This is a genomic window from Psychrobacter sp. ANT_H59 (assembly GCF_008369225.1).
GTDB classification, from domain to species: Bacteria; Pseudomonadota; Gammaproteobacteria; order Pseudomonadales; family Moraxellaceae; genus Psychrobacter; species Psychrobacter cryohalolentis.
Genome location: NZ_VOBE01000004.1, coordinates 346,029 through 403,699, shown reverse-complemented (window position 1 = coordinate 403,699; position 57,671 = coordinate 346,029). Strand labels below are relative to the sequence as shown.

Here is a 57,671-nt window from a genome sequence, read left to right as displayed (position 1 = left end):
TGGATTTTAACCACTATCTCTGCGTGTTATTAGGCGGTCTATATTAATAGCGATATACATTGCGCTGATTAATCAATGACATTGTGTCTGATACGAGTATAGATTTTTGGTATCACCACCATACAAAAACAAGAGGTGCGGCTTGCTTTTATCAGCAAAAAGCCGTAAAATCTTGCCTTTAATTTTTCCCTGTCGTGTTCGTCGTCGAAGTGTTGGTATGATATCAGCCACGGCACACGGGTTAAACGGAGTCATACAATGTACGCAGTAATCAAAACTGGTGGTAAACAGCACCGTGTAGTCGTTAATGAATTGCTTAAAGTTGAATTACTTAAAGCAGAAACAGGCGAAACAATCAAATTTGAAGATGTGTTGATGATTGTTGATGGTGAAACTGTCAAGATCGGTCAGCCTATCGTTGAAGGCGCTAGTGTTGAAGTTGAAGTTGTTGAGCATGGTCGCGGCGAAAAAATCCGTATCGTCAAGCACAACCGTCGTAAGCATTATCACAAAGAGCAAGGTCACCGCCAATGGTATACCTTGTTAAAAATCAAAGCGATTAATGCTTAATTAATGATTGTCAGTTTATTGATGATTAATAACGCACTAAAAGCTTAAGAGTTGTCGCATTAGCGATAAGTCACATTAACAAGGAGATTTTCTCATGGCACATAAAAAAGCTGCCGGTTCAAGCCGTAACGGTCGTGATTCAAACCCAAAAATGCTAGGCGTAAAAATCTTTGGCGGTCAAGCCATCGTCGCTGGTAACATCATCGTTCGTCAACGTGGTACAGAATTCCACGCTGGCGAAGGTGTTGGCATGGGTCGTGACCATACTTTATTTGCACTAAATGACGGTGTGGTAAAGTTTGCGACCAAAGGTAAATTTAACCGTCGTTATGTGATGGTTGAAAGCGCCTAGTTGCCCATCTGAATTATTTTATCTTTTAGGTGAAATAATTTGATGACTAAAAAAGCCCTTATTACCGGTCGGTAGTAAGGGCTTTTTTATGCTTATAAGCTTATGTTAACCACTGATAAAAACCATCAAAAGCATAATAACGCCCATTTATTACTGTGTAACCGTTGTGTTTACAAGCCTGTATGCCAGCAGTAGTAATGATTGCAAATCATGACTAGGCGCGTAATAAAAAAACTGGCACACTGTCCTCATTGTTTTATCACACCGGTTTTGTACTCGTATGATAAACATTTACCGAAAACAAAAATTTGATAAAACGTTTTATTTTTATGCTATTTTGCATTTTTAGAGAGGATTTATAATGACTTTACTGACTAATCAATCGACTAAACAGACAACAACGCTAAAACAAAAGATGATGGGCGGAGCATTGGCAGGCGTCTTAATGACTACGCTTGGCGTCGCAGCGCCTATGATGGCGATAACGCAATCGGCGACAGCAGCGCCAGCTGACAATATAACGGCAGCTAAGCGCTTAAATAAGCTTTTGACCAATACTAAGAGCATGACGGCCAACTTTAGCCAGACGACTAAGGGCGCTAATAGCGGTACGTTCAGTGGTACCATGAGCGTACAACGTCCAAATAATTTCCGTTGGGAAACCAAATCTCCATCAGAGCAGCTGATTGTGGCAAATGGTAGCTCAATGTGGGTTTATGATAAGGACTTGGAGCAAGCTACTAAACAAAACGTAGACAGCCAAGTGGGTAATACGCCAGCGCTATTACTATCAGGTGATCCAAGTAAAATCGATAAGAACTTTAAAATCACCCAGCCGTATGCCAATAAAAACTACTATGTGCTGTATCCAAAGTCAGATAGTGCTAGCTTTAAAAGCTTATCAATGAGCTTTAGCGGTGGTAAGCCTGTGATGATGGTGTTAAATGATAGCTTAGGACAGACTACTTCTATTAAATTTAGCGGTATCAAAATGAACCCAAGTATTAGTAGCAATCAGTTTAAGTTTACACCGCCAAAAGGTGTTGATATTATCAATCAGTAGAAGTGATCAGCATTTTATTTATTAAACTAGCTGATTAGAATAATAAAAAGGACATACCTAATAGGTGTGTCCTTTTTTATTGAGCAAGAGTATTTTATCGGATTTATTTAAGAGGATGCTCTAATACTGTCTATCTCTGGCATGGGCGGTAGCTCATCTAAATGGCTCAGTCCAAAAGCATCTAAGAATTGCGAGGTGGTGTGTAGCAATGCTGGACGGCCTAAGGTATCTTTATAACCCTTCTCTTCAAGCCAGCCTTTATCAAACAGTTGGCGTAGTATATTGCTCGATAATGTCACACCGCGCACGTGCTCGATGTCACTGCGTGTTACGGGCTGCTTGTAGGCAATGACACTCAACGTTTCTAGCAAGGCTTGGCTCAGGCGTTCTTGGCGCTGAGGAAAGACTTGCTGAATCAAGGCGCTATAGTCATCAGCAATCTGCAAACGATAGCCACTGGCTGTTTTATGCAAGCTTAATACGCCAAGATTTAAGCGTTGCTTTAGCAGTTCTAGTGCCTGCTCTAACTTATTAGTCGTTAAGAATAAGTGTTTTTTTAAATGATTGGTAGTTAAGGGTGCTTCTGAAGCATGAAGTAAAACTTCAATCTGTTTACTTATGTCTTCAATAGATAGTAGGTGGTCTTTAGGGTCGTCTATATCTGCCATTTCAATATAATCTTCTTCAGTTTAATGATTTTAGACTTACTATAAAGCCAGTTAGGATTATACTAACCATTCTAACTTTAATTTTCCGAGTAAATCGCTATGAGTCGGCAGGCTGCTATCAGCGTTATTTGCTGTGATAACACGACTGTCCGTACTATTAGCAACCACACCAATCAGTTGGCGCTTGATTAATTCAAGCACCGCGACAAAGCTGACCACCACACCTATTTTTCCTTGTGTTTTATCTAATAGTTCATAAAAAGAGCGCGCGCCGTCCATACTCAGTTGGCGACTGATACTAGCGATACGATCAGCAAGTGGCACAGCATCGACCTTGATGCTATGCATCTGATAGTCGGGTTGCAGCTGCATCTTAAACAAGCTATCAATCAATAGAGTAGGTGAATAGCTTGGTAGCTCAGCATTCATAATGTCTTGGCTTGGCATACTGACCATCGCCAAAAACACATCGCGCTCAAGTCGAATTAAATTGTCTAAACGTTGACTGGCAGCTTTGACTTGGGCGTATTCTTCAAGACGCTCAATCAGCTCAGCTTTTGGATCGCGCTCATCGGTAGGCGTTTCTGGTTTAGGAAGTAACAACTCAGTCTTGATCGCAATCAAGGTTGATGCCATTAGTAGATAGTCACCGGCCAACTCAAAATGATTGGTGTCCAATTCACTGATATAAGCCAAATACTGCTCTGTAATCGGTAATATCGGCATTTGTGTCAAATCGACATTGTTTTTCTTAACCAAATACAATAAAAAGTCTAATGGCCCTGCAAACTGCTCAAGCCAAATAGCAAACGCTTGTGGCGGCACATACAGATCTTCTGGCAAATGCTGTACAGGCGTCTGATAGATACGCAGAGACATATCATGAATCTCTGCGCTAGACTCAATTAATCGCTTACTTTGCATGATAGCAATCTATGGTCATCATAAATAATAATTTACTTAAGTTTGGCAAGTGGGCGGATACCAATAGCGCGGCGGGTCTTATCTAGTTGCTTACGACTATGACGGCGGGCTTTTTCTGCACCCATCTGTAGGATTTCTTCTAGCTCTTTTGGATTTGCCATCAGTTCCTCATAACGTGCGCGGAATGGGGCAACTTCATCATTAATTTTATCAAACAACGCTTGTTTGGCATCGCCCCAGCCAATACCAGCGGCAAACTGCGCACGCATATCGGCAATCTCAGTAGGCGTTGCAAAGGCTTTATAAATCTCGAAAATAGCAGAGTCATCAGGGTCTTTTGGCTCAGCAGGCAACTGCGAGTTGGTGACGATCTTCATGATGGCTTTGTGCATTTGTTTTTCGGCACTGACTTGCGGATTAGACTCACCAAATAGCGGAATGGTATTGCCATAGCTCTTACTCATCTTACGACCATCAAGACCAGTCAATAGCGGAATATTATCGTCAACGACCGCTGAGGGTAGGGTAAAAAGTGGTTTGTAGCGGTGGTTAAAAGTACCGGCAATATCACGTGCCATCTCAATATGCTGAATTTGGTCACGACCAACAGGCACATGCGTGGCATTGAACATTAAGATATCTGCTGCCATCAGTACCGGATAGCCGAACAGCCCCATGTTAATACCTTGGTCGGGATCAACATCTTCCTTTTCCATATTAATATCGACTGACGCTTTATAAGCGTGCGCACGATTCATAAGACCTTTTGCACATGAGCAGTTCAATATCCACGCAAGTTCTGGGATTTCAGGCACATCTGATTGACGATAAAAAGTCACGCGCTCAGGGTCAAGACCGCAGGCAATCCAAGTTGCTGCAATGGCTTTGGTCGATTCATGGATAATATCAGGGTCATAACAACCAATAATACCGTGATAATCTGCTAAAAAGAAAAATGCTTCGTCGTCACTGTTTTGGATAGACTGAATCGCTGGACGAATCGCGCCAACGTAATTACCCAGATGTAGGGTGCCAGTCGGTTTGATACCAGTAAGGATACGTTTGGCTGCTGCTGAGCTATTAATAGTAGGTTGGCCGTCAGAAATCTGATTATTACTCATGGGAAATCCGTTATTTATTGATCAAATTATTATAAATTTATGATTATTTATCTGCTGATAATAGCAAAAAATATTAGCTGTAAATTATAGCAAATTTTGCCAGTGATTTTCGTGGGAATAAAAGCTTACTTATAGATATCTCTACGACCTTCGGGACCATTTTTAAAACGGCGATGGAACCACATCCACTGAGTGGGATCAATACGAATCAAGCCCTCTAGTACTTCATTAACGCGAGTCGCGTCAGCCACTTCGTTATCACTTGGATAGTTCTCCAGCTCTGGCGTAATCGTCAGATGATAATGGGGGCGTTTGCCACGTGGCAAATTATCTGGCGTCTGTCGATAAGTATGCAGCGCCATTACGGCTGGTGGATGCACTTTATTGCCTAAGGTTGCCAATCGCCGCGTTGCCGTCAGAGTTGCTGCTGGTACACCAAAAAATGGCGCCATGACCCCTTGTTTTAGACCATAATCTTGATCCGGTGAATACCAAATCACACGACCCTTTTTAAGAGAGCCAACGAGGCTACGCATATCACGGTTGGAGATTTGTTTACTCAGAATACTTGTGCGCCCATTATAAATGAACCAATCAAGCAATGCGTTATTTTGCGGACGATACATACCATCCATTGGGAAGAACTGGGTACAGAGCATACCGCCTAGATCAAGCATCGTATAATGGGCACCCAATAAGATGACCGCGCGACCCTCATTTTGTGCATTAACAAGGTGCTGTAACCCTGAGATAGACACTGTACGGGTAAAAATATTCGGACGGAACCAAGCGCATAAGGTTTCAAATACACCAATGCCTTGATTGACAAAGACTTGCTTTGCCATTAGCTCACGTTCCACTTCTGGCTTTTCTGGAAATGCCAGTTTGAGGTTAATTAAGGTATCACGGCGGCGTGAGCCTACGACACTATAGATCAAAATACCAAGCTTGCGACCGAGCCAAAATTGCCATCGTAGTGGTAGATAAATCAGCGGCAAAAAAATAGCAAATAATAGCCAAATACCCCAATATTTAGGCATTAAAAACTGCCATTCAAAAGGTTTCTTTTCTGCTTGATCGGTCTGCTTATGCGTTTGGGTAATCGTCGGTGTACCAACAGGTAGAGCCGGAGATTTAGCAGGCGGCTGTATACTTGGTGGTGGCATGCTGCTGTTTGAGGCAGATTTGCTAGGATCGTATTGTTCAGGCGCTTTCATAAGACTGTTACTAGTAATGAAAAGTTATGATTATGATGGGGTAGCAAGCGAGACTTTGCAAGGTGATTTATCCTTTGTTAAGACAGATTTATAGGCAAGATAGTTATATATGAAAATCGTTTTTTATAAAAGCATCAGGCATAAAAAAACCTTATAAGCTGCGGACAGCTTATAAGGTTTTGCAAACCTATTCTTATATTTAATGCTGCAGCTGTTGCTCTGAGATAAAGACAACAGTTGCAGAAATATAAGAGATAGCTTTGATTAACGTTTTGAGAATTGTGGACGTTTACGTGCTTTACGTAGACCCAATTTCTTACGTTCAACTTGACGTGAATCACGAGTAACAAAGCCAGCTGCTTTTAGAGCAGGTTTGTTAGATTCGTCAAGCTCAATCAATGCACGCGTAATGCCGTGACGGATTGCGCCAGCTTGACCGCTAATACCGCCGCCTTTTACAGTGATGTAAAGGTCATAAGCAGTAGGGGTGTCAAGTAATTCTAAAGGCTGACGAACAACCATGCGCGACGTTTCGCGACTGAAATACTCATCAAGTGGTTTGCCGTTAACAACGATGCTACCAGTACCTTTCGCTAAAAAGACACGAGCGGTAGAAGTTTTGCGGCGACCAGTTCCGTAATTGCGTTCCATAAGTGTATCCTTAGATGTCTAGTGCTTTAGGTTGCTGTGCTTCATGTGGATGTTCAGTACCCGCATAAAGTTTCAGCTTCTTGATCATCGCATAGCCAAGAGGACCTTTTGGAAGCATACCCTTAACCGCTTTGTGTAGAACATCTTCAGGCTTATGTGCAAGCAGTTTACTGAAGTTGGTTTCTTTAATACCACCTGGGTAGCCACTGTGACGATAGTACTTTTTATCTTGCGCTTTTTTACCCGTTACCGTGATTTTGTCAGCGTTGATGACAACAATAAAGTCACCAGTGTCAACGTGCGGCGTAAAAGATGGCTTATGCTTGCCACGTAAGCGAGTAGCGATTTGAGTGGCTAAGCGACCAAGGGTTTTGCCGTCAGCATCTACGACATACCAGTCATGGGTCACTTCAGCTGGTTTTGCACTAAGTGTTTTCATGATAAAACCTTAAAATTAGAATTCGTTGAGAGTTTAGCTGGGAACGGGGCTCTCAAAAAACAGACTGCACATTATAAGCAGTAGCGCCTACGCTTGCAAGCTGCATTGGGGTTTATTTTCGCCTTATATACATTAAACTGCAGCGTTGGCCAGTTTTTTAGCGGTTTTAAACATTTATAAATTTTATTAACAGAATTCATTAACCGGACAATTATGACGATACTAGACAATAAAGTCCAGCAACAACTTGTCCAACTTTGGTCTGTTTCAAACAATCAAAATACAATGTTTGTGATTCATCGTTTTTTTGCAGCGCTAGCGTGGTATTAAAAACCGTTGCCAGTTGGCTCAATTGCTCATCTAAATCTTTATCCGCTTCTAGGTAGATAAGCGTGTCTGTATTGATTAGATCTTGGGTAAACAAAGTGGTCAAAATAGATTGCCATAAATCCTTAGCATAAGGTGGATCTATAAACACGATATCAAAGGGACGCGGTACAAGCTGCTTTTGTTGTAGAACTTGTTCGGCTGTGCCCTGAATGATTTTATGGTTGTCACTATCAAGACGTAACATCTCGGCACTTTGGCGTAGCATTTGAGTTTGAGCGGCATTCATTTCAATAAAAATACAATGAGCAGCACCGCGCGATAAGGCTTCAAAACCTAAGACGCCGCTACCGGCGCAGCTATCGAGCACTTGAGCGTCATGAATATCAGAAATCAGCCAATTAAATAAGGTCTCACGTAGCCGGTCTGGGGTCGGACGTAATCCTTCTGCATCAATAAAACGTACGATACGGCGTTTAAACTGACCACCGATAATACGTACATCACCAGCTGCAGTAGATTTGGTTTTTTGATTTTTATTAGGCTTACGCGCGCTTGAAGATTTTTTCATAAAATTAGCTTAGTTATCTACTCTATACTGAATATGTTAGTCAGAAGTCGCTGTCGTTGTAGCGGTTTGAGCCTGTTCTTTTGCAGCTCCTAGTGCTTTGTCTTCTTTTTCACGTATCGCATCACGCATGGCTTTCTCAAATGTTTTTTGCCGTTTAATAACCTTTAGCTGATCAGCAGTGGGCGGCAAAATAGGATTGGTGTCGCGCTGTAATACCCAATAATCAAACAAGGCTCGCCCAATAGGAGCAGCAACGACACTACCACCACCGCCGTTTTCGACCAATACCGCTAGGGCGATTTGTGGATCCTCTACTGGCGCAAAGCCATTAAACCAAGCATGATCCCAGTGGCGCTTATCCAGCGCGGATTTGTTATAGCTTTTACCCTGAGCAATGGATTTTACTTGCGCGGTGCCCGTTTTACCGGCGATACGATAGCGCGGTGTGTATATACCGCGTCCAGTACCTGCCTTGACCGTTTGCTCCATAGCATCATGCATACGCAGCCAGTCAGAGGGTTTGCCATTATAATCAATCTTGCCATCCGGTTTGGTGATGACATCGACTGCTGCTGCACCGTCGCTACTTTTTAAGAGATGCGGGGTAATATGAAGACCTTTACTCGCTGTCATGGCCGTTGCATTGGCAATCTGTAGTGGCGTCGCTAGGAAATAGCCTTGACCAATACTGACAGAGATGGTCTCACCCGGCAACCAACCCTTATCGTACGTGTCTTTTTTCCATTTTGGTGAAGGCATAATTCCAGATTTTTCATTGGGCAAGTCAATGCCAGTTTCTTCGCCGAAGCCAAAACGTACCATCCAGTCATGTAAGCGCTGAATACCCATCTCATACGCCAATTTATAATAATAAGTATCGACTGACATCACGATGGATTTTTTGAGATCGACGGTACCATGACCACCTTTTTTCCAATCGCGAAAACGGTGTGAGTCACCCGGTAAGCTAAAGTAACCTGGGTCGTAGATAGTGGTTTCCCAGTTACGTAGACCATAATGAATACCGCCTAAAGCTTCAAAGGGCTTGATGGTGGAACCCGGTGGATAAGTACCTTGTAAGGCACGGTTATAAAGCGGCTGATCCAAATCTTCACGCAGATTATCATAGTCTTTAAATGAAATGCCGGAGATGAAGGGGTTTGGGTCATAACTTGGATTACTGACAAAGGCTAGTACATCGCCGGTTTTGGGATCTATTGCCACAATGGCACCGCGCCTGCCATCAAGCTGCTGCTGCGCCACAACCTGCAACCCATAATCTAAACTTAAGGTGATGTCGTTGCCGGCGATTGGTGGCTTAGTATCGAGTTGACGCAGCACATTGCCGTGCGCGTTGGTTTCTACTGACTGATAACCGGGTTGCCCAAGTAAAATATCTTCGTAATAATCTTCGATCCCAATCTTACCGATAAGGTCGGTACCAGCATAGCGATCTTTATTGATTCTCTTCGATTCTTTGTCGTTAATACGTCCGACATAGCCAATAACATGGGCAAAAAGTTCATCATACGGGTATGAGCGTGTGAGCTTACTTTGGATGCTAACACCGCGAAAAAAGGGTTTGCGTTCACTAAACTGCGCCAACTGCGCCTCGGTTAAGTCAATCTTGATGGTTACCGGATCATTTTTACTTTTACTCACACGCGCCAAAATATCGGTGATATTTTCATCCGTCAAATCAAAGATGGGCGCGAGTAATCGTAAGGTACGCTCAGGGTTTTCGACTTCATCAGGGCTGAGCATAGCGGTGAAAACCGGCTGATTGTCAGCGAGGATAACGCCATTGCGATCATAAATATAACCACGACTTGGTGGGGCAGAAATCAATTTGATGCGATTGTTGTCTGCTTGGGTCGTATATTTATCATGAGCAAAAACTTGCAGAAATCCATAACGTACTATTAGCCCTAGCAAGCCCACAAATATGATTAATCCAAGAATAAGAATGCGACTGGTAAAAATGCGATTGACCTGTTCGGTATCAGGAGTGAGCGGTTTGTTCATATAAAGTCAGTACCCAAACAGTCAGTGAGACAATAAATCAAAAAGTTATCAAAGGAGGTATTTATGAAGTAGCAGTCGACCATGTCAAATATCATGTAGACAAAGCGAGGTGAGCATAAAGGATAAGCTAAGGACTTTCAACAACATAGCGTGATATAAGAAGCATTTAATATCTGAAATATTATCATCATAGATCTACAAACATCTCGCAAACGACAACGGCAAATTATAACAGATCAAAAGCGATGACGCAGTAGACAGTCATTTATTTTATCGCTGTTATAAAAGGTGGCATCATTATGCATACGACTATGGTTGGTGACTCATTTCACAATGGATCTAATCACCGAGTAAATTCGAAAGAAGTAGTTATTAAATCGGTTACTGGTCACACGTCAGTAGATTATTTTAAGGATTTTTTGTGCCACAGTAGCAGTGTAAAACGTGTCATCTCTAGTCACAACTTGCCTAGGGTCTACATGTGCTAATGAATGGCAAGTATGCTAAAATCAGGCGATTTATTTTGTAGTAGTTATTGGGGAGAGGGCTTCTTATTGCTAAGCATTGTTAATGTGCTCAGAATATTTGGTCAACATCGATCATCACGGCAAGGATACATAAAGTCATGGATGTAACTTCATTGTGGCAAACAATCGCTGAGCACCCTGAGTTTTTTGCCATGCTTACCATTCCGCCGGTGACAGCATTTGTGACATGGGTTCATGTCTGGATGGCGCTCAAGATGTTGTTTTATCCGATTAAGTTTCGCGGTATACGCATCCCTAATTTCCCATTCTTTGGGCTGCCGGGTCTTGGCTGGCAAGGTATTGTGCCAAGAAAAGCGGGTAAGATATCTGGCGTGATTGTTGATCAGACGCTATCTAAGCTTGGCTCGCTTGATGAGTTTTTTCAGGCTATGGAACCAGATCAGATGGCGCTGTTCATCACTGAGGCAGTTGATAAAAACCTTGAAAACTTGATTGATGAAATTATGCTTGATCATTCGCCAGCACTGTGGGGCAATCTGCCTTATGCGCTCAAGCGCCGTGTCTATGCCCAAGCACACCAAGAGCTGCCAAGCATTATGCAATCTTTGGTGACTGACTTGACCTATCATGTCGAAGATTTGGTCGATATGCGCAAGATGATTGTCAATAAGATGGAGAGTGATCGTCGTTTGATGGTCAATATGTTCTTAAAAGTCGGACAAAAAGAAATCAATTTTATTTGGCATATTAGTGCTTTGATTGGGCTGATTTTTGGCATTATCCAAATGTTTATATTCTTGGTAGTGCCGCAACATTGGACAGTACCGTTTTTTGCGGCCATTTGGGGATTTTTGACCAATTGGATTGCGATTTGGATGGTATTTAATCCTGTAGAGCCGCATTTTATCCGTTATATAAAGTTTTTTGCGCTACAGAGCCGTTTTCCTTTTATCAAGCTAAAATTACCGCATATCGCTCGATATCGACTCCAAGGCGGCTTTATGAAGCGCCAAGAAGAGGTATCTGAAGTATTTGCTGAGATTGTGGTCAAAGATTTGGTGACGCTTGAGAACATCATGAATGAGATGATGTATGGTGACCGCGCTATTGAGACGCGTGAATTGATGAAGTCGCATCTGTATAAAGTCTTAGAGTCACCAGTGATTAATACGACTTTACGATTAGGACTGGGTCGCCGCGAGTTTGGTCAATTAAAAAATACCATCATTGACAAATCTATCGTTGCAACGATGGTGCCACTAAGGGATCCTGAGCTCAATGAAAGTCGTGCCAGTAAGATATTTGGACTGTTTCGTGATCGCATCCGTGCGCTGACGCCTGATGAATTCCAAAACTTACTACGTCCTGCCTTTCGTGAAGATGAGATGACGCTAATTGTGCTTGGCGGCTTGACTGGATTTTTGGCAGGTTGGCTACATCTGGTATTGGTATTTTTCCCAGCCATGCAGTGATAAGCAATGTTTTATGTTTTTTATACACATCGCATACAGAGTGGATACAGAAACGTGACAAGTTGACGCTAATGTACCATGCTGTAAGCGCCCTAAGCTGCAATGGCTTAGGGCATTATTTAGATAATAATAATCTTTTAAACTACAAGCAGTAACAAGTACTGGATACTTTCGATTATCCTGCAATACCAATCCCTAAAATAAACAATGACCGTATTAAGGTAAACAAGGTTAGACCGTATGTTAATCACAGAATTGGGTTATTTTGCCGTGCTAGCCGCCTTTATGTTGGCGATTTTGCAGGTAGTATTACCAACGATAGGCGTTATGCGTGACCATGTTGCTTGGCAGCGTTTGGCACCGAGCTTGGCATGGGCGCAATTTGCCGCCATGATTACCTCTTTTGGCGCTTTGATGGCAGGCTTTTATTATAATGATTTTAGCCTAGTCTACGTCAGTCAGCACTCTAATACTTTATTGCCTTGGTACTATAAGCTATCAGCGACGTGGGGCGGGCATGAAGGCTCGCTGCTACTATGGATGACTATCATGGCAACGTGGTGTGCCTTGGTCTCATACTTTAGTCGTGGTTTGCCATTGTCGATGCGGGCGCGTGTATTGGTGATATTAGCCGCTGTACAGATGATGATGCTGGCCATGCTCATCTTTACCTCGTCACCGTTTGACCGCACTTTGCCAAACTTGCCCGTGGATGGTGCTGACTTAAACCCTGTCTTACAGGATTTTGGTTTAATTATCCATCCGCCGATGCTTTATATGGGCTATGTCGGTATGGTGGTGCCGTTTGCGTTTTGTATGGCAGCATTGTGGGAAGGTCGCTTAGATGCGGTATGGACGCGCTGGTCACGTCCATGGGCATTGGCTGCTTGGGGCTTTTTAACCATTGGTATTGCACTGGGTTCGTGGTGGGCGTATTACGAGCTTGGTTGGGGCGGTTGGTGGTTTTGGGATCCAGTAGAAAACGCTTCGCTATTGCCTTGGTTGGCAGGTTTGGCGTTGCTCCATTCACTGGCAGTCACTGAAAAGCGCGGTGTCTTTAAAGCGTGGACGATTATGCTGGCCATTTTTGCTTTTGCCTTAAGCTTACTCGGGACATTCTTAGTCCGCTCTGGGGTTATTACCTCAGTGCATTCATTTGCCGCTGATCCCACACGTGGTTTAGTGATTTTAGCGATTCTTGGCATTATTGTGGGCGGTGGTCTCTTGATGTTCGCTGTACGTGGCTGGCGTCTCACGATTGAAAGTCAATATCAGCTGATTTCACGTGAGTCGTTTTTAGTCATTAACAACGTCATCATTTTGATTGCGACCTTAGTCGTATTACTTGGTACGCTCTATCCTATCATTGCCGATGCCTTTAATTTAGGTCAGGTATCCGTAGGTCCTCCGTACTTTAATGCACTGTTTGTGCCACTGACTTGGCTATTAATGATAGCAATGGGTATGGGCTCCAATATCCGCTGGAAACAAGACAGTCGCCCGCTCTTAGGCGCTGGCATGGTCATTGCGGCAAGTAGCCTTGTTTTAGCTGCAGTCATTACCTATTTTGTTAGCCCTTCTGCCATGCTCAATATTGGCGTGACTCTAGCAGTAAGTTTTTGGGTATTGTTATGGATGGTGGTCGATTTTAAAGACAAAACCAAAAATGCCCCAAGCTTATTTAAGGGCTTAGCTAAACTCCGCTTGAGTTACTGGGGTCAGCAGACAGCTCATATCGGCGTTATTATAGCGGTCATTGGTGTTGCGTTTACCAGTACCTTGAGCATCGAGCGCGATGTGGCATTAAGGATTGGTGAAACGGTTAATGTCCAAGGTTATGACTTTGCATTGACGGATTTGAGAGAGACGAGAGGCAGTAACTTTGATGCAACGCAAGCCGAGGTCACAGTAACTAAGAAGGGCAAGGAAGTAACGATACTTCATCCTGAAAAACGGACTTATATCATCAGTACGATGCCGACGACTGAGGCGGCAATTAATGCCAACCTCATGCGTGATTTGTATGTCGCACTTGGTGAGCCTATCGCTGAGGGTAGCAATCAATGGGCAGTACGTATTTACGTGAAGCCATTGATTCGCTGGATATGGCTCGGCGCTATTATTATGGCATTGGGTGGTCTATTGAGTATGCTTGATAGGCGCTATCGTCTCAAAACAACTAAGACGCCCGCTCAAATTACAGCGAGCAAGTCAGGTTTCGCGACCGTTGCTGACTTAGATGGCAACAATGCGACAGATGCCACGGCAACAATAGGGGAGAAATAAGATGACTCAATCAGATAAGTCTCCTCAAAAAGGTACTGATAAAAAAGGCAATCAAACGATGAAGAAAAGCCAAATTAGGATATGGTTTTTGATTCCGCTGATCATCTTTGCCGCTTTTATAGTCATGTTGTATTTTCGTTTAGGTCAGCCGACCGAAATCGTAACCAATACCGCTCTCGAGCGTCCGGTGCCCGCTTTTGAGCTGCCGTTATTGTCCGATACCAGTCGTATCATGACCAATGACAACCTGCCAGATCAGCCATTTTTGATGAATATTTGGGGCTCTTGGTGCCCAACTTGTATCATTGAGCATCCTTTTTTAATGCAGTTAGAGGAACGTGGCGTCAATCTGGTGGGCGTCAATTATAAAGATGATATTGGCGACGCCCTCGGTTATTTAAACCATGGCGGTGACCCTTTTTCGATGTCTATCCAAGACTTATCTGGTCAATTTGCCTTAGATTTGGGTTTGACCGGTGCACCTGAAACCTTTGTGGTTGATGGTGAAGGTGTTATTCGTCAGCACATTGTTGGTGAGATTAATGAGAGTAATTGGCAGAGCCGTATCACGCCTTGTCTGATGGTGCTCAATGAGGCTGATAAAAGTAATGTCAGCCCTGATCTTGACCAAGTTAAGGAGGCGTGCAAATGATTATGATGCCATTAAAATCTATCACGAAAAATTTGGCAAGTTTGATCATTGCTTGTCTTTTTGGCGTGCTTAGTATCAATGCTTATGCCGCCATTGATGTCTACGACTTTGACTCAGTGCAGCAAGAAGCCCAGTACCGTGGTCTTATCGAAGAGCTGCGCTGCCCAAAATGTCAAAATCAAAACTTGGCAGGTTCTGATGCGCCGATTGCCCAAGATTTAAAGCAAAAAACCTATGACATGATTAAAGAAGGTCGTAGTGATGGTGAGATTCGCTCTTATATGCAAGAGCGCTATGGCGACTTTATTACTTATAAGCCGCCCGTACGTCCTTCAACGTGGATATTATGGTTCTTCCCGCCATTATTATTAATTGTATTAATTGCTGGCTGGTTTTGGCAAAGCAAACGCAGTCAGCGTATTGCCCGTGGTCAAAGTGGCATCTTGGTAGACAGCGCCGCCGCCTTATCAGCAGTAGAAGAAGCGGAACTTGATCGTCTGTTATCACGAGCTGATCGCAATAAAACAGATCATGACATCACAAGCATAGAGGACAAAAAATGACCCTATTTTCTACTTTTGGCTTATTTATTGCCCTAAGCTTACTGATTGCACTCGTATTGGCAGTGATCGTTATCACACCTTGGCTACGAGCTTCAAGGTTACGAGAAAATCCTGTTGACAATCAGCTACTAGACATCAATATCGCTGTATTTCGTGAGCGTTTGACAGAATTACAATCAGACAAAGACAACGGCACAATTGATGACGCCCATTATCAAAATCAAAAGATCGAGCTTGAGCGTCAGCTATTGGATGCACAGCGTGAAGTCACCCCAATGGTCGCGCCTGGTATTAAGAGTCGTTTGATTATCATAGTATGGGTACCTGTGCTGGCAGCATTGGCTTATTTCTTGGTCGGTGATCGTACACCAGTCTTTGATTTGTGGGCAGCAGAAGACAAAGTTGCCCAAGTGGCGGATGATTTATTGACCGGTAAGATTGACCAGCCACCCGCTTGGGCGATTGAAGATGGTACTCAGTTGATCAGTGCCATGCAGACCAACGTCTATCGTCATGCCGATGACCCTGATCGCTGGATGCGTTTATCAGAGCTGTTTTTGTCGTTAGAAGCTACTGACTCAGCGATTGAAGCTTTGTCTCGTGCTTATCGTCTGTCGCCTGACAACGAAGAAATCGCCACCACTTATGCGCAGATTAGCTTTTTTGCTAATAAAGGTCAGCTTGATGCCAATAGCCGCCGTGTGCTGCAAGATGTTCTTGCCAAAAATCCGCAGCACGAAGGTGCGCAAATGCTGATGGCAATGGGCGAGGCGCGCGGTAATAATTTTGAACAAGCGCAAGGTTGGATTAAGCGGTTACGTAAGAGCATTGCTGCCAAACCAGGTGACCATACCCAAGCATTGAGCAGTCTTGATGAGCTAAGTGCCAATGTCACGGCACAAGAGCAGCAAGCATCTGAAGGGATTGAAGTCACCATCTCTATTGATCGTTCATTGTTGCCACTAGTGAAAGCTGAAGATGTGTTGTTTGTCGCGATACGTGATGTGAAAGGTGGCCCGCCATTTGCCGCCAAGCGTTTACCGATTAGCGTGATTAAGCAAGGCGAAGCAACTGTTAGTCTAAGTGATTTAGATGCGATGATGCCAGAGCGCACATTAAAATCTGCGCGTGATGAAAAAGTTCAACTCGCTGTCATTGCTCGCATCAGTCATAGTGGTACTGCCATTGCCGAGTCAGGTGATCTATCAGGTAATCCTGTGGTGATAAGTGTCGAGCAGAATCAAGTCAATGTGGCCATTAATCAACAAGTTCCTTAACTCGCTGAGTTCAGGATATCATCCTACATTTAGTGCGCGCTATTGTCTCATCTATGGCGCGCAACCTTCTCTCATGAACAGATAAGTCATCATATGTTGCTGCATCAATACTAAAAATACTTGAGGTTTTGAAAGCCACAAGGTAAGGTAAGCTCTGCAAACCACCAATCCCTAAGTTTTATTAGTCCCAAAATCCTATTTATTAAGGAGAATCGTGTAATGATGCGTATTATTTTGCTAGGTCCACCAGGCGCCGGTAAAGGTACCCAAGCTCAGTTTATTTCTAAAGAATATGATATTCCGCAGATCTCAACGGGTGATATGCTGCGTGCAGCAATCAAAGAAGGCACTGAGCTTGGCAAACAAGCCAAAGACGTGATGAACGCTGGTGGTTTGGTTTCTGATGATCTGATCATTAACCTCGTGCAAGAACGCATCGCTAAGCCTGATTGTGTTAACGGCTGTATTTTAGATGGTTTCCCGCGTACCATTCCACAGGCGCAAGCGCTTGCAGATGCCAACGTGACGATTGATCATGTAATTGAAATCAGTGTACCTGATGATGAAATCGTCAAGCGATTATCAGGTCGTCGCCAACATGCTGGCTCTGGTCGTGTATATCATATTGATCACAATCCACCAAAGGTCGATGGCATTGATGATGTCACCGGTGAAGCGCTTATCCAACGTGAAGACGATAAAGAGTCAACCATTCGCGACCGCTTAGCTACGTATCATGAGCAAACATCAGCCCTCGTTGGCTTTTATCAGAACAAAGCTAAAGAAGGCGGCGATGCGCCTAAGTATGACAAGTTCGATGGTACCCAAGGTATTGATGACGTTAAGCAACAAATATTTTCTGCCCTAAAAGGCTAATATTTGTACTGACGCTAGAATATAGCGGATTAATCGAATAGCGCTATGAAAGACCCTGCCGCTAGTAATAGCAATCAGCAGGGTTTTTTGATGGGTCAAAAATAATGAACAATAACAACATAAATATAAATGATTGAAAATAAACTCTAAAAATTTCCATAAAAAAACCATTTACTCATAATAAGTAAACGGCTTTTTTATTAAAACGTCTTACTGATACAGCCAGTAGCGTTTAATTTAAAACTTAAGCGTTACCTTCAGCATCAACTTGTGCTTGCTGCTGACTTTGCGCAAAAGCTTGGTCAAAATTAACTGGTGCAAGCAATAACTGCGGGAAGCTACCACGCGTTACGATATCGCTGATGACTTCACGAGCATATGGGAACAAAACGTTCGGGCAATAAGCACCTAGGATTTGACCAATTTGATCTTCTGGGATGTCTTTTAATAAGAAGATACCTGCTTGATGAACTTCCGCGATAAACGCCGCTTCTTCAGCATTTTTCGCAGTGACACTAACGGTTAATACAACCTGATAATGGTCATCGTCCAGTTTTTCGGCATTGCTAGATAGATTAATATCAAGCTCAGGGTTCCACTCTTTGGTGAATACGCCAGCGCCTGGGACTTCAAGTGACATGTCTTTGACATAAATACGTTCTAGTGCTAATTGCGGTTGTGCTTGTTCTTCAGCCATGATAATTCCTCTAAAAGTTAATCAAATGATTGGGCAAACTGTTATTTTAGTAAAATAGCATTGTAATATAATTTGAAACAAAAGCTCGATATTTTTTATCAAAGCCCTTTATAGCTGTCCCTATCGTTACTTATATAAATGACTCGCATATAGACTAGTAAAATAAATAAAGACAGCCAGAATAGCAAGATAGCAAATTAACCCGCTAATAGCTCGTCAAGTTTGCCTTGTTGGTTCATTTGATTGAGCTCATCAAAGCCACCGACAAAGGTCTCACCGACGAAGATTTGTGGCACGGTGCGATAGTTATTGGTCTTTTGCATTAAAGCACGGCGATCATCGCTGCTCATATCGTGCATGCCAATCTCTTCATAATCAACGCCTTTTGATTTCAGCAGTTGCTTAGCGTTTGAGCAATATGGGCAGATAGGAGTAGTGTAAACTTTAACAGATACAGTCATGATAAATCCTTATTTATAAATGTATAGAGCAATTGTTATCGGATAGAGGATAGTATTATAAAATTTGCCTATAGAGGCTGCAATCAAGTAAATCACAAGCCTATATTCTATTATGCTCACTATAAAGTGGGGATAGGCAATATAAATTCAAGCCAAATAAATACAAAAGCGTTGTCAGTATCATAAATGCCACATAAAAAAAACACCCTATAAAGAGGTGTCTTTTTTATTCACTACCGATAGATAGTAAGTCATAGTTTAATAAAGAGCGCTATCAAACTACTTATGCAAGCTCGGTTTTGCTTTGACTTTAGTCTTCGGCTTAGCATCCTTTATGCCAACAAGTGGCATTCCAGCAGCTTGCCAGCCACCAACACCGCCTTCTAAGCGATAGACGTTTTCTTTACCAATCATCTGAATGGCAGCACCTGCTTGTACGCCCATATCGCAGATAATAATTACTGGCTGTTCAATCGCACGAATTTCCTCAATGCGGTCTTTTAGCTCAGTAAATGGGATATTGCGACTGCCTTGGATATAACCGGTGACAAACTTCTTTTTGGCACGGATATCGATAAGCTGCGCATTTTGCGAGTTCACCATCATACCAAGGGTATTGGGTGAAATCTTTTTACCGCTACGTTTGTTTTCAATAGCAAAAAATAGCACGGCTAGTACGGCTAATATACCAAATAAAAACGGGTGGTTGCCCACAAATTCCAGCGCACGATCCAAACCATACCTCCAAAAAAATAAGTGTTCTATTACGCTGAGAAGACAGCCTAATGGATTGAACAAGGCGCTATTATACCGATTAGCCTATCCATAGTAAACGTGTGATGGTCATCATCGTGATTAACGGTGGATAAGAATTAATAAGGCTCAATAGGGCTTAGTATCTGCCTCTTCTCTTAGCGTCACGAGGTTTTCAACGCGGCGCTGCAATACTTTGCCATCAGCAACTGCTTCCCATAACGCGCAGCCTTTACTGTTATGAGTATGGCGACAGTCGCGGAACTGACAGTCACCAGATAATGGTGCAAGCTCAATAAAGCCAGAAATAATGTCATCAGGCGTCAAGTGCCAAATACCATACTCGCGAATACCAGGGGTATCGACGATGCCGCCTTGGGTCAAATCGGCTGGATTAAAGGGCAGCAAGCGACTGGTGGTGGTGGTATGTTGACCAAGTTTTGAATTATCAGAGATGATATTCACGCTTTGTGCTGATTCAGGTAGCAGCGCATTGATCAAGCTGCTTTTACCGACGCCAGATTGCCCTGCAAAAATAACCAGCTTTTTATCGATATAGCGTTTTAGCTCGTCAAGTCCTTCCTGTTCATCGCTATCCGCGACGTTTTCAGGACAGTCAACTGAGGTCAAAACGCTCTCATAACCAAGTGCACCATATTGCGCCAATAACTCATTGGTATCGACGCCTTTTTCTTGAGCCAATAAATCGGCTTTATTCAGCACTAATAAAGGCTTGACCCCAGCATGATGGCAAACGACTAAATAGCGATCTATAAGTGTCGGGGCGGCAGCAGGTAAGGGTGCAAATACGATCGCCAAAATATCGACATTGGCGGCGACAGGCTTGAGCTTATGATAGCGGTCAGGTCGGGATACCAATGACGTACGTGGTTTGACTGATTCTATCCGACCAAATCCTGTATTAGAGTCAGCATTCCAGCGCACTTGATCACCTGCTGCTAGCATTGGTAGATTGGTACGTACGTGGCAGCGCCAAATATCACCGAGTGCCAACTCTTGCCAAAACGGCTCAGGGTCATCAGGTGCAACCTCAGGCTGCACAGGTATGAATGATGGTAAGCTGGTCACTTGCACTTCCAATTGCTTGCCATAATGCGCCATGACCACACCATCCATCAAACTGTCATCGATACTGTCTTGACTTAATAATTGCTGCTTATCGATGCGCCGAATCTGTTGTTTCGTTAGTTTGCGTTGTCGGATTAATGCCATGGGTTGGTGACCTATTATAAAATATTGCTCAGTGTAGCGTGAAAATTTGCTAACATACAGCCTAAAGCGCCTGCACTGGGCAGAGATTTTGTAATATTTTAGTATTCATAAATTCTAAGTGAAATTCACAGTTGCCTAATTACAAATATTTTTTGCACTGAGATAGTTAGATAGGCGCATTATTTTATTCATATTGCTATTAAAGCATTGCTTGTAAGTTGTCTCAAACTTTATTGACCATAGGATATTTTATGACCATCGGCGACCATCCCAATAAAATTAAAATCAGAAACCAAGGCAAAAAAGGGCTGGTATGGATTGATTTAGAAATGACCGGACTTGATACTCTAAATGATGAGATTATCGAGATAGCGACTGTTATCACCGATGAAGATTTGAATGTCCTTGCTGAAGGACCTGTCTTTGCGATTAAAGTATCAGATCAAAAGTTAAACGGTATGGATGACTGGAATACCAAGCAGCATGGTCAATCAGGATTGGTTGACCGTGTACGCCGTAGTACGGTGACATTGGCTGAGGCGGAAGCTGAAACCATTAAATTTTTGAATAAATGGGTCGATAGTGGTAAGTCGCCAATGTGTGGCAATTCAATCTGCCAAGATCGCCGCTTTATGGCGCGTCAAATGCCTGAGCTAGAGCGGTTTTTTCATTATCGAAACCTTGATGTGTCTTCTATTAAAGAGCTTTGCTTCCGCTGGCGTCCTGATGTCCTCAAGAATTTTGAGAAAGGCGGCAGTCATTTAGCGTTAGATGATATTCGTGACTCAATTCGTGAGCTTAAGCACTATCGTCAGCATTTCTTTAAACTGATACCTTAAAGCAGATACCTTAAAATCGGCACCTTAGAAAAAAAGGTATCAAGAAAGCCTTCAGATGAATCAAGCGCTACGATTGGGCTAATTTGTTTGAAGGCTTTTTTGTATTAAATAATCCAAATTATAATTTAGAGGTGTTATTTGAGTCATGATTAATAAGGCTGTCTTAGTTTTTAACGCAGCTCATCAGTACGTTTGATACTGTCAGGGCTCGCTTCATAAATGGCATTGAGCTCTGCTTCCGTCAGGTGTTTTTCAACGGCTGGATATAACTCACGCTCTTCAAAACGAATAAGGTCGTATAAAAGCGTGCCTAATGCTTGAACTTGCGCAGCGGTTACCTCTTTATTGATAAATTTATGTGAACGCTCAGTTTCATCCATTAGTTTATATAGCTGTCTATGTCGAACATCTAAAGTATTAAGTACTGAGGCAACCTCAGTATGAGAGGCACGGTAAGGCTCTAAAACATGAGCGATTAAGGTATCCTCAATCTTAAAGTGAGCTTGCATATTTTTAATATAAGCCATGAGATAATGCCAATGCTTGGCAATCTCAGCAGGCTCATCAGTACATTCTTTAGCATGGCGAGACAGGTTAAGTCCAAGGTGATGTTGGCGAGATAAAGACTGTAATTGATTAGCACGTTTCATAATAAAAACCCGTAATGATTCAATAAATTATACTTCACGTATACGCCCCGCACTCACTAACGAGGAACCTTTTGGAATATAACTGCTTTTTGTTCTATTTTCTGTGCAGCCCATGCAACGCCAATACCATGATTACCTACTGTTGCAGTGGCAAATACCAAAGGTTTACCAAGCTTAGAGTCGACAGTTGCTAAATCAATATCAACTATATCTATATCAAGGTATTTTGCTAATAAACATCCTAAAGCATAGGAGCCACCTAGAGCTTTATAGACATTAAGTCCAAAACGCTTTGATTCATCTTTTACTAAAATTGATTTAACGTCGAGTGTAGTTGCCAGCAGTGGTAACGAGACCAAAAGTGTTGGCTGCTACCCATCAATTTGACAATGAAATGCGCGAGCTGGCTTAGCAATTTTTGCAGTGAGCCACGGGAGGACGGAAGGTTTAAAAGGCGGGGATTATATATAATAGAGATTTAGGTAAATAATAAACACAAAAAAACCTCAAATATAAATACTTGAGGTTGAAACTTTTGTATTAAAACTAAGTTTTAAATATGGCGCAGCGGACGGGACTCGAACCCGCGACCCCCGGCGTGACAGGCCGGTATTCTAACCAACTGAACTACCGCTGCTTAGGTCGTACTTAGTTTATTTAACCACTTAGCTTACTATTTTAGAGTAACGCTATACTAAATAGTGGTGGGTGATGACGGATTCGAACCGCCGACATTCTGCGTGTAAGGCAGACGCTCTACCAACTGAGCTAATCACCCTTCGAACAATTGCTAAGCAATTTATTCAACATCAACCGAGCTCTAAGTTTGTCACTAAGCTCTGCTGCTGTGGGTGTGTATTATATAGATTTACACATGGCTGTCAAACACTATTTTACATTTTTTAAAAAATGATTATTAAAAAGGCTTTTAAGAGTATGGCTAGATGATGTAACAGCCTATATGACAACTACCTAGTCAACGAATAGTTACCTATTGCGCGGCGGATAAAAGCTACTATACTTGATTGGTCGTATTTGATTATATTGTGCTATTACCAGTTGGAGGCGAAAACAATAGAAGCTTTATCTACTACTGAGCAGCAAGTGGCAGCATGGTCTTGGACAGACTTTGCTGGGCTAGGTCTGATATTTCATATTATTCTTATGATTGTGATGACGTTGCGCATTGTCTCGGTACAGCGCAATATTGGGGTGGCAATTGCATGGATAGCGGTTTTGTTTACTTTGCCCGTATTTGGCTTGATTGCCTATGTGCTGGTGGGTGAGCCGATGATAGGTAGACGTTATCGCCAGCGAATGGATCAAGCGCGGCTACTGATGAATGAGATGGCACAACGGGAACGCTTGGTGTTTGATGAAGGGCAAGAGGTATTGCCGACTCATTACCGTGGGGTCAGTCATATCGGTACGCGCTGGACAGGGTTTGGGGTATTCTCAAACCATGAGATGCAACTGTTGACGCACGCCAATATTATTTTTAAACGTTTGATTGATGACATCAATGCCGCTCAGCGCAGTATCTTGATGGAGTTTTATATTATTTATCCTAAGGGGCAGGTGCTTGATGTTATAGAATCGTTAATGGCAGCCGCTCAACGCGGAGTTGAGTGTCATATTCTGATTGATAGTGTGGGGAGTTTTAGTTTTTTTAACAGTAAGGCCCATCGAAAATTAGAAAAAGCAGGCGTTTTTGTCCATCAGTCATTGCCAGTAGGGTTGTTTAAAACGTTATTTAAGCGTTCAGATTTGCGTAATCATCGTAAAATCGTGGTTATTGATGGTTATATCGGTTATATCGGTAGCTTCAATTTGGTTGATCCTAAGTTTTTTAAGCAGAATAAAGACGTCGGTGAATGGATTGATGTGGCGATACGTAGTGTCAGCGAGAATGATATCAGTATTGCGACTGCAATGGCAAAAGTGGTGGTGACCGATATCGGGGCGGAAAACAGTGACAATCTAGATGCGCTGCATCAACGAGTCAACAGCTACACACGTAAGCTGTATGTGCGCAATCCGACGATTAATGACATCAATAGTCGCATCAAAGTATTGGATGATGGGCTAGAAAATGTAGAAAACCCCTGTACTGGTGCGATGTCGACAGTGATTCCGCAGATGCCAGTGGTAAAAGGCGTGGTCGCGCAGCTGATTCCTTCAGCGCCACAAGTGACCGCTCACGTTATTTATAATACCTTAGTAACCGTTTTACATCGTGCTAATCACTGTATTTGTATCACAACGCCGTACTTTGTACCGGATGAAGCTTTGTCAGGCGCGCTAGTGACGGCAGCCAAGCGCGGGGTCAAAGTTACGCTGATTATCCCTGAAAAGGTTGATTCATTCTTAGTTCAGCACGCCTCGCAAGCGTATTACCAAGAGTTGTTAGAAGCGGGCGTTAGCATTGCTCTGTTTAAGGGTGGTCTGCTGCATGCCAAAACAGTAGTTATAGATGACGATTATTGTATATTTGGTACCGTCAATATCGATATGCGCAGCTTTTATCTGAACATGGAAGTCAGTTTGGCGATTTATACGCCTGAAATGGTCGCGCAAGTTGCCGCTTGTCAAGATTCGTATTTACAAAGCTGTCGTTTTTTAACCTTGGATGAGTGGCAACGGCGCCATAAAGCTGAACGATTGTTTGATAATGTGATACGCTTATTTAGTCCATTATTGTAGCACTACATATTTTAAGTTAAGGTAAGCACTATATTTTGCATAACTGCTTGTAGTTCATTGCCGCTATGATTAATTTACTTTTTTAAAGGATACGCGTTTCTTATGTCTGCATCGCCCTTAACGCCCCTTGATTATATTGCAACAGGTTATTGGCAAGATTTTTTGGCAAGGCGTGCTGTCGCAGGCGGTATCGCTTACGAAGTGGATTTGCATCACTGTGGTTTGGATGAATCGCTGGCAAGCTTGCAGCGCATAGATACGCTACTGTCTCAGATACGCCGCGATATGGTCAAAACAAGCATTTGGGATGAAGCAACGTTATTAAAAGATGAGCGCTATCGTAACTTTTTGGTGTTTTTGGCGTTTTATGCAGGACGAGTATTAGCGCAGCAATGGCAACAATCGCCACGTTGGTTTGGTCAGTTTGAGCTAGATGCCCGCTATCCTGAGTTAGTACTGACGACCGATGATTTTTATCAGCATATGGCAATGTTTTATGGCGCTGATACTGATGTTAATACCAAAGATAGCAGTGATAAAGGTAATATGCCGCTTTTCTTTGCTTTAGAACCGATAGGGATGCGTTTATTTGGTCATATCGACCGCGCGTTTAAATCGGCGCAAGGTGATAAAGTCGCTAGTGGCTTATACCAAGCGGTGAGCGCCAGATTACCAAAAGCTGTAAATCATCAGCCTCATTTGGTTGATAGGACCGTAGCAGATAAACCAAACACTCAAACAACAAATGAAAAGGCATTTATTGAGAAAGTAAGCCCTGAAAATAGTAGCACATCCCTTTATTCGAATAGTAAGTCGTCCATAGACATGGCGACAACTCAACTTTCAGATGACAAAATGGGTAATGTATCTTCTATATCAGCTACTACAATTACATCAGTGCCCTTAGCAGAATATATAGAAATAACAAACGCAACGGTAGCACCTATAGTAGAACCAGTAAAAACCACGGCAGTCGCAAAAAAACTACCCACGCCAGAGATTTTTAGCCAACTATTAACAGAGCTACATGAGATAGAAGTAACACAGACCACGGGCGAAACTGAATATGAGAAGGCGTGCAAGGTTTTAGATCAGTTTGAACGTCATATTGCAAAGCAAGAAAAACCCCGTAAGCAAGTCGTCTTTTCAGAGGCGCATCTGCAAGCAAAGCAGCAGGCTTTGTTGGGATTAGAAGACGCTGCAAATGCAGGAAACAGTGCTGCGATGTTGCACTTAGCGATGTATGAGCTGCTCGGCGAAGGTCTGATAGCAAACGAAGGCGCTGATAAAGTCGCTGGTATAGAGGCTGGGGTTGAATGGGTGCAACAAGCGGCAAGTAAAAATGACAGCCGCGCTCAGCGCTTACTGAGTAAAATGTATTATCAAGGCGTAGGGGTTACGCAAGACCTTAAGGTTGGTAAATATTGGCTCGAGCAAGCGGCAGAAAATGGGCACATCGAAGCGGCAAGCTTAGTCGATCAGTGGCAACAAGCACAAACGTTAATCAACACCCAAAAGCAAGAGCAGCATAGTCTTAAACGCTATCAGCTATTGTTTGCAGTGATTATTGTGATTGCCTTACTCATTATTATTTTGGTATAAAAAACGATGACCAACATCCTTGAATTTAAAAACGTATTGTTTGGCAATAAATTCAGGTAGAATTGGTGCGTTTTTTGCGCGCGACTCCTATTATCTGCTCCATTAATTATCTAGGCTTTTGCATGCCATCTTCTGACACCTCAAAAAATCTTTCCATTCAGGCACAGCCTCTGCAAAGCCAAGCGGTATATAAGCCGCCTGTGTATTATCAAGTCGGCATAAGCTTATTAAAGCCGTTATATCGCCTGCAAGTATGGCGCCGCTCGCATGCGCGTGATAATTATCAGCAAGAAGTTGAACAGCGTTTTGGTAAGCGTTATCCTGCGCCTCCTATAGCCACAGAAACGTATCTGCCAGCTGCGGATTTAAACAGCAGCATCAATGTTAATAAGCGAAATAAAACCATCTGGTGCCACGCGGTCTCTTTGGGAGAAACCAATACCGTTGCGCCATTATTGGATGCACTATTGTCTCGTGGTTATCGGATATGGCTGACCAATACTACCCAGACAGGTTTTGCGCGCGGTGCCAGTCGATTTGCAGAAGACATTGCGCAAGGTCGATTGAGTCAAAGTTATGTGCCAGTTGATAGTCCGGCGGTGATTGAGCGCTTTTTGATTCATGTACAACCTCTTGCTGCCTTATTTGTAGAAACAGAGCTATGGGCAAACATCTTAACCAAATTATCTGAGCATCATATGCCAAGTATCTTGGTGAATGGGCGACTGTCAGCATCCTCTTTTAAAAGCTATCAAAAAATTGGCGCAGTCAGCACCAGCATGATGAAAAATTTGAGTTTAATCATTGCGCAGGATAATGACTCTGCCAAACGCTTTCGACAATTGGGTGCGCATAGCGCCCAAATCCGTGTGGCAGGCTCGCTAAAGTGGGTCATTAATACGCCTAAATTGTCTAATGTGTCTGAGCCAGATGATGATAAGGCGATTGATGTCGATATCGTAAATAGCGAGCAGCCAGAGTTAGCAGAAAAAACGAGTGTGACGGCGAGTGATTTGGGCGTGGTCAATCGCCCAATTTGGTTGGCAGCAAGCACTCATGGTGGTGAAGAGAATACGGTACTGTCATGGCAGCAGCAATTACTGTCAAACCCTGCATTGGCAAAAGCGCTACTTATTATCGTTCCGCGCCATCCAGAGCGTTTTGATGAAGTGGCAGCGCTCATTCAAAATTCAGGCTTGACCATGGCACGGCGCAGTGCAGCAGAAGCTATTGATATAAACACTCAAGTCTATCTGGCGGATAGCATGGGTGAGTTAATGAATTGGTATGCTCTTGCCGATGTGGCATTGGTTGGCGGCTCATTGGTCAATGTTGGTGGGCATAATCCAGTTGAGCCGGCAAGTGTGGCGACACCGGTTTTAATGGGTGTCCATACTCAATCTTGTCAAAGTGTCGTGGATAAACTGGCGAGCGTAGGGGCGTTATATCAGCCAAACAACCCTTTTTATCAGGCTATTGATCATACTAATAATCATGATGAACAAGCAAACGAAAACCAAAAATTTGCCGATGATGAGACACTGATTTATCAACAACTAAAATATTGGCTGATTCATTTAATGTTGGCTAAGCAAGCAGGACAAGCAGGCGCGCGGATGACCGATCAGCAGCAAGCCGTATTGAGTCGTCAATTATCGATGATAGAAAAAGTCATCGAGCAGCATGCTCTTCAAAACGTTAGCCAAGATTCAAATTAAGAGCCACTATGAACTGTATGTTATTACCAGCTGCAAGCTTCTCTAATAAATCTGCACATATCAATGCAGTGGCACAAATTGAGCATGTTAACCAAGTTCTGGGAGCGAAAGTAGGCGATACCCTAAAAATTGGACAGCTAGAAGGTAATCTTGGCACTGCTGTCATTGCTGATATGACGCCTGAGCGTATTGATTTATGTGAGGTAAGTTTGGTCACAGCACCGCCGCCTAAGCTTGATCTCACGGTAGTGTTGGCATTGCCACGCCCAAAAGTATTGCGCCGGCTGATTATGGATATGACCGCGCTTGGCGTCCACGATATCATCTTGATTAACAGCTATCGTACGCAAAAAAGCTACTGGCAAAGCCCGATGCTGAGTCGCCTTGATGAGTTCGTATTAGAAGGGCTGCAACAAGGCGTTGATACCGTCGCGCCGCGTATCAGTTTGCAAAAACGTTTTAAGCCCTTTGTTGAAGATGAGTTGGCAAACTTAATCACCAATCGAGCTATTGTCGCTCACCCTTATGCTGAATTATCGTTTTCAGAGTATGTGCAACAACAGTTAGAAAGCTCTGAATCACCTCAGAAATCGATACTACCAAGCATGGTTTTTATCGGTGCAGAAGGCGGCTGGATTGATTATGAAGTTGAGCTGCTTGCAAGGCAAGGCTGCCAAGCGGTACATATCGGTGCGCGAATATTGCGCACCGAAGCGGCAGTCAATGCTATTCTGGGGCAATGGTTATTGTAAGATAATAACTGATATAAGTCTTAGTTGGAAATGCGGCAAGATTCATTACAACGGCATCAAAACCCCATTAAAAAACCCCTATACACAGCATTAATTGTCAATTATTTAACTAAATAATCGGGCTAAATAAATGTATTGATAATTAATATCATTTCCATTAGTATATGCTTTCCAGACATTAGGGTCTTTTTAATCCTATCAATCCATGATTTTTAATGTCTTTTTATCCTACCTATCTGCCGCGCTATTATGGGGAAAACCATGTCATTGAATGTAATCAGTGCAAATTTATCTTCTGCTAAACTTACTTTACCGGTTGCCGTATTTGGCATGATGTTGGCGCTTGCTGGCTGTAGTAAATCATCGACGCCAGAAGAAAGTGTTGATGCCGAAACGCCAGCACCAAGCACTGAGCAAGAAGTAGCAAAAGACAACGCGGCGAGTGCTGATGGGCAGACAGTGACTATCTATTCATCACGTAATGAGCAGCTAATCAAGCCATTGTTAGATCGTTATACTGAACAGACGGGTGTGAAGGTTGAGCTGGTTACAGACAAAGATGGTCCACTGATGGCGCGTCTGCAAGCTGAAGGTCAGAATACCCCAGCCGATATGCTTTTGACAGTTGACGCAGGTAACTTATGGCAAGCGGCTGAGCAAGGTTTACTGCAACCTGTTGCTTCTAGCGTTTTGGAAGCAAATGTACCGGCTAAGTATCGTGATCCAGAAGGTCGCTGGACAGGTTTGTCATTGCGCGCCCGTACGATTTTTTATGACCCAAGTAAAGTAAGCGCTGATCAATTATCTACTTATGCAGATTTGGCGGATCCAAAGTGGAAAGGCAAATTATGTCTACGCACCTCGAAAAAGGTTTATAACCAGTCATTGGTTGCGAGCATGATGGAGCATTTAGGTGCTGAAAAAACAGAAGCGGTCATCCGCGGTTGGGTTGCTAACTTAGCTACTGATGTTTTCAGTGATGATACCAATCTACTAGAAGCTATCGCTGCTGGTCAGTGTGAAGTGGGTATTGCCAATAGCTACTACTATGGTCGCCTGCTTGATGAAAAGCCTGATTTCCCAGTAAAAATATTTTGGGCAAACCAAGGTACGACAGGCACGCACGTTAATATCTCAGGTGCTGGCGTAGTAACGGGTTCAGACAATGCAGATGGCGCATTGAAACTGATGGAATGGTTGTCTTCTGATGACGCACAAGGTCTTTATGCTAGCGCTGATAAAGAATTCCCAGTCAAAGTTGGGATTGATGAGTCAGAGATGCTTAGATCTTGGGGTCAGTTCAAACCAGATGACATCAATGTACAGAAATTTGGTGCATTACAAACCCAAGCTATTCAAATGATGGACAAAGCAGGCTATAAATAAAAGTCTGCCAGTCATTTAATGGGGTTATGATGCGTATGACACGGTAACAACTTATGATAACAATGCCAGAATCGTCTGCAAGTCAGAACAATACTGTCAATGAAAGTAATGAGACAGGCAATACGAGTAAATCTATTCGCCAAGACCATGCTACCCGTAAACGTGTCATCTCGAAATCAGTCTTAGGACTGATTTCGTTGTTTATGCTAGTACCGATTTTAATCGTGTTATTGTCATGGATACAGCCCGTCGCTGATATTTGGGGGCATATGCGTGAGTACGTATTGCCGCAAGTCCTCAAAAATACGGCTATTTTATTATTAATGGTCACAGTAATTTCTGGCACGATTGGCACGGCATTGGCATGGCTTACGAGTATGTACCGCTTCCCTGGACAGCGGTTTTTTTCGTGGGCGCTGATGTTGCCGCTTGCTATGCCAGCTTATGTCTTAGCATTTGTCACAGTTGGTATCGTTGATTTTAGTGGACCATTACAAACCGCATTAAGAGATTTTGGGGTTACGACTGCCATTCCGTCGGTACGTAACGTCTGGGGTGCAGGGCTGATCTTGTCATTGGCTTTTTATCCTTATGTTTATTTGCTGGCGCGCCAAGCCTTTTTATCTCAAGGTAGGCGAGCTATTGAAGCTGGGCAGATGCTTGGCTTAAGTCGTGGTCGAGTGTTTTTTCGGTTGGCATTACCGCAAGCATTACCTTGGGTCATCGGTGGTTTGCTACTGGCAAGTATGGAGACGCTAGCAGACTTTGGCGCGGTGTCAGTATTCAATGTTGATACCTTTACTACTGCCATTTATAAAGCTTGGTTTGGGTTTTTTAGCTTGACGACAGCGGCACAGTTGGCAGCACTATTAATTGGTGTGGTCTTCATCGTTGTCTTGTTTGAACAATATTGGCAAGCAAAACGCGGTAATATTATTACCCAAGGTAGTAGCCAACGTTTTGAAGTCAGTAAACCAGCTAAGCTTGCTATGACGCTGCTTTGTACGCTGGTATTCTTGATAGCATTTTTGATCCCGTTTGCACAGCTTATCTATTGGACAGCGGCAAATTTTCAGCAAGATTTTGATGCCCGCTATATTGATTTTGTCACCAACAGCCTCATGATTGCTAGTATTACCACTGCGTTTATTGCGGTCTTAGCGATTATGATTGCGTGGATTAAGCGTCAATATCCGGACAAATCTACCAAGCTTATGACTACTTTAGCCAATTTGGGCTATGTGGTGCCGGGTACGGTATTAGCGGTCGGGATCTTTATTCCGATTGCGTGGCTGGATAATCAGCTAATTGCTTATGGCATAACCTCCACGCAGTTTTTATCTGGGAGTGTGATCGTGATGCTGCTGGCTCTATCAACCCGTTTTATGACGGTCAGTTTTCAGCCGGTAGACCGTCAGCTTCAGCGCTTGACCGTCAATCAAGAAGCGGCTGCTAAATTGCTTAGCGATAGTCCTTTTCAGCGCTGGCGGCAAGTGATGTTGCCCGTATTGAGCCCAGGGGTATTAACGGGTTTGTTGATGGGTTTTGTCGAAGTAATGAAAGAGATGCCGATTACTTTGATGACGCGGCGTCAAGGTTGGGATACGCTAGCCGTTCGGGTATTTGAAATGACCAGTGAAGGCATGTGGGGTCGCGCTGCATTACCAAGTTTGTTGATTGTATTGGTCGGTCTTATTCCTGTTTGGATATTACTGCGTCAAAGCGATAAGCAGGGTTAAGGTGTTTTTTAATTAAAATATTGTGCTTAAATGATCAACGGATTCTAATTGGTGCTTCTCACGTTATTCACACTTTTAAAGTTTCATGTTTTTAACGTCTAATATTTTGAATGTTGTGACGCTGGATTTTCTTCACTAATAGCTTATTGGTACTGTCTATGTATACTGACTTGATGAACGATTCAATAAATCCAGCAGACTCTGATTCTGTAGAGCCTCAGAGTAAAGCACGACAAAGTAATGTGAAAAAGTCACCTATGACTATCATAACCAAAGCGCAAATGGCTCAAGCTGTAGCGGAAAGAGAGTTACAACAAGGTGTTGCTAACTTAGATAGTACCTTTATTCAGAATCATGAAACCGCTGCCACTCAGCCATATTTTAGTGTACAGGACTTGGTGGTTGGCTATGACGACACCATAGTGGTCAATGGTTTGTCACTGAACCTACAGCAAGGTGAAATTGGTTGTTTTTTAGGTTATAGCGGCTGTGGTAAGACCACGGCATTAAGAGCGATTGCCGGATTAGAAGAGAGTCGTAACGGCAAAATCACGCTTAACAATCAGCGACTCACAGAGCAAGCAGCGCGTGTCTCATTTGCCGTTGCACCTGCCAAGCGCGGCATGGGGATGGTATTTCAAGACTATGCGCTATTTGGTCATTTAAGCGTGGCAAAAAATATCGGCTTTGGTCTCAATAAATGGTCGGCTGCCGACAAAAAAGCCCGTGTTGCTGAGATGCTAGCGCTGGTAGAATTGTCTGAACATGCCGATAAACGCCCAAGCGAGCTCTCAGGTGGACAGCAGCAGCGGGTGGCATTGGCTCGTGCATTGGCACCGAAGCCTAAGTTATTACTGCTCGATGAGCCGTTTTCGAACTTGGATGTAGTACTGCGTGAATCATTAGCTATGAATGTCCGCGATATTCTAAAGCGCACCAATACCACTGCGATTTTGGTCACTCATGATCAAAATGAAGCGTTTGCGCTCGCTGATAAAGTCGGCGTCATGCATAAAGGTAAGCTGGTACAGTGGGCAACCCCAAGTGAGCTATATCATGAGCCGGTCAGCCCATTCGTCGCTGAGTTCGTCGGTGAAGGCGCGATGATAGACGGCATCATCAAAGAAGGTCATGTCGAGACGGCGCTTGGTGATATTTATCGGCGGATGGAAGTCTATGATGCGTCCGGTCAGCCGCAGTATTGTGAATACGACTATCCGAATGGTACGCCGATTAAGGTATTGGTGCGTCCCGATGACATTATCCATGATGATGACAGTACGCAGACCGCCTTAGTGGTTGGTCGGGTATTTCGCGGTGCCAATTATCTCTATCGCTTGCAACTAGATGATGGTCAAACGGTATTGTCATTGGTCGCCAGTCATCATAATCATGAAGTCGGCACCCAAATCGGTATCTTGCCGATACTGGAGCATGTGGTGGTATTTGACGAAAAGGATATCAACGCTACCACGTGGTCAGAGTATGATAGGTCAGAGCGGTTTGAGGACATATGATAGCGTTTATTAAGTTGTCTTTACCGAAAGGATGCATGGTGTCGAAGTTTTAAAGCTTTTAAGAGACACGTGTCGCTAGAAGATGTAAGTAGCGCCCAAGCCACTTATAGGGATCCAGTTGCGAGTAGCGTAACTCCATACGTATGACCGCTTCAGGATCGTTATGCCCACCACGTTTTAGCGGCGAATAATCATGGAATACGCGCAGACCGCTGGCGATCAGAGTCTGATAATCATGCGCCTGTAGCCAAGCTTCAACCTCTTCCTTTGCAACCGGATGATTGGGCGTCAGGCTTTTTTTATTGTCGGCTTTATATTCAGTGTTATCTAATAAGTTGAAATTGCCCATTATCAAGTTACGATAATCAAAACTCGCTGGATTATAAAAGCACAGCGATAATGCTCCATTATCGGATAATTGCTGATCAAAAAAGTCCATTACCGCGGCAGGCTCTGCCAACCATTCAAGTAGCGCGTGACACATGATTAAATCAAATTTCTCCGTCTCATCAGCCAGCTTTTCTTCAAGCTCTTGATACGGGCATACATACCACGTAATATTCAATTTTTCATCGTTTGCACTACTTTGTGCAGCGCGCTCTTGCGCCTTCTCTAACATATTGGCCGAGATATCATTGATGACCAGTATGTGTCCTTGAGTCGCAAGCTCAATCGCAATTTGCGCCAGTCCTGCACCCACATCCAAAATACGTAAAGGTCGCCCAAGAGTGCTGCTCATCTGCGCGCAGTATTCAAAAAGATCACGGCGCAATACTGCTAATCGAATGTCTCCCTTTAAGCCACCATAGACCTTTTTCTCAAAATGATCGGCAATCGCATCAAAGCTGCGGTCAGTACGCACATCTTCTTTTAACGCTTGTACTGTCACATTTTCTGTAGAGTCTACCGCATCGCTATTATTAATATATTGAGGATTGGTTGGCATAAAGATTTGTCTATATCGGAGGATGTATGGTGGCGTATCGTACAATAAAGCAGGGCGCTAATCTAGCGTTGACGTCTTTTTAGGATTGTTTTTAAATTGCATTAACACCCAACTCTGATGACGCGCTATTTGAAAAAAGTGGGCGTTAAATGGTATTGCTAAATAACGGTCTTTATATATCAATGGCAAAATTAGCCAGTGATATCAATGCTGTTGGGAAAGGTTTTTGAATCATGGTAATTGATGCAAAAAGTAGCAATTACTGAACTGTTTTGCTTGATTTTAATAGCACCTAGAACCCCCTAAATCAACAAATTTGTGCTAAAATAGCTTCTTTTATTCAACATTAAAACTATCGCTAATTCTCTATAGATTTGAATGATTGCTAAGCCTTTTTTGATGGTCACTGGATTTATTATATAACGGCGCTTTGGTGCCGTTATTGTTGCCCATTATGGCTTAGATATGCCAATGCTAGAGAGTAGATGTGAGTGAGGGAGTGTATATGAGCGAATCGGTCAGTCCTATTGCCATTGTGGACGAATTAAAGCAGTCCTATTTGGATTATGCGATGAGCGTGATCGTCTCGCGCGCGCTGCCTGATGTGCGTGATGGGTTCAAACCAGTACACCGCCGTGTGATGTATGCGATGCATGTATTGTCTAATGACTATAACAAAGCCTACAAGAAATCTGCACGTGTGGTCGGCGATGTCATTGGTAAGTATCACCCACATGGCGATAGTGCCGTCTATGATGCCATCGTACGTATGGCACAGGATTTTAGCTTGCGTTACCCGATGGTTGATGGTCAAGGTAACTTTGGCTCGATTGATGATGATCCTCCGGCAGCGATGCGTTATACCGAAGTGCGTATGACCAAGTTGACCCACCAAATGCTTGCTGACTTGGATAAAGATACTGTTGATTGGGAAGACAACTACGATGGCTCTGAGCGTATGCCAAGTGTGTTGCCTGCGCGTATTCCTAACTTATTGATTAACGGTGCTACCGGTATTGCGGTTGGTATGGCGACCAATATGGCGCCGCACAATCTGACGGAAGTGATTAACGCTTGCTTAGCTTATGCTGAAAATCCGCAAATATCTGCTGAAGAGCTGATGTCGCATATCTCAGGTCCTGATTTCCCAACGGGCGGTATTATCTATGGTCGTGCGGGTATTTTAGATGCTTATCGTACTGGTAAAGGTCGCTTGCATGTACGTGGTCGATATATTATTGAGCCGATGAGTGAGACGGGTGTCAACCGTGACCGTGAGCGTATTGTTTTCACCGAAGTGCCTTATCAAACCAATAAAGCCAAGCTGATTGAGCGTATTGCAGAACTTGTGCGTGACAAAAAAATCGAAGGTATTACTGAGATTCGTGATGAGTCTGATAAAGACGGCATGCGTATCGCTATTGATTTACGTCGTGGCGAAACAGCGGAAGTAATCGTTAACAACTTGTTCCTGCAAACGCCCCTTGAGTCTAGCTTTAGTATCAATATGGTGGCGCTCGATAATGGTCAGCCGAAATTATTGACTTTGCGTCAACTGATTGCGGCATTTGTCCGCCATCGTCAAGAAGTGGTGACGCGCCGTACCATTTTTGAGCTCAATAAAGCCCGTGTCCGTGGTCATTTGCTCGAAGGTTTGACCGTTGCACTTGCCAATATTGACGAGATTATTGCGACGATTAAAGCGTCTGCAAACCGCGGCTTGGCTCGTGAAAACTTACTGGGTAATACCTGGGGTTCAGGTAGTGTTGTAGCGATGCTAACCGCTGCAGGCAGCCAGTCAGTACGCCCTGACTTTATCGAAGGCGAAGACCCAAAAGCGCCGTTTGGTCTGATTAATAATCAAGAAAGCTATCGCTTATCACTTGAGCAGGTCAATGCCATTTTAGACATGCAGCTGCATCGCCTAACGGGTCTTGAGCAAGACAAGCTGACTGAAGAATACCAAGACTTACTGCGTGAAATCGCCCATTTAGAATCTATCCTTGGCGATTTTGATAAGCTAATGACCATTATCTCTAATGAGATGATTGAGATTCGTGATAATTTTGGTGATGAGCGTCGCACCGATATTATTGATTCACGTATGGACTTTAACCGTGAAGACTTGATCCCAGAGCAAACGGTTGTGATGACGGTATCACGTACTGGTTATGCGAAAACGCAGCCCATTGACGATTATGTCGCGCAAAAACGTGGCGGTAAAGGCAAATCAGCGACGGCGATGAAAGAGGACGATGTGATTGATCACTTAGTTGTGACTTCAACGCATGCAACCGTACTGTGCTTTACTGATACAGGTCGCGTCTTTAGTTTACGTGGTTTTGAAGTACCAATCGCCAGCCGCGGTGCCCGTGGACGTCCATTAGTGAATTTGATTGGCTTAAATGCTGATGAAACGGTCACAACGATATTGCCTATTCCAAAAATCGTAGAAGAGTTATCGGTCAAAGGCGAAACATCAGCAGATGCTCTAGTAGATAATGATGATGATCTATTAGACGACAGCACGCAAGCAGAGCCGCCTTTTGTATTCTTTGCAACGGCGAATGGTACGGTGAAGCGCGTAGAGCTGAAACAGTTTGCCAATATTCGCTCGAACGGTTTGATTGCGGTTGGCTTAGAAGAAGGCGATAAATTGGTGAGCGCTCGTATCACCAATGGTGGCCAAGAAGTCATGCTATTTGCGTCAAGTGGTAAAGCGATTCGCTTTAATGAAAATGATGCTCGTGCGATGGGTCGTACGGCAAAAGGCGTCCGTGGTATGCGTCTGGCTACTGATGAGTTTATCAAATCATTGGTTGTTATCGAAGATGATGTCCGCGAGATTCTGATTGCTTGTGAAAATGGCTTTGGTAAACGTACCTTTATCGAGGAGTTCAACACCCAAAATCGTGGCGGTGGCGGTGTTATCGCTATTAAAACTAGCACGCGTAATGGTGCGCTGGTTCGTGCTACCAAGGTGGACTCTACAGACGATATTATTTTAATCTCAGACAAAGGTACTTTAGTGCGTACCCCAGTTGAGCATGTAGCAAGCTCTGGTCGTAATACCCAAGGTGTCACGCTGATTCGTTTATCAAAAGATGAAAAGCTGGTCGCTATGGCGCGTGTTGAGCACGAAGAGGGTAACAATGAGCTGATTGATGCAATGAGAGAAGATGGAACGTTTGAAGTAAAAGGTCAAGAACAGATGAATGTTGATGCGGCGAATAGTGATGCTACAGAGACAGACTTTGATGATACTAGTCATACAGAAACTGACACTGACGAATAACGCTTTTATTAGTTAGCTTTTTGGTCTATTCTTTTATTACCTTTTATAAAAAAAGCCTCTAACGTTATCGTTGGAGGCTTTGTTTTTTTTCTGTTTTTTAAGGCTGTTGTTATGCTTACGACCAATCAGACCGTTCAGGGAACTTTGGCTTCAGTATCATCAAGTTTTTTGTTTTCTTTGATGTTTCTATTCGGGCTATTTATGCTGCCATTAACGGGTACGCAGGTGGCTTCGTGGCGCGTATTGATGATGCTCCTGAGCCTAGTGCTATTGGTCAGCCTTACAAAACAGTGGCAGCATGTATTTGATTATTTCAAAACACTAAAGACGCCAAAAGAGTGGATTATTTTTGTACTGCCAACCCCAATTTTAGGTGGGCAGATTTGGCTGTTTATGTGGGGACCGGTCAATGGCTTTGGTCTTGATGTGACCTTGGGCTATTTTTTATTGCCGTTGGTCATGATTGTGATTGGGCGTTTTTTCTATCATGAACATATGAGTGCTTTGCAATGGTTAGCAGCGATATGTGCTGCGCTCGGTATCGGCTATGATATATTGCAATATGGCAGTATATCTTGGGTAACCGCATTTGCATGCTTGGGTTATCCGCCTTATTATTTGCTACGTCGTAAGCTTGCTGTGCCGCCTATTACAGGTCTGTTATCAGATTTGACGTTACTGACGCCAGTGGTGCTGATTATGCTTTATAGCAGCGGCGGCTTTAGTGTGGCGGCGCAAAACCCCAAATTTTGGTACATATTGCCGCTGCTAGGCGCTTTTAGTGCGCTTGCCATGTCATTGACTATGGTTGCTAGTAGTAAGCTGCCAGTGTCGCTATTTGGCGCGCTCAGCTACATAGAGCCTATGCTGCTATTTGTATTATCTATTACTGTGTTAAATCAAAGTCTGGATGAAGGGGGCTCGTTATTCATGTATGGCATGATTACACTGGCATTGTTTATTATGATTGCTGATAGTATGAAAGGCTTTCTTATCCGACGCCGTGACAATCATTTGCATGGTTACCGAGAGCCGCAAGTTGGGAGTTTCCCACCGCGTCGCCGTTTTATCGACCATCGTATAGAAGGGGTATTAAAGGCGCACCGTTTTCGTAAAATCAGGAAATACCAACAGCGAATAGATAAAATCACGCGTAAAATCCAAGCGTTAGATTCAAAGTAGTTATTGATGTAATGATAAGTAGTGTGGCCCGATAAAAGTGGTTTGATAAGTCAAGCTACATAGTAAAGCTATAATAAAAACAGTAAGTGAGTTATTATCAAGCATTATTATTAACTTAAATCGGGTTGTTTGATTTATCAAACTCCTTTATTTAAACAGAATATTGAAGAATTAACTTATAAAATCTGCTATTGAATACTAAAAACTTATTATAAGGATGGTTTATGCTACACCTTCATCACTTGGCAAACTCACGCTCATTTCGTATCTTATGGCTATTAGAAGAGCTGAATGCCGACTACCAACTGACCTGCTACCAGCGTAACAAAGCGTACCGTGCCCCTGACAGCTTAAAGCAAATACACCCGCTCGGTCATGCACCGATGCTAGAGGTCGATGGTCGTGTGCTGATTGAGTCAGGCTTTATCATCGAGTATCTATTAAAGCACTATGATAAAGAAAAGCAGTTTAAGCCTGCTGATGACAATGAAGCGGCGTGGGAGGCCTATACGTTTTGGTTACACTTTGCCGAAGCATCAGTGATGCCGCCGTTGGTCATGCGTTTGGTATTTACTAAAGTGGTTGAGCAGTCGCCGATGCTGATCAAACCTGTGAGTAAAAGCATTAAAAAGCAAGTCGAAAAAAGCATGATAAGCAAAAGCTTGACTGCCATACTCGATATGATGGAGCAGCATTTACAAGACAACCATTGGTTTGCCGGAGCAGAATTTAGCGCTGCTGATATTCAGATGCATCTGGCTGTGGTCGGTGCCAATGCAGGCGCAGGTTTAGACAGTAGTAAATATACCAATATCTTAACTTGGCTTAAGCGTTGTGAAGAACGTGATGCCTTTAAACGTGCAGAAGAAAAGGGCGGTCGTCTACGGTTTTAAGTGCGACGCTTATTATTAATTATTGATTTAATATAACAATAAAGGGCTTTGTTTATTTATAGACAAACCCTTTTTTTAGGATGAAAAATGACAGATTTGAATAAGTCGAATAATACCGACCATATCAACAGTGCTAATGAACAACCACTTAATGAAGTTGATAATAATGTGAACAGTCAGCAAGTTTCTATTAAAGCATGGTCGCAAAAACTGTTGGTAGTGATTCTATGCATTGCCAGCTTCTATGGTGGCTGGAAGTCGTATGAATCCAATATGGTCAATGAATGTACGGCAAATGGTGGACAGATGATTGAAGGCAAAAAAACCATGATATGTCAGTTGTCATAACAGCTCGTAATGATAACCAGCAGAGATAAGCGATGCTAAAACTCACTTTTTTGGGTACCTCAGCAGGCATGCCAACCAAGCAACGTAATGTAACGGCGCTTGCCATCGAGTGCCTCAATCCTTATAGCTCAGGGACAAATCAACAGCAAAACAAGAAATCACGGCCGTGGCTATTGATTGATTGCGGTGAAGGTACGCAGCATCAGCTCTTACATACCAAGTTATCTTTACATCAGTTACAAGCGATTTGCATTACTCATGTGCATGGCGACCATTGCTATGGGTTGCCGGGGTTGTTAGCGAGTGCGGCAATGTCAGGACGTACTGCGACGCTGATACTGCTTGCATCAAAAGCGATTGCCACACTGCTTGATGCTCTTATTTTGACTACCGAATTGCACTTTCCATTTGCTATTAACTTTATGGCGATAGAAGATTTGCTATCTGAGCAAGATAGTAAAAATAAAGCTCAGGTAACTATCAGCTTTGACAATCAACATCAGCTTGAGATTGATATCACGCCGTTATCGCATCGCGTTCCCTCTTATGGCTTTGGTATCAACCAGACGATCAGTCGTCGCAATCTTGATAAGAACAAGCTCATAGCAGATAATATTCCAGCCAGCGCGCTGTGGGGCAGACTGCAACAGGGCGAAGATGTTATGACCGAAGACGGTCGCAAGCTTCGTTCAACAGATTATGTCGATAATGAGAGTCAGCGTACAAGGGTAGTGGCGGCTGGAGATAACGATACGCCAGAGTGTCTTAACAACGCTATAGCCGATGCGGATTTACTCGTTCATGAAGCTACATATACTCATGAGGTATTAAATAAGATTCAGGCAAAAAATCCAAATTTTGATCCAATGCATAGTAGCGCGCAGTTATTGGGTCGATTTGCCCAAGACAATGGGCTTAAGAACTTAATCCTCACCCATTTTAGCGCCCGTTATCAGAGCTTTGACAATCCAAATAGCGGCACGCCAAATATGGCGCATATTCGATTGGATACCGAAAGTGTTTACCAAGGTAATCTATGGCTGGCAGCAGATTTTGACCAATATCTGGTGAATGGAAAAGCGGAAGAGGTGAGTGATGATATAGGCAGTCGCGTACAGTATTTAGGCTCTGCACGCGACCATAAAAATACATGATATGAGTTTTTAAGACTGACTGTCTTCAGCTGCCAATTGGGTCTGACCTATCCAGTAACGACTGAACTGATACGCCACTCGACCAGAGCGTCCACCGCGTTCTGATGCCCAGCGTAATGCGGCTGATCTGATATGGGTGGGTAACTCATCAATGCTATCTGCACCTTTATTTGCTGCATCAACGTACATGTCATCATGACTAGTTTTAGCATCGACTTTTTGTTGAATAGATAAATAATGATGCACAATGTATAAATACGTGTTTTGATCCATTGGATGAAAGGACAGCCATAAACCAAAACGGTCAGATAAAGACACCGTCTCATCAATGGTTTCATAAGGATTAACCTCATCGGTTTGACCATTATAAATATTAACATTGTCTTTCATGAGCTGCGGTAGTAGATGGCGGCGGTTACTGGTTGCATAAACCAATAATTTGTCTTGCTCTGAATCCAGCGAGCCGTCTAACACACTTTTTAAGGTGCGGTAGCTTTCATCTTGACCATTAAATGCCAAGTCATCACAGTACACCACATAGCGACATTTGCAGTCAGCTGGTAAGGCTTTAATCGCTGCCCGTATTTTATCAAGCATCCGTAAGTCGTCTCGGGCAATTTCAATAATGCGCAGACCTTCATTATGATAGGCTTGAAGCAATGCTCGAATCAGCGATGATTTACCAGCGCCGCGTGTCCCTGTCATCAAGACGTGATTGGCAGGATAGCCTTTGAGGAATTGACGCGTGTTCTGTACCAGTTTTGATTTTTGCGTGTCGATACCATGTAAGTCATCTAAACTTAAAAACAAATTAACCGCCAGCGGCTCTAAATGTCCAGTCTGCCCACCGACCCAGCGATAAGCCAACTGCGCAGGATCAATCTCAATGGTTGGCGTGACCTGCTCTTGCAGATACTGACTGAGCAGATCTAATAAATGGTCTGGCAGAGCATAATTCATAACGGGCTTAGTAGATTGGGGCATAATACTCAGTCGCTTATAAAAATTAAAATGACGTTTGGCTTAATAGATATATAAAGGCATCACTTTACCATGAAAAATAGTGCCAGTATTCCTCGTGTATTACAAACAGGTGCAAAACAAGCGTTACGAACACAAGCGCAGCAAATCCTGCCAGCATTAACGGCATTCTTTTTCAGCCTAAATTATAGCGAGATCTCGCATCAACGACTCAGTCAGAAAAATCATGGTAGTGACCTTGATTATCAGGGCTTGACGCACGCCCAACACTCGCAGTTTGGGAATGTGATGATTAAATGGCAGTTATATGCTAATGCTCATCAAGACCTGTCTGATTTAATCTATGAAGCTGACGTCCTAACATCTATAAACAACTTATCAAATAATCAAAACAATCTTCAAAATAGCTTTTCCGCTATCGTACCACCACTATTGTTTTATGAAAATATTACTTCGAAAATATTAGCACAGTTGCAACAGCTGACTATCCTGGTCATGCCTTACTATCCAAATGGCAGCTTGGCAAATCAGCTGAGCGCTCAAAAGCATTTATTATTAACACAGGCACAAAAAAATCAATTTATCCTACAATCTGCCAATCTTATTTACCATTTACATAATATCGGCTGGCTACATAATGATATTAAGCCCAGTAATATTTTGCTAGAAGGTTTTTTACCAAATAATGCGGATAATAGCCGTATCACCTTTGATTTATTATTGACGGATTTTGCTTTAGCGCGCACTCTTTATCAGCCCAGTGTAGCAAATACTGCTGGCACGCCTGCCTATCTTGCTCCTGAGCGTTGGCAAGGGTATGGCTCAACGGTTCAAAGCGATATATACGCTTTTGGGATTATGTTGTATGAGATATTAGTCGGCGAGCGACCATTTGCCGTTGATGCTCGAAGTAGTAATCCAATGATTGATTGGGCGACACAACATTGCCAACACTCTGTGCCGACCTTGCCATTAGAGTATAGTCGCTATCAGGACGTTGTTGATAAGGTATTGGCGAAGCAGATAGAGAAAAGGTATCAGAGTATGGGTGAGGTGCTTTTAGATTTAGAAAGTATTGAAAAGTAAATAAGCCCAACAACTAAGGTTGAAAGGATAAATCTAGTAAATCCCAGACACAAAAAAACCTGCTAAAAGCAGGCTTTAATATTTGGTCTAAGATGTACTATCCGAAAATGGTGGGGCTGGAGAGACTCGAACTCTCACACCTTGCGGCGCCAGAACCTAAATCTGGTGCGTCTACCAATTCCGCCACAGCCCCATTTTCGTTACCTTATCATCTTTGGTGTTGATATTCAAACCCCATCGAGATAAATAACTGATTCGGTAGTGCGTCTCAGTGGTTGGCTATTATATAGAGTTTGAATAGTTTGGCAAGCCCTATTTGCACTTATTTTTAATTATTTAGCCATTTTTTTTGCTGAATATCATAAATAATTGATATTACTGATTTTTTAATTCATATTTTTTATCACTTTATTCACACTAATATTACTCTTGATATGATGAGAGGTTCAGCTGCTGTAATTTACGTGTCAGCGTATTGCGTCCCCAGCCAAGTAAGTTGGCAGCAGCTATCTTTTTGCCGCCGCTATGATGGAGCGCTGCGGTTAGCAAGACCCGTTCAAACTCAGGTGTTGCTGTCTGTAAAATATCGGTTGCGCCAGCTTGTAGTGACTGCTTCGCCCAAATACCTAAAGCTTGTTGCCAGCTTTGGGTACCAAAAGTATCCTGACTTTGTAGATGATTATTTTCAATAGCGTCTTGTGAGGATACATGCTGCTGTTGATTGTCTAGAGTAGAGGAGATGTTTTCGAGCAACTCTGGAGGCAAGTCATCGATCATAACGGTGTCGCCGGTCGCCATTACTGTCAGCCAGAGACAGACATTCTCAAGTTGGCGGACATTACCGCGCCATTCAAAAGACTGCATCATTTGCATTGCTGACGGATGTAGCTGTTTTGGTGCCGTATTCATCTGCTCAGCAGCGCGCTGCATAAAATAAGTGGTTAATGCTGGTACGTCCTCGCGGCGAGTCCGTAAGGGCGGCAATGGCAGGCGAATGACATTCAGGCGATAAAATAGATCCTCACGGAATTTGCCTTGTTTGACCAATTCTTCCAAGTTCTGATGGGTAGCGGCAATAATGCGTACATCTACTTTGACGGGCTGCTGACCACCCACGCGAAAAAACTCACCATTTGCCAGCACTCGTAGCAGCCGCGTTTGGGTACTAAAAGGCATGTCTCCGATTTCATCTAAAAATAACGTGCCGCCATCTGCTTGCTCAAAGCGACCTTGGCGTGAAGTTGTGGCGCCAGTGAATGCGCCTTTTTCATGACCAAACAATTCAGACTCAATCAAATCATGGGGAATTGCTGCCATATTTAGTGCAATAAAGGTTTTATTGTGTCGCGGTGAGTGCTGATGTAAGGCGCTAGCGACCAACTCTTTACCTGTACCTGATTCACCAGTGATTAAAACGGTAATCGGTGAGTGCGCAAGTCTACCAATGGCACGAAATACCGTTTGCATGGCTTGTGATTGACCGATGATGCCGCTTGGGTTGTTATTAGTTTGGGGTTTGGGTTTTTCATGAGTTTTACTTTCAGCAGCTTTAGGGGTTTTTCTAGCTGATTTGGCTGCATTTGGTTTGTTCACAGGCTGTTCTTTGGTATCGGTACTTACATTCGTATTAGACTCGATTGAATGGTTTGATATGACTAGATTCGGCTGATAATTAATGGCTTTATAAATCGTTGCGACCGCATCATCTAAATCAAACGGCTTGGGCAGATATTCAAATGCACCAGTCTGATAGCTGCTAATGGCAGAAGTAAGGTCTGAATGCGCTGTCATAATGACAATCGGAAGTTTAGGAAAGTGCTTGTGTACCCAGTCACTAAAGGATAGACCATCCATCATCGGCATACGAATATCGGTCAATATCACATCGGGTAACAAGGCGGTTGACTCTGACGATTTTAGAATATCATTGAGGCGTGTCCATGCTGCTTGTGCTTGGGTAAAGCTGATAACCGTCAATCCAGCGTCTTCAAAAGTATCTGCAAGTACCATACGCAGCGCCGCATCATCATCGATGAGCCATAAAGTGGCAGGCTCATTATCAGGACTGTTATTGACCGTGACCATTGGCGTTCGCTCATTGCTTGTAAGAGATTGGGTGTCATTATACTGGGTCATGTATTTAGCCTAATAAGCAGTGAGAAGAATTGAGGTGAAGGCATTAATTTTCAGCAATTGGCTGATGAAAAGGCAAATAAAGGGTAAAACGGGTTTGACTATACTTGCTGTTTTTATTATCGACATTAGTATTCGTGCTGGTGCCTTGCGATTGAGTAGAGCTGACATCAATCATACCATGATGACGGCTGATAATATCTTGCACAATGGATAAACCAAGCCCAGTTCCTAGCGCGCGACTGGTCACCATAGGAAAGAATATCTGCCCAATGATATCAGGATGAATGCCAGAACCATTATCGGTGATAGCAACTTGCAGTACTTGTTTATGTTGCTGCCCGGCAATCGTATGTTGAAAGGCAACACGTGTTTGAATATGGAGTTTGGGTTGATAGCCATCGTCAAAATCAAGATTATTAAGTGGACTATCTGATGTTAATTGATTGGATACGGCTGGCACGCTTTGCTGCAGCGTTTGTGCAAATTCCGTCATGGATTCGCAAGCATTATTAATTAAGTTTAAGAAGACTTGAATCAGCTGGTCTTTATCAGCACAAAGTTCAGGTAACGATAAGTCATAGTCACGCTGTAATAAAACTTGCGGATATTGATGGATGATCAATGCCAAAACATGCTCTATTGGCTCATGAACATTGAGCATTTGCCAATGTGGTAATTGATTAGAACCAAGAAACTGCCCAATCAGCTGAGTGAGGCGATCTGTCTCTGAGATAATGATATCGGTATAGCTGCGTAATTTGTCAGCAGTTTTCTGTAGATGGTTATCAGAGTTTAAAATCGGGCTCGATATAAGGCTAGGGTAGTCAGTATCAGTAGTGTGAGTATTAAAAGAGCGCTCACTAAATTTGATAAATTGACGCTGCAATAATTGCGCGGCACCGCGAATACCAGCCAACGGATTTTTGATTTCATGGGCAACCGAGCGCAGCATATGACGCGCAACATTGTACTGCTGCTGTTGGCGCTGTTCTTCTGAGATGCGACTTTGGCGGTCTTTGCCCCATATCTCTATAATAAAGTAATTTTGCTGCTGATAAATAACAGGGGTGACGCTATAGTCAATCGAGAGTGATAAGTTGCCATTTAATGGGCTGTGTATCAGATGGTCATGGTCAATAAAAGGTTGTTGATACTGCTTCGCTTGAAAAAAACGTTCAGTCAAAGAGCAGGTTTTGTCTTTTGGACTGTCAATAAGTGTGCTGCTTTTGGTTTTCAATTCTTCGGGCGCAAGCAGCATCAATACCGACTGATTAAGCAATCGTCCACTACTGATCGCCAGTAGCTGCTCAGCTTGGGCATTTAGCCAAGTAATAGACAATTCATCATTGACCCACAAGATAGCCGTGAACAAATGCTGCGATATAAAGGTTAAGTCAGGCGTTGGTTTTGCGCTTATAAAATCAGCGGTCATGAGTAATACCTAGATAAATAGAGGCTCGATATAATATTTAACCATAAATCAACACTATAGAGCGGCAAAACTGGCGATTTTTGTAAAAAAAACGTACAATGCGCACAGCCAATTTATCTCTAGCAAGGTTAGCCATGCCCAATATTTCTACCGAGTCCGTTAATACGACTATAGCCCCTTCACAGCCAGCTTCTATACCAAAAGACACTGCCACTCTCTTTAATCCTGCTAAGCCGACAGCAATGCCTGCGCAAAGCTCGACGGACAGTGTTCAACCTTACCATCATAAAGCCAATCATAATCAAAATCGTAGTGTCGAACAAAGCAGCGAGGTAGTTTCAGCAGCTTCAGCTAAAACGACAACAGCAACGACCAATGCCCCTGTCAATGCCGCGCCAAAGATTGGATTTGTGTCTCTAGGTTGTCCAAAAGCCTTGGTCGATAGTGAGCGCATTATCACAGAGCTTAGCCGCGATGGCTATCAAGTAGCCAGTGATTATGAAGGCGCCGACTTGGTAGTGGTCAATACGTGCGGCTTCATCGAATCAGCGGTACAAGAGTCGCTCGATGCAATCGGTGAAGCTATCAGTAAAAACGGTAAGGTGATTGTGACAGGCTGCTTGGGTAAAGAGGCAGATAAAATCCGTGAAATGCATCCTGCTGTACTAGCAGTGACGGGCGCTCATGCTTATGATGACGTCATTAGAGCAGTCGCGTTGCATGTACCAAAGCCTGACCGTGGTTTGGATGCCAGTTATGACCCAAAAATAGATTTGATTAATGAGGCAGGTATCAAATTAACGCCTAGCCATTATGCTTATCTAAAAATATCAGAAGGTTGTAACCACCGTTGTACTTTCTGCATCATTCCAAGCTTACGTGGAGACTTGGTTTCACGTCCGATTGATAGCGTGATGAATGAGGCGCTGGCGCTGAAAAAGGCTGGTGTGAAAGAGCTATTGATTATCTCGCAAGATACTTCTGCTTATGGTCTGGACTTAAAGTATAAGACAAGCTTTTGGAATGGTATGCCGCTGAAGTCTAAATTTTATGACTTGTGCCAAGCGTTAAACGATTTGGGTATTTGGGTGCGTCTACACTATGTGTATCCGTATCCGCATGTGGATAAAGTCGTAGAATTAATGGGCGAGAAGAAATTATTGCCTTATCTTGATATTCCATTCCAACATGCCAGCCATCGCATCCTAAAAGCCATGAAACGTCCTGCTCATAGCGAAAATACCTTGGCGCGTATCCATGCATGGCGTGAGATTTGCCCTGATATCGTCATTCGCTCAACCTTCGTTGTTGGCTTCCCTGGTGAGACAGAAGAAGATTTCCAATGCTTACTTGATTGGTTAGTAGAAGCCCGTCTTGATCGCGTTGGTGCCTTTACCTATTCAGAAGTTGAAGGTGCGGTTGCCAATGACTTGCCAAATCATGTGCCAGAAGACGTCAAGCAAGAACGTTACGAGCGTTTGATGACGTTACAGCAAGATATTTCAGCCCAAAAACTGCAAGAGAAAATTGGCAAAACCTTGATGGTATTGGTCGACGAAATTGATAGTGAAGAGGGCGTTGCAATCTGCCGTAGCTATGCTGACGCACCAGAAATTGACGGTCATGTCTATGTCGATGATATTACTGATGCGGTGAAAGTCGGTCAGTTCTTAACGGTCACTATCGACGATGCTAGTGAATATGATTTGTTTGCCAGTTACAAAGGCTAAGCAGTCACTGTAATAGGCGCATGAAAATTGCCCAATCGCGGGCAGTTTTTGCTACAATTAGCGCAATTTGACCTTTGTACCTGCTTATCCTTAAGTTGGGCAATGCCGTCAAGTCTCAAAGTAAACTCTATTTGTATATTACCGATAACTTTAATTATAATTCAATACTGACAAGGTGACCTCATGTCTGACAAAAACCCGCGTTATTCTCGTATCTTGCTAAAACTCTCTGGTGAAGCCTTAGCGGGTACGAAAGATATGGGTATTGATACCGAAGTGCTTGATAAGATGAGCTTATCTATCGCCCATTTGCGCGGGCTTGGTGTCCAAGTGGGTATCGTAGTCGGTGGTGGTAACTTATATCGCGGTGCCCAATTACAAAAAGAGGGTTTGGTCGGCCGCGTCACTGGCGATCAAATGGGCATGCTTGCAACCGTCATGAATGGTCTTGCAATGCGTGATGCTCTTGAGCGCCGTAATATCAAAACGCGCCTAATGTCAGCCCTGCCGATTGGTGAAGTCACTGAAAGTTATAGCAGCCGTAATGCGATTCGTTATCTTAAAAATGGCGAAGTATGTATCTTTGTCGCGGGTACGGGCAATCCTTTCTTTACCACTGATACGGCTGCTTGCTTACGTGGTATTGAAATCGAAGCAGGCTTGATTCTAAAAGCGACCAAAGTAGATGGTGTTTATGATAAAGACCCAAGCCTACATAGCGATGCAGTAAAATATGATGGTCTGACCTTTGATGAGGTGTTAGAGCAAAAGCTTGGAGTTATGGATTTGACTGCCATCGCATTATGTCGTGAGCACGATGTGCCATTACAAGTCTTTGATATGAATAAGCCTAATGCTTTATTAAATGTTGTGATGGGCGAGAATGAGGGCACACGCGTCTATCATTAATATCGTACCCAAGAATATGATAAAAGATAGGCAGAAGTAAGACAGCTGCTTATCTGTGAAAACACCTGAATAGTTTTTATAATAAACAATAAATGATTTGTCGGTAGCGATAAATAAGGATACCTCATGATTCAAGAAATTAAGCAAGACGGCGAAGCGCGCATGCAAAAAACCTTGGAAGCGCTTGAAAGCACCTTTAGTAAAGTTCGTACGGGCCGCGCGCATCCAGGTATGTTGACAGGTGTGATGGTCAGCTACTACGGGTCGCCTACGCCGTTAAATCAAGTAGCGAGTGTTAACGTTGAGGATTCGCGTACGCTACTGGTACAGCCATTTGACCGTACCATGGTGCAAGCGATTGACAAAGCTATCCGCGAAGCAGATTTGGGTCTTAATCCAATGACTGCTGATGTGATTCGTGTTCCTATGCCAGCATTGACAGAAGAAACTCGAAAAGATATGCAAAAATTGGCACGTGGCGAAGCAGAAAACAGCCGTGTTTCTATTCGTAATATCCGCCGTGATATGATGAATGACATCAAAGAGTTAGCAAAAGAAAAAGAGATCTCAGAAGACGACGAGCGCCGCGCCAGTGATGACATTCAAAAAATCACTGACAAATATGTTGAAACAATCGATAGCCGCTTAAGCAAAAAAGAAACCGATTTGATGGCAGTATAAGCACATTTTTCTGCTGTCAAAAATGATGCGCTATCAATATTTTATATAACAAGTCGCTAAAAACAAACAGCCAATATCAAAGTGCTATTGGCTGTTTGTTGCCGTGTAGACAATTAATCTTACTCTATAGCTTGTTTATATTGTCCTTTTTTATAAGCACTTTATATGAATCTTTTTATATGAATCTCTTTATATAAATTATGAGTTAGGGTTTTTATAAAGTATGGCGCGCGTTATGATTATTTTACCTAAACAACAAGCAAGTTAGCCTATGTCTATGTCAGAGAATTTAGCTCCAGCCCTTCTTCCACGCCATATCGCTGTTATTATGGACGGCAATAACCGCTATGGTAAAGTCCATAATTTAGGTAAAGGTCAGGGACATATCGCTGGCAAAGATGCGCTAGACCCTATTGTTGAATATTGCGTCAGTACGGGTATTGAGGTTTTGACCGTCTTTGCCTTTTCCAGTGAGAATTGGCAGCGCCCACCGACTGAAGTGGCTCTGCTGATGCATTTGCTGAGCTTAACCATCAATGAGCAGATGCCTCGTATGGTTAAGTACCGTATTCGTTTGCGTTTTATCGGCGACCGCAGTCAGCTTAGTGATGATTTGCAATTATTGATGGCAGATGCTGAAGCAAAAACGGCTGATTTTGACGCTATGACATTGGTCATCGCCATCAGTTACGGTGGACAGTGGGATATCGCTCATGCAGCAAAGCAGCTATTACAGCAAGTGCAGGCAGGTCAGTTATCAATCGATGATATTGATAAGGAAAAACTTGGAGAGTATGTGCAATTGGCAGATGCACCAGAAGTAGACATGCTGATACGTACCGGCGGCGAGTACCGTCTCTCGAACTTCTTATTGTGGCAATCAGCCTATGCAGAGCTGTTCTTTACCCCAACATTGTGGCCAGATTTTAGCGTCGATGAGCTAGCAGCAATGCTAGAGGATTTTGCTCAACGTCAACGCCGCTTTGGCAAAACCAGCGAGCAAATAGTGACGGCTCAGCAAATATCTTAGAGGTCATGTTAAGAGCATTAGACGACTTTTGTCAATTTGGAACACTTTCAATAGCGTGCGTCACTATCAATACGTTATTATAGTCAGCAGCTGGCTATGATACGTCATTATCTATAGTAAATATTTATCACGCAATTTGACCAAATGTTCTTCATTATTATAAGGCTCAATAAGTATGTGGCAACGAATTAAGACGGCAATTGTTCTCGTTATTATCGTTGGTATTGCAATGTTTGCGAGCCAAAGTCCTATATTATTTGCACCACTTTTAGGGATTGGGGTGATTATTGCCGCCCATGAATGGACTAAATTGATGCCAAAGTGGCGTCAGCCCGCGGTCTTTGTAGTATTGGTGTTGCTGCTGACGTTAGTGTCACTCATGTTTAAAGTCACCTGGCTTTTTTGGTGGTCAGCTTCTCTCGTCATATGGTTAATGGCGCTGTCTTGGGTACGAGTTTTCCCAACGTCTACCAAATGGTACGGTAAGCAGTTAGCACTAATGGGAGCAGTGATACTAACGGCTTCAATTACGGCTATGTTTTACTTATGGCAATTGTCGCCATGGTGGCTACTATATGTGTTTTTATTGGTCTGGTGTGCAGACAGTGGTGCTTACTTTGTCGGACGCAAGCTTGGGCGCCGAAAAATGGCACCGAACGTTTCACCCAATAAGAGTATGGAAGGGCTGGCGGGTGGCTTAGTCACAGGACTACTGGTCGTAGTAATTATAAGTGTCTTTAAATTACAATTGACGGGTGCAGCGCTCATCGCCTTTGTGGCATTATCGGCTCTGACGATTTTAGCTTCCGTACTGGGCGATTTGTTTGAGTCTATGCTCAAACGCCGTGCTGATGTTAAAGATTCAGGAACGATTCTACCGGGGCATGGTGGAATACTGGACCGTATTGATTCACTGCTATCTGCTACGCCGATATTTGCGCTTGGTTTTTGGGCAATACAGCAGTTTGGTTTGATTGTCGTTTGACTTGCCTAATACTATCAAAATCGCTTATGTAGTTATCTGACAGAACATAAGCTTAGCTGCTCATTTAATTTTCATCTTATTACTACCGTATCATTTATAGGCACCCATGGTTATGACCCAACGTATCGCCGTATTAGGCGCGACAGGCTCGATTGGCGACAGTACGTTAGCCATCTTGGCGGCACAACCACAGCATTACGATGTTTATGCCTTATCTGGATATCACCGTTTAGATAAGCTGCTTGCTCTTTGTCAGCAGTTTGCTCCTAAGCGGGTAGGCGTACCGACAGCCGCGGTTGATGACTTCGCTAAGCGTCTGAGTGTAGCAGGACTTGATATCGAAGTAGTCGGCGGCGAAACAGGCCTTGTGGATATCGCTACCGATTCACAAACTGATACTGTTGTCGCTGCTATTGTTGGCGCCGCAGGCTTGCCTTCTACTCTAGCTGCTGCCCGCGCAGGCAAGCGTATCTTACTAGCGAACAAAGAAGCGCTGGTGATGGCAGGGCAAGTGATGATCAATGCGGTCAAAACGCATCATGCAACCTTGCTGCCGCTTGATTCTGAACATAATGCTATCTTTCAGTGCTTGCCATTTGCCATTCAGCAGGATAATACCCAAATTCACCGACCAAATCATGGTGTGCGTAAGCTATGGCTAACGGCTTCTGGTGGACCGTTCTTACAGCAGTCATTTGCGCAGATGCAGCAAGCTAGTGTCGCTGAAGCGGTCAAACACCCAAACTGGTCGATGGGGCAAAAGATATCTGTCGATTCTGCCACGATGATGAACAAGGGGCTTGAGCTGATTGAAGCTTGTCATTTATTTGATTTGCCTGAAAATAAGATAAATGTGGTGATTCATCCACAAAGTATCATTCACTCAATGGTAGAATATAGCGATGGCAGCTTTTTGGCGCAGCTTGGCAGCCCAGATATGAAAACGCCCATTGCTCATGCGCTAAGCTACCCTGACCGTATTGACAGTGGCTCGCAGCCATTAGACTTATTTGCCTTAAGTGGTTTAGAGTTTATAGAGCCTGATTTGCAAAAATTTGCCTGCTTACGTCTGGCACGAGAGGCGATGCAAGCGGGTACTCACGCGACCATCATTCTAAATGCGGCGAATGAGATTGCAGTTGCCGCATTTTTGAATAATCAAATTCGTCTGACGGATATTGCTGATATTAATGAGCAAGCATTGAATGAGATACAAGTTTCGGCATTAACTGAGACGGCTGATATTGATGAGATTTTGGCAATCGATAACCTAGCGCGTCAGCATACTGAGAAGCTGGTGGCAAGACTGGTCTAGATGTATCAAGCGCTATCGCCTTTATAATGATGTTAAGAGTATCTACTGAGAAAAGATCATGACGTTTCTATTAACACTCCTTGCGGCAATATTTGTCTTAGGTCCGCTTATTGCTTTGCATGAGTGGGGTCATTATATTGTAGCGCGTCTTTGCGGCGTTAGAGTACTTACGTATTCTATTGGTTTTGGTCCTAAGCTTTTTGGCTGGACCAGCAAAAAAAGTGGCATTGATTATCGTATCTCGGCATTACCCCTTGGTGGCTATGTCAAGATGCTTGATGAGCGTGAAGGTGAGGTGGCAAAAGATGAGCAGCATTTAGCATTTAATCGTCAGCATCCGCTTAAGAAAATAGCTATTGTGGCTGCTGGTCCTATCATGAACTTCGTTATTGCCATTGCATTGTTCTGGGTGTTATTTATGACCCCCTCAGAGCAGCTTGCCACCAAGATTGGTCAAGTATTACCGGATACGCCTGCCGCGATAGCACAGTTGCCTGCCGGTGATAAAATCGTTGCGATTGACGGTCATGACGTACAGACGTGGGAAGGGATTAATTATCGCCTTGCTGGGCGCATGGGCGAGACAGCCAATATAAGCGTGACGTTGCAATCAGAAGCCAATAATAATGCAACCAAAACTTATCAAGCACCTATAAAAGAATTTATGCAAGGTGCCGCACAAGGTAAAGATGCCTTATCAAGCTTTGGTATGATACCGTGGCAACCAAATATTGCACCGATAGTAGGTGATGTAACGCCTGATGGCGCGGCAAGTCGTCAAGGTCTCAAGGCTGGCGACCGCATCACTGCTATCAATGATGAAGCCATCAATGACTGGATTAGCGCCACTCGTATTATCCGCGACAATCCTGAGACTTTGCTTACATTTAGCGTGTTACGGAATGATAAGCCGATTGAATTACAGATTATGCCGCAAGGTAAAAAAGATAATTTAGGTAACGATTATGGACAAATTGGTGCTATGGTGGCACAGTCTGAGATTGTCATTCCTGATGCGTACAAAACCACGGTGGTCTATGGTCCAGCTGAGTCGTTAATCAAATCGTTTGAGAAAACTGAGCAATTGGCTGTTATGACTGTTAGTTCAATGGGCAAGATGCTATCAGGTATGATAGGTCTTGATAACTTATCAGGTCCGATTACCATTGCCAAAGTCGCTAAGCAAAGTTTTGATATCAGTTGGCAAATGGTATTATCTACCGCAGCCTTAATCAGTTTGAGCCTTGCGGTTTTGAATCTGTTGCCCATTCCAGTATTAGATGGCGGTCATATTGTCTATTATCTGATTGAGCTGATACGTGGTAAGCCACTCTCTGAAGGGGTGCAAATGGTAGGCTTAAATATTGGTTTACTCTTGCTGGCAGGTTTCATGGTGTTAGCAATTGGTAATGATATCAGTCGCCTGTTTTGATGATATAGCATACTTCTTGCACGGTAAGATGCGATAGACTAATGGTTTTATGCTTATCCTGTATCTATTGTTAGGCAGATAAGCAATTTCTTTTATCGCCGTGCTGCTGTACTAATTTTATATTTTAGTTTATTTTATGACGCGTTTTATATAAAGTGTTCTGAGTCTGTTCCCTAAGTGGTTACGATATGACACAAAAGAGACCAGATAAGATGTGCTTTTCAACTTAACTTAAGCAAGTTTTTTATTGACGGATAGTGTTTATGCGTACGCCTTTATTTATGAGCGCGGCTGGGTTGCCGTTAGTTGTAGCAATGATGAGTATGCCGGTTCAGGCTGCAGAATTTGTGGTCACTGATATTGGCTTTAATGGTCTACAACGCCTAACACCTGATAGTTTATATCCAGTACTGCCTATTACAATAGGTGATACGGTCAATGATGCAAATCTGGCTGCCAGTATCAAAGCACTATATGCGACCGAAAACTTTGCTGACATTCAAAGCCGTATTGAAGGCGGCAAGCTGCGCTTTGATGTCGTTGAACGTCCGACGATTGCAGAAGTTAATTTTGATGGCAACAAACTTATTCCCAAAGAAGGGCTTGAGCAAGGCTTAAATAATGCAGGTCTTGCTGTGGGTAATGTGCTTAAGCAAGCAACTCTACAAGGCGTTGCAAACGAGCTACAACAGCAATATATCAGCCAAGGTTATTACAATAGTAATATTGAAGTCGATCAGACGCTGCTTGATGGCAACCGCGTCAAACTTGATGTGCGCTTTATCGAAGGCAAGCCGGCCAAAGTAGTTGATATCAATATCATTGGTAATAAGCACTTTAGTGATAAAGAAATTAAAGAAGTCTTTGCAGTAAAAGAGTCCTCGTGGACGCGTCTATTATCTAAATCTGATCGTTATGCGAAAGAGAAGCTCGCGGCAAGTTTAGAAAATTTAAAAGCCCTGTACCTAAATGATGGTTATGTACGCTTTTCGGTAGACAATGCGGTGCTCAATATCAGTGAAGATAAGAGCAGCGTATTTATCGAAGTCAGTCTTAGCGAAGGCGAGCAATATCAGTTTGGCGAAATTAATTTCTTAGGTAAGCCAACTTTTGAAACCAGTGAATTAAAAGAGCTGGTCACTTTTGGTGCTAAAGAAAAGTACTCACAAGCCAAGCTTGATGCCACCACTGCCGCTCTTAAGAGTCGTTATGGTAATGAGGGTTATTATTTAGCGCAAATCAGACCAGTACCGCGTATCAATGACGAGACCAAAGTCGTCGATATCGATTATTATATTGATCCTGCACGTCCTATTTATGTGCGCCGTATCAATTTTACTGGTAACTTAAAAACCCAAGATGAAGTACTGCGCCGTGAAATGCGTCAGTTGGAAGGGTCATTGGCTTCTAGTGATAAGATTCAGCTGTCACGTACGCGTCTTATGCGCACAGGATTTTTTAAAAATGTTAACGTTGATGTGAAGCCGGTTCCTAATCAACCAGACCAAGTCGATGTAAACTATACGGTTGAAGAGCAGCCATCTGGTAGCTCAACCATTGCTGCCGGTTATTCACAAAGTGGCGGTGTTACCTTCCAGTTAGATCTTACCCAAAACAACTTTATGGGTACTGGTGACCGTGTTAAAGCTTCTTTGTCACGCTCAGAGACGCGTGATTCTTATAGCTTGGGTTATACCGATCCGTACTTCACAGAAAATGGTGTATCACAAGGTATCAGCGCTTATTACCGTGAAACCAAATACGATGATCGAAACGTTAGTAACTATGTTACCGACGCTTATGGTGCAACGTTGAACTATAGCTATCCGGTTGATGAAACCAAACGTGTGAGTGCGGGCTTAAATATTGATAACACCACAGTACGTGGCGGTAGCCGTCTTGGTGTATCAAGCGTTCAGCAAATTATAGATGACGGTGGTACGTTCGAGAAATTCAATAATGATCAAGATGAATTCTCTGGTCGTACGGGCTTTAAAAACGAATATCAAAGCTACAACTTACTATTCGGTTGGGATTACAGCACTTTAGATCGTCCCGTATTTCCGAATAAAGGCATGAGCCATACAGTCGATGCGACTATTGGCTTAGGTGATGCCAGTTATCAGAAACTGATTTATCGTGGTAATATTTATCAACCTATCTATAAAGATTGGGTTGCTCGCGGTTATACCAAGCTTGGTTATGGTAACAATTTACCGTTTTATGAAAACTTCTATGCTGGTGGTTATGGTTCAGTACGTGGTTATGAAGCATCAACGCTTGGACCTAAATCACAAAGCTACAATGATGCGATAAATGATGATGTGCGTTTTAAAGACGAAGAAGTTGGTGGTAATGCGCTAGTCAGCTTTGGTACTGAATTGATTTTACCAATGCCATTTAAAGGCGATTGGGCGGATCAAGTACGTCCAGTACTATTTGCTGAAGGTGGTCAGGTATTTGATACCACTGACAAAGAAAATCGCACCTTTATTGATCCAGCTACGGGCGACGATACTGGTGTACCCCTATTAACACAGGACA

General features: G+C 43.3%; 49 protein-coding genes and 3 tRNA genes (1 of these 52 only partly in view). 31 read left to right on the top strand and 21 right to left on the bottom strand.

The features are described 5' to 3' along the window. The first annotated feature begins 258 nt into the window (after positions 1–258). The 3 genes from rplU (at position 259) to lolA (ending at position 1,985) form a co-directional block, all read left to right on the top strand. On the top strand, positions 259–570 hold the full coding sequence (gene rplU, locus FQ083_RS09245; RefSeq protein ID WP_011280837.1) for a 50S ribosomal protein L21: 312 nt from the start codon (positions 259–261) through the stop codon (positions 568–570). A gap of 94 nt (positions 571–664) precedes the next feature. After that, a complete protein-coding gene (gene rpmA / locus FQ083_RS09240) occupies positions 665–922 on the top strand; it encodes a 50S ribosomal protein L27 (RefSeq protein WP_010199200.1) in 258 nt (85 codons plus the stop codon). 361 nt (positions 923–1,283) lie between these two features. Next, positions 1,284–1,985, top strand: a complete 702-nt coding sequence (lolA, locus tag FQ083_RS09235; protein ID WP_149409638.1) for an outer membrane lipoprotein chaperone LolA — start codon at positions 1,284–1,286, stop codon at positions 1,983–1,985. Between the two features lie 107 nt (positions 1,986–2,092). Here lolA and scpB read toward each other — a convergent pair whose 3' ends face one another. The 8 genes from scpB to mrdA all read right to left on the bottom strand — a co-directional run bounded on the left by scpB (position 2,093) and on the right by mrdA (position 9,928). Beyond that, positions 2,093–2,653, bottom strand: a complete 561-nt coding sequence (gene scpB / locus FQ083_RS09230; RefSeq protein ID WP_149409637.1) for an SMC-Scp complex subunit ScpB — start codon at positions 2,651–2,653, stop codon at positions 2,093–2,095. A gap of 57 nt (positions 2,654–2,710) precedes the next feature. Then, the gene (locus FQ083_RS09225) at positions 2,711–3,577 is read right to left on the bottom strand and encodes a segregation and condensation protein A (protein ID WP_149409636.1); all 867 of its coding nucleotides are present in this window, start codon (positions 3,575–3,577) and stop codon (positions 2,711–2,713) included. A gap of 32 nt (positions 3,578–3,609) precedes the next feature. Continuing rightward, a complete protein-coding gene (locus FQ083_RS09220; RefSeq protein WP_149409635.1) occupies positions 3,610–4,698 on the bottom strand; it encodes a tryptophan--tRNA ligase in 1,089 nt (362 codons plus the stop codon). A gap of 125 nt (positions 4,699–4,823) precedes the next feature. Next, positions 4,824–5,915, bottom strand: coding sequence for a lipid A biosynthesis acyltransferase (locus tag FQ083_RS09215; RefSeq protein ID WP_149409634.1), 1,092 nt, complete (start codon positions 5,913–5,915; stop codon positions 4,824–4,826). Positions 5,916–6,179: 264 nt separating this feature from the next. Continuing rightward, a complete protein-coding gene (gene rpsI, locus FQ083_RS09210) occupies positions 6,180–6,566 on the bottom strand; it encodes a 30S ribosomal protein S9 (protein WP_011514071.1) in 387 nt (128 codons plus the stop codon). A 10-nt stretch (positions 6,567–6,576) separates the two neighbouring features. Next, positions 6,577–7,005, bottom strand: a complete 429-nt coding sequence (rplM, locus tag FQ083_RS09205; protein WP_010199223.1) for a 50S ribosomal protein L13 — start codon at positions 7,003–7,005, stop codon at positions 6,577–6,579. Positions 7,006–7,216: 211 nt separating this feature from the next. After that, positions 7,217–7,903 carry a 16S rRNA (guanine(966)-N(2))-methyltransferase RsmD gene (rsmD, locus tag FQ083_RS09200; protein ID WP_149409633.1) on the bottom strand — a complete coding sequence of 229 codons (687 nt, stop codon included), beginning with the start codon at positions 7,901–7,903 and terminating at the stop codon, positions 7,217–7,219. A 36-nt stretch (positions 7,904–7,939) separates the two neighbouring features. Then, a complete protein-coding gene (gene mrdA / locus FQ083_RS09195) occupies positions 7,940–9,928 on the bottom strand; it encodes a penicillin-binding protein 2 (RefSeq protein ID WP_149409632.1) in 1,989 nt (662 codons plus the stop codon). Positions 9,929–10,553: 625 nt separating this feature from the next. On the opposite strand from mrdA, the gene FQ083_RS09190 reads away from it, so the two are divergent. The 6 genes from FQ083_RS09190 (at position 10,554) to adk (ending at position 17,542) form a co-directional block, all read left to right on the top strand. Next, the gene (locus FQ083_RS09190) at positions 10,554–11,888 is read left to right on the top strand and encodes a hypothetical protein (RefSeq protein ID WP_149409631.1); all 1,335 of its coding nucleotides are present in this window, start codon (positions 10,554–10,556) and stop codon (positions 11,886–11,888) included. 240 nt (positions 11,889–12,128) lie between these two features. Next, positions 12,129–14,174, top strand: coding sequence for a heme lyase CcmF/NrfE family subunit (locus tag FQ083_RS09185; protein WP_149409630.1), 2,046 nt, complete (start codon positions 12,129–12,131; stop codon positions 14,172–14,174). A 1-nt stretch (position 14,175) separates the two neighbouring features. Then, complete coding sequence (locus FQ083_RS09180) at positions 14,176–14,826, top strand: DsbE family thiol:disulfide interchange protein (RefSeq protein WP_149409629.1); 651 nt, start codon at positions 14,176–14,178, stop codon at positions 14,824–14,826. Next, positions 14,823–15,389, top strand: coding sequence for a cytochrome c-type biogenesis protein (locus FQ083_RS09175; RefSeq protein ID WP_149409628.1), 567 nt, complete (start codon positions 14,823–14,825; stop codon positions 15,387–15,389). Before FQ083_RS09180 ends, FQ083_RS09175 begins: the two co-directional genes overlap by 4 nt. Continuing rightward, positions 15,386–16,666, top strand: coding sequence for a c-type cytochrome biogenesis protein CcmI (ccmI, locus tag FQ083_RS09170; RefSeq protein WP_149409627.1), 1,281 nt, complete (start codon positions 15,386–15,388; stop codon positions 16,664–16,666). The genes FQ083_RS09175 and ccmI overlap by 4 nt, the downstream gene beginning before the upstream one ends. A gap of 219 nt (positions 16,667–16,885) precedes the next feature. After that, entirely contained in the window at positions 16,886–17,542 is a 657-nt protein-coding gene (gene adk / locus FQ083_RS09165) for an adenylate kinase (RefSeq protein ID WP_149409626.1), read from the top strand. A gap of 244 nt (positions 17,543–17,786) precedes the next feature. Here adk and secB read toward each other — a convergent pair whose 3' ends face one another. From secB to rsgA, 4 genes are all read right to left on the bottom strand, one after another. Continuing rightward, positions 17,787–18,239, bottom strand: coding sequence for a protein-export chaperone SecB (secB, locus tag FQ083_RS09160; RefSeq protein WP_011514062.1), 453 nt, complete (start codon positions 18,237–18,239; stop codon positions 17,787–17,789). Positions 18,240–18,436: 197 nt separating this feature from the next. Continuing rightward, positions 18,437–18,700 (bottom strand): glutaredoxin 3, encoded by a 264-nt coding sequence (gene grxC / locus FQ083_RS09155; RefSeq protein WP_011280820.1) that lies wholly within the window; start codon positions 18,698–18,700, stop codon positions 18,437–18,439. Between the two features lie 279 nt (positions 18,701–18,979). Further along, positions 18,980–19,435: a rhodanese-like domain-containing protein gene (locus FQ083_RS09150; protein ID WP_149409625.1), complete on the bottom strand. Its 456-nt coding sequence runs from the start codon at positions 19,433–19,435 to the stop codon at positions 18,980–18,982. Positions 19,436–19,582: 147 nt separating this feature from the next. Continuing rightward, positions 19,583–20,686 carry a ribosome small subunit-dependent GTPase A gene (gene rsgA, locus FQ083_RS09145; RefSeq protein ID WP_149409624.1) on the bottom strand — a complete coding sequence of 368 codons (1,104 nt, stop codon included), beginning with the start codon at positions 20,684–20,686 and terminating at the stop codon, positions 19,583–19,585. A gap of 251 nt (positions 20,687–20,937) precedes the next feature. Between rsgA and orn the strand changes: the two genes are divergently transcribed. Beyond that, positions 20,938–21,525 (top strand): oligoribonuclease, encoded by a 588-nt coding sequence (gene orn, locus FQ083_RS09140; RefSeq protein WP_149409623.1) that lies wholly within the window; start codon positions 20,938–20,940, stop codon positions 21,523–21,525. Between the two features lie 170 nt (positions 21,526–21,695). Here the strand turns inward: orn and FQ083_RS09135 are convergent, their stop codons facing one another. From FQ083_RS09135 to FQ083_RS09120, 4 genes are all read right to left on the bottom strand, one after another. Continuing rightward, positions 21,696–22,175, bottom strand: a complete 480-nt coding sequence (locus tag FQ083_RS09135; protein ID WP_149409622.1) for a hemerythrin domain-containing protein — start codon at positions 22,173–22,175, stop codon at positions 21,696–21,698. 56 nt (positions 22,176–22,231) lie between these two features. Then, a complete protein-coding gene (locus tag FQ083_RS09130; RefSeq protein ID WP_020443827.1) occupies positions 22,232–22,534 on the bottom strand; it encodes a pyridoxal-phosphate dependent enzyme in 303 nt (100 codons plus the stop codon). Between the two features lie 201 nt (positions 22,535–22,735). Beyond that, positions 22,736–22,812: transfer RNA gene (locus tag FQ083_RS09125), tRNA-Asp, on the bottom strand. A gap of 65 nt (positions 22,813–22,877) precedes the next feature. Further along, positions 22,878–22,953, bottom strand: a tRNA-Val gene (locus FQ083_RS09120). 281 nt (positions 22,954–23,234) lie between these two features. On the opposite strand from FQ083_RS09120, the gene FQ083_RS09115 reads away from it, so the two are divergent. The 7 genes from FQ083_RS09115 to FQ083_RS09085 all read left to right on the top strand — a co-directional run bounded on the left by FQ083_RS09115 (position 23,235) and on the right by FQ083_RS09085 (position 33,592). After that, positions 23,235–24,878 (top strand): cardiolipin synthase, encoded by a 1,644-nt coding sequence (locus tag FQ083_RS09115; protein ID WP_149409675.1) that lies wholly within the window; start codon positions 23,235–23,237, stop codon positions 24,876–24,878. A gap of 102 nt (positions 24,879–24,980) precedes the next feature. Further along, positions 24,981–26,480, top strand: a complete 1,500-nt coding sequence (locus FQ083_RS09110) for a tetratricopeptide repeat protein (protein WP_149409621.1) — start codon at positions 24,981–24,983, stop codon at positions 26,478–26,480. Between the two features lie 122 nt (positions 26,481–26,602). Continuing rightward, a complete protein-coding gene (locus FQ083_RS09105; RefSeq protein WP_149409620.1) occupies positions 26,603–28,198 on the top strand; it encodes a 3-deoxy-D-manno-octulosonic acid transferase in 1,596 nt (531 codons plus the stop codon). An 8-nt stretch (positions 28,199–28,206) separates the two neighbouring features. Then, on the top strand, positions 28,207–28,950 hold the full coding sequence (locus FQ083_RS09100) for a 16S rRNA (uracil(1498)-N(3))-methyltransferase (RefSeq protein ID WP_149409619.1): 744 nt from the start codon (positions 28,207–28,209) through the stop codon (positions 28,948–28,950). Positions 28,951–29,211: 261 nt separating this feature from the next. Then, positions 29,212–30,336 carry a Fe(3+) ABC transporter substrate-binding protein gene (locus tag FQ083_RS09095; RefSeq protein WP_020443822.1) on the top strand — a complete coding sequence of 375 codons (1,125 nt, stop codon included), beginning with the start codon at positions 29,212–29,214 and terminating at the stop codon, positions 30,334–30,336. A gap of 53 nt (positions 30,337–30,389) precedes the next feature. Next, a complete protein-coding gene (locus FQ083_RS09090; protein WP_149409618.1) occupies positions 30,390–32,075 on the top strand; it encodes an ABC transporter permease in 1,686 nt (561 codons plus the stop codon). A 257-nt stretch (positions 32,076–32,332) separates the two neighbouring features. Continuing rightward, on the top strand, positions 32,333–33,592 hold the full coding sequence (locus FQ083_RS09085) for an ABC transporter ATP-binding protein (RefSeq protein WP_410477362.1): 1,260 nt from the start codon (positions 32,333–32,335) through the stop codon (positions 33,590–33,592). A 58-nt stretch (positions 33,593–33,650) separates the two neighbouring features. Here FQ083_RS09085 and FQ083_RS09080 read toward each other — a convergent pair whose 3' ends face one another. After that, the gene (locus tag FQ083_RS09080; RefSeq protein WP_149409616.1) at positions 33,651–34,538 is read right to left on the bottom strand and encodes a methyltransferase domain-containing protein; all 888 of its coding nucleotides are present in this window, start codon (positions 34,536–34,538) and stop codon (positions 33,651–33,653) included. Positions 34,539–35,043: 505 nt separating this feature from the next. On the opposite strand from FQ083_RS09080, the gene gyrA reads away from it, so the two are divergent. The 5 genes from gyrA (at position 35,044) to FQ083_RS09055 (ending at position 41,410) form a co-directional block, all read left to right on the top strand. Next, entirely contained in the window at positions 35,044–37,833 is a 2,790-nt protein-coding gene (gene gyrA / locus FQ083_RS09075; protein WP_149409615.1) for a DNA gyrase subunit A, read from the top strand. A gap of 111 nt (positions 37,834–37,944) precedes the next feature. After that, positions 37,945–39,015, top strand: coding sequence for an EamA family transporter RarD (rarD, locus tag FQ083_RS09070; protein WP_149409614.1), 1,071 nt, complete (start codon positions 37,945–37,947; stop codon positions 39,013–39,015). A gap of 224 nt (positions 39,016–39,239) precedes the next feature. After that, positions 39,240–39,908 carry a glutathione S-transferase gene (locus tag FQ083_RS09065; RefSeq protein ID WP_149409613.1) on the top strand — a complete coding sequence of 223 codons (669 nt, stop codon included), beginning with the start codon at positions 39,240–39,242 and terminating at the stop codon, positions 39,906–39,908. Between the two features lie 87 nt (positions 39,909–39,995). Further along, positions 39,996–40,256 carry a hypothetical protein gene (locus FQ083_RS09060; protein WP_149409612.1) on the top strand — a complete coding sequence of 87 codons (261 nt, stop codon included), beginning with the start codon at positions 39,996–39,998 and terminating at the stop codon, positions 40,254–40,256. A gap of 32 nt (positions 40,257–40,288) precedes the next feature. Further along, positions 40,289–41,410: a ribonuclease Z gene (locus FQ083_RS09055; protein ID WP_149409611.1), complete on the top strand. Its 1,122-nt coding sequence runs from the start codon at positions 40,289–40,291 to the stop codon at positions 41,408–41,410. Between the two features lie 9 nt (positions 41,411–41,419). Here FQ083_RS09055 and FQ083_RS09050 read toward each other — a convergent pair whose 3' ends face one another. Beyond that, positions 41,420–42,394 (bottom strand): ATP-binding protein, encoded by a 975-nt coding sequence (locus FQ083_RS09050; protein WP_149409610.1) that lies wholly within the window; start codon positions 42,392–42,394, stop codon positions 41,420–41,422. A 69-nt stretch (positions 42,395–42,463) separates the two neighbouring features. On the opposite strand from FQ083_RS09050, the gene FQ083_RS09045 reads away from it, so the two are divergent. Beyond that, complete coding sequence (locus FQ083_RS09045; RefSeq protein WP_149409609.1) at positions 42,464–43,477, top strand: serine/threonine-protein kinase; 1,014 nt, start codon at positions 42,464–42,466, stop codon at positions 43,475–43,477. Between the two features lie 108 nt (positions 43,478–43,585). Here FQ083_RS09045 and FQ083_RS09040 read toward each other — a convergent pair. The 3 genes from FQ083_RS09040 to FQ083_RS09030 all read right to left on the bottom strand — a co-directional run bounded on the left by FQ083_RS09040 (position 43,586) and on the right by FQ083_RS09030 (position 47,045). Further along, positions 43,586–43,670 (bottom strand) — tRNA-Leu (locus FQ083_RS09040). Positions 43,671–43,900: 230 nt separating this feature from the next. After that, entirely contained in the window at positions 43,901–45,613 is a 1,713-nt protein-coding gene (locus FQ083_RS09035; RefSeq protein ID WP_133104428.1) for a sigma 54-interacting transcriptional regulator, read from the bottom strand. A 43-nt stretch (positions 45,614–45,656) separates the two neighbouring features. Further along, a complete protein-coding gene (locus tag FQ083_RS09030) occupies positions 45,657–47,045 on the bottom strand; it encodes a two-component system sensor histidine kinase NtrB (protein ID WP_133104429.1) in 1,389 nt (462 codons plus the stop codon). A 134-nt stretch (positions 47,046–47,179) separates the two neighbouring features. Here FQ083_RS09030 and rimO point away from each other — a divergent pair, with 134 nt between their 5' ends. The 8 genes from rimO to bamA all read left to right on the top strand — a co-directional run. Continuing rightward, complete coding sequence (rimO, locus tag FQ083_RS09025; RefSeq protein WP_149409608.1) at positions 47,180–48,775, top strand: 30S ribosomal protein S12 methylthiotransferase RimO; 1,596 nt, start codon at positions 47,180–47,182, stop codon at positions 48,773–48,775. 183 nt (positions 48,776–48,958) lie between these two features. After that, the gene (gene pyrH / locus FQ083_RS09020) at positions 48,959–49,684 is read left to right on the top strand and encodes a UMP kinase (protein WP_011514039.1); all 726 of its coding nucleotides are present in this window, start codon (positions 48,959–48,961) and stop codon (positions 49,682–49,684) included. Between the two features lie 126 nt (positions 49,685–49,810). After that, the gene (frr, locus tag FQ083_RS09015) at positions 49,811–50,365 is read left to right on the top strand and encodes a ribosome recycling factor (RefSeq protein WP_149409607.1); all 555 of its coding nucleotides are present in this window, start codon (positions 49,811–49,813) and stop codon (positions 50,363–50,365) included. Positions 50,366–50,636: 271 nt separating this feature from the next. Further along, entirely contained in the window at positions 50,637–51,395 is a 759-nt protein-coding gene (gene uppS, locus FQ083_RS09010) for a polyprenyl diphosphate synthase (protein WP_011514037.1), read from the top strand. Positions 51,396–51,570: 175 nt separating this feature from the next. Further along, a complete protein-coding gene (locus FQ083_RS09005; RefSeq protein WP_149409606.1) occupies positions 51,571–52,380 on the top strand; it encodes a phosphatidate cytidylyltransferase in 810 nt (269 codons plus the stop codon). Positions 52,381–52,486: 106 nt separating this feature from the next. Next, complete coding sequence (gene ispC, locus FQ083_RS09000) at positions 52,487–53,695, top strand: 1-deoxy-D-xylulose-5-phosphate reductoisomerase (RefSeq protein ID WP_149409605.1); 1,209 nt, start codon at positions 52,487–52,489, stop codon at positions 53,693–53,695. 58 nt (positions 53,696–53,753) lie between these two features. Beyond that, entirely contained in the window at positions 53,754–55,127 is a 1,374-nt protein-coding gene (gene rseP, locus FQ083_RS08995; RefSeq protein ID WP_149409604.1) for an RIP metalloprotease RseP, read from the top strand. 263 nt (positions 55,128–55,390) lie between these two features. Then, positions 55,391–57,671, top strand: partial view of an outer membrane protein assembly factor BamA gene (gene bamA, locus FQ083_RS08990; protein WP_149409603.1) — the 5' portion only. Its footprint extends 143 nt past the window's final position; only the first 2,281 of its 2,424 coding nucleotides appear in the window; the start codon lies at positions 55,391–55,393; its stop codon lies off the right edge, out of view.

Bases quoted from the DNA above. Each gene is read 5' to 3' on its own strand.
- rplU (WP_011280837.1), top strand. From the start codon at position 259: ATGTACGCAGTAATCAAAACTGGTGGTAAACAGCACCGTGTAGTCGTT.
- rpmA (WP_010199200.1), top strand. From the start codon at position 665: ATGGCACATAAAAAAGCTGCCGGTTCAAGCCGTAACGGTCGTGATTCA.
- lolA (WP_149409638.1), top strand. From the start codon at position 1,284: ATGACTTTACTGACTAATCAATCGACTAAACAGACAACAACGCTAAAA.
- scpB (WP_149409637.1), bottom strand. From the start codon at position 2,653: ATGGCAGATATAGACGACCCTAAAGACCACCTACTATCTATTGAAGAC.
- FQ083_RS09225 (WP_149409636.1), bottom strand. From the start codon at position 3,577: ATGCAAAGTAAGCGATTAATTGAGTCTAGCGCAGAGATTCATGATATG.
- FQ083_RS09220 (WP_149409635.1), bottom strand. From the start codon at position 4,698: ATGAGTAATAATCAGATTTCTGACGGCCAACCTACTATTAATAGCTCA.
- FQ083_RS09215 (WP_149409634.1), bottom strand. From the start codon at position 5,915: ATGAAAGCGCCTGAACAATACGATCCTAGCAAATCTGCCTCAAACAGC.
- rpsI (WP_011514071.1), bottom strand. From the start codon at position 6,566: ATGGAACGCAATTACGGAACTGGTCGCCGCAAAACTTCTACCGCTCGT.
- rplM (WP_010199223.1), bottom strand. From the start codon at position 7,005: ATGAAAACACTTAGTGCAAAACCAGCTGAAGTGACCCATGACTGGTAT.
- rsmD (WP_149409633.1), bottom strand. From the start codon at position 7,903: ATGAAAAAATCTTCAAGCGCGCGTAAGCCTAATAAAAATCAAAAAACC.
- mrdA (WP_149409632.1), bottom strand. From the start codon at position 9,928: ATGAACAAACCGCTCACTCCTGATACCGAACAGGTCAATCGCATTTTT.
- FQ083_RS09190 (WP_149409631.1), top strand. From the start codon at position 10,554: ATGGATGTAACTTCATTGTGGCAAACAATCGCTGAGCACCCTGAGTTT.
- FQ083_RS09185 (WP_149409630.1), top strand. From the start codon at position 12,129: ATGTTAATCACAGAATTGGGTTATTTTGCCGTGCTAGCCGCCTTTATG.
- FQ083_RS09180 (WP_149409629.1), top strand. From the start codon at position 14,176: ATGACTCAATCAGATAAGTCTCCTCAAAAAGGTACTGATAAAAAAGGC.
- FQ083_RS09175 (WP_149409628.1), top strand. From the start codon at position 14,823: ATGATTATGATGCCATTAAAATCTATCACGAAAAATTTGGCAAGTTTG.
- ccmI (WP_149409627.1), top strand. From the start codon at position 15,386: ATGACCCTATTTTCTACTTTTGGCTTATTTATTGCCCTAAGCTTACTG.
- adk (WP_149409626.1), top strand. From the start codon at position 16,886: ATGATGCGTATTATTTTGCTAGGTCCACCAGGCGCCGGTAAAGGTACC.
- secB (WP_011514062.1), bottom strand. From the start codon at position 18,239: ATGGCTGAAGAACAAGCACAACCGCAATTAGCACTAGAACGTATTTAT.
- grxC (WP_011280820.1), bottom strand. From the start codon at position 18,700: ATGACTGTATCTGTTAAAGTTTACACTACTCCTATCTGCCCATATTGC.
- rsgA (WP_149409624.1), bottom strand. From the start codon at position 20,686: ATGGCATTAATCCGACAACGCAAACTAACGAAACAACAGATTCGGCGC.
- orn (WP_149409623.1), top strand. From the start codon at position 20,938: ATGACCATCGGCGACCATCCCAATAAAATTAAAATCAGAAACCAAGGC.
- FQ083_RS09135 (WP_149409622.1), bottom strand. From the start codon at position 22,175: ATGAAACGTGCTAATCAATTACAGTCTTTATCTCGCCAACATCACCTT.
- FQ083_RS09110 (WP_149409621.1), top strand. From the start codon at position 24,981: ATGTCTGCATCGCCCTTAACGCCCCTTGATTATATTGCAACAGGTTAT.
- FQ083_RS09105 (WP_149409620.1), top strand. From the start codon at position 26,603: ATGCCATCTTCTGACACCTCAAAAAATCTTTCCATTCAGGCACAGCCT.
- FQ083_RS09100 (WP_149409619.1), top strand. From the start codon at position 28,207: ATGAACTGTATGTTATTACCAGCTGCAAGCTTCTCTAATAAATCTGCA.
- FQ083_RS09095 (WP_020443822.1), top strand. From the start codon at position 29,212: ATGTCATTGAATGTAATCAGTGCAAATTTATCTTCTGCTAAACTTACT.
- FQ083_RS09090 (WP_149409618.1), top strand. From the start codon at position 30,390: ATGATAACAATGCCAGAATCGTCTGCAAGTCAGAACAATACTGTCAAT.
- FQ083_RS09085 (WP_410477362.1), top strand. From the start codon at position 32,333: ATGACTATCATAACCAAAGCGCAAATGGCTCAAGCTGTAGCGGAAAGA.
- FQ083_RS09080 (WP_149409616.1), bottom strand. From the start codon at position 34,538: ATGCCAACCAATCCTCAATATATTAATAATAGCGATGCGGTAGACTCT.
- gyrA (WP_149409615.1), top strand. From the start codon at position 35,044: ATGAGCGAATCGGTCAGTCCTATTGCCATTGTGGACGAATTAAAGCAG.
- rarD (WP_149409614.1), top strand. From the start codon at position 37,945: ATGCTTACGACCAATCAGACCGTTCAGGGAACTTTGGCTTCAGTATCA.
- FQ083_RS09065 (WP_149409613.1), top strand. From the start codon at position 39,240: ATGCTACACCTTCATCACTTGGCAAACTCACGCTCATTTCGTATCTTA.
- FQ083_RS09060 (WP_149409612.1), top strand. From the start codon at position 39,996: ATGACAGATTTGAATAAGTCGAATAATACCGACCATATCAACAGTGCT.
- FQ083_RS09055 (WP_149409611.1), top strand. From the start codon at position 40,289: ATGCTAAAACTCACTTTTTTGGGTACCTCAGCAGGCATGCCAACCAAG.
- FQ083_RS09050 (WP_149409610.1), bottom strand. From the start codon at position 42,394: ATGCCCCAATCTACTAAGCCCGTTATGAATTATGCTCTGCCAGACCAT.
- FQ083_RS09045 (WP_149409609.1), top strand. From the start codon at position 42,464: ATGAAAAATAGTGCCAGTATTCCTCGTGTATTACAAACAGGTGCAAAA.
- FQ083_RS09035 (WP_133104428.1), bottom strand. From the start codon at position 45,613: ATGACCCAGTATAATGACACCCAATCTCTTACAAGCAATGAGCGAACG.
- FQ083_RS09030 (WP_133104429.1), bottom strand. From the start codon at position 47,045: ATGACCGCTGATTTTATAAGCGCAAAACCAACGCCTGACTTAACCTTT.
- rimO (WP_149409608.1), top strand. From the start codon at position 47,180: ATGCCCAATATTTCTACCGAGTCCGTTAATACGACTATAGCCCCTTCA.
- pyrH (WP_011514039.1), top strand. From the start codon at position 48,959: ATGTCTGACAAAAACCCGCGTTATTCTCGTATCTTGCTAAAACTCTCT.
- frr (WP_149409607.1), top strand. From the start codon at position 49,811: ATGATTCAAGAAATTAAGCAAGACGGCGAAGCGCGCATGCAAAAAACC.
- uppS (WP_011514037.1), top strand. From the start codon at position 50,637: ATGTCTATGTCAGAGAATTTAGCTCCAGCCCTTCTTCCACGCCATATC.
- FQ083_RS09005 (WP_149409606.1), top strand. From the start codon at position 51,571: ATGTGGCAACGAATTAAGACGGCAATTGTTCTCGTTATTATCGTTGGT.
- ispC (WP_149409605.1), top strand. From the start codon at position 52,487: ATGGTTATGACCCAACGTATCGCCGTATTAGGCGCGACAGGCTCGATT.
- rseP (WP_149409604.1), top strand. From the start codon at position 53,754: ATGACGTTTCTATTAACACTCCTTGCGGCAATATTTGTCTTAGGTCCG.